This is a genomic window from Parabacteroides sp. CH2-D42-20 (genome assembly GCF_003670185.1).
In the GTDB taxonomy this organism is placed as follows: domain Bacteria; phylum Bacteroidota; class Bacteroidia; order Bacteroidales; family Tannerellaceae; genus Parabacteroides; species Parabacteroides distasonis.
This window is the reverse complement of sequence record NZ_RAYG01000023.1, coordinates 57,672-115,342: the sequence shown is the minus strand read 5'-3', so window position 1 is coordinate 115,342 and position 57,671 is coordinate 57,672. Positions and strand designations below refer to the sequence as shown.

At 39.3% G+C, this 57,671-nt stretch carries 56 protein-coding genes, 1 tRNA gene and 5 pseudogenes (2 of these 62 cut by a window edge); 30 read left to right on the top strand and 32 right to left on the bottom strand.

Annotated elements, in window-relative coordinates; genetic code table 11:
- Positions 1-535 carry the 3' portion of a thiamine-phosphate kinase gene (gene thiL, locus D7V92_RS14645; protein WP_005858417.1) on the top strand. 494 nt of this gene lie to the left of the window's left edge, so 535 of the gene's 1,029 nt are visible here — the last part of the coding sequence; its start codon lies off the left edge, out of view; the stop codon is at positions 533-535.
- A 76-nt stretch (positions 536-611) separates the two neighbouring features.
- On the opposite strand, the gene D7V92_RS14640 is transcribed toward thiL, so the two are convergent.
- Positions 612-1,730 carry a DUF4852 domain-containing protein gene (locus tag D7V92_RS14640; RefSeq protein WP_121773173.1) on the bottom strand — a complete coding sequence of 373 codons (1,119 nt, stop codon included), beginning with the start codon at positions 1,728-1,730 and terminating at the stop codon, positions 612-614.
- 215 nt (positions 1,731-1,945) lie between these two features.
- On the opposite strand from D7V92_RS14640, the gene D7V92_RS14635 reads away from it, so the two are divergent.
- Positions 1,946-2,018, top strand: a tRNA-Phe gene (locus tag D7V92_RS14635).
- Positions 2,019-2,255: 237 nt separating this feature from the next.
- Positions 2,256-3,482 (top strand): site-specific integrase, encoded by a 1,227-nt coding sequence (locus D7V92_RS14630; protein ID WP_121773172.1) that lies wholly within the window; start codon positions 2,256-2,258, stop codon positions 3,480-3,482.
- Between the two features lie 65 nt (positions 3,483-3,547).
- On the opposite strand, the gene D7V92_RS14625 is transcribed toward D7V92_RS14630, so the two are convergent.
- The 5 genes from D7V92_RS14625 to D7V92_RS14605 form a co-directional block, all read right to left on the bottom strand.
- On the bottom strand, positions 3,548-3,850 hold the full coding sequence (locus D7V92_RS14625; RefSeq protein WP_118317723.1) for a helix-turn-helix domain-containing protein: 303 nt from the start codon (positions 3,848-3,850) through the stop codon (positions 3,548-3,550).
- Between the two features lie 6 nt (positions 3,851-3,856).
- Positions 3,857-4,153, bottom strand: coding sequence for a helix-turn-helix domain-containing protein (locus D7V92_RS14620; protein WP_121773171.1), 297 nt, complete (start codon positions 4,151-4,153; stop codon positions 3,857-3,859).
- A gap of 256 nt (positions 4,154-4,409) precedes the next feature.
- Positions 4,410-4,703: a helix-turn-helix domain-containing protein gene (locus tag D7V92_RS14615; protein ID WP_121773170.1), complete on the bottom strand. Its 294-nt coding sequence runs from the start codon at positions 4,701-4,703 to the stop codon at positions 4,410-4,412.
- A gap of 77 nt (positions 4,704-4,780) precedes the next feature.
- Entirely contained in the window at positions 4,781-5,074 is a 294-nt protein-coding gene (locus D7V92_RS14610; protein ID WP_117712870.1) for a DUF3876 domain-containing protein, read from the bottom strand.
- Entirely contained in the window at positions 5,061-5,375 is a 315-nt protein-coding gene (locus D7V92_RS14605) for a helix-turn-helix domain-containing protein (protein ID WP_121773169.1), read from the bottom strand. The genes D7V92_RS14610 and D7V92_RS14605 overlap by 14 nt, the downstream gene beginning before the upstream one ends.
- Before the next feature lie 221 nt (positions 5,376-5,596).
- Between D7V92_RS14605 and D7V92_RS14600 the strand changes: the two genes are divergently transcribed.
- The 11 genes from D7V92_RS14600 (at position 5,597) to D7V92_RS14550 (ending at position 13,605) form a co-directional block, all read left to right on the top strand.
- Positions 5,597-6,211: a TetR/AcrR family transcriptional regulator gene (locus tag D7V92_RS14600; RefSeq protein ID WP_121773168.1), complete on the top strand. Its 615-nt coding sequence runs from the start codon at positions 5,597-5,599 to the stop codon at positions 6,209-6,211.
- The gene (locus D7V92_RS14595) at positions 6,201-7,157 is read left to right on the top strand and encodes a nitroreductase (protein WP_121773167.1); all 957 of its coding nucleotides are present in this window, start codon (positions 6,201-6,203) and stop codon (positions 7,155-7,157) included. Before D7V92_RS14600 ends, D7V92_RS14595 begins: the two co-directional genes overlap by 11 nt.
- Before the next feature lie 65 nt (positions 7,158-7,222).
- On the top strand, positions 7,223-7,945 hold the full coding sequence (locus tag D7V92_RS14590) for a hypothetical protein (RefSeq protein WP_121773166.1): 723 nt from the start codon (positions 7,223-7,225) through the stop codon (positions 7,943-7,945).
- The gene (locus D7V92_RS14585; RefSeq protein ID WP_121773165.1) at positions 7,942-8,466 is read left to right on the top strand and encodes a hypothetical protein; all 525 of its coding nucleotides are present in this window, start codon (positions 7,942-7,944) and stop codon (positions 8,464-8,466) included. Before D7V92_RS14590 ends, D7V92_RS14585 begins: the two co-directional genes overlap by 4 nt.
- 83 nt (positions 8,467-8,549) lie before the next feature.
- Positions 8,550-8,777: a hypothetical protein gene (locus D7V92_RS14580; RefSeq protein ID WP_121773164.1), complete on the top strand. Its 228-nt coding sequence runs from the start codon at positions 8,550-8,552 to the stop codon at positions 8,775-8,777.
- Between the two features lie 19 nt (positions 8,778-8,796).
- Entirely contained in the window at positions 8,797-9,177 is a 381-nt protein-coding gene (locus tag D7V92_RS14575) for a hypothetical protein (RefSeq protein WP_121773182.1), read from the top strand.
- 156 nt (positions 9,178-9,333) lie between these two features.
- Positions 9,334-9,666: a helix-turn-helix domain-containing protein gene (locus D7V92_RS14570; RefSeq protein WP_121773163.1), complete on the top strand. Its 333-nt coding sequence runs from the start codon at positions 9,334-9,336 to the stop codon at positions 9,664-9,666.
- Between the two features lie 284 nt (positions 9,667-9,950).
- Positions 9,951-10,535, top strand: a complete 585-nt coding sequence (locus D7V92_RS14565) for a BfmA/BtgA family mobilization protein (RefSeq protein WP_121773162.1) — start codon at positions 9,951-9,953, stop codon at positions 10,533-10,535.
- Between the two features lie 4 nt (positions 10,536-10,539).
- Positions 10,540-11,508 carry a DUF5712 family protein gene (locus D7V92_RS14560; RefSeq protein ID WP_121773161.1) on the top strand — a complete coding sequence of 323 codons (969 nt, stop codon included), beginning with the start codon at positions 10,540-10,542 and terminating at the stop codon, positions 11,506-11,508.
- A gap of 91 nt (positions 11,509-11,599) precedes the next feature.
- The gene (locus D7V92_RS14555) at positions 11,600-12,388 is read left to right on the top strand and encodes a protein kinase (protein WP_121773160.1); all 789 of its coding nucleotides are present in this window, start codon (positions 11,600-11,602) and stop codon (positions 12,386-12,388) included.
- A complete protein-coding gene (locus D7V92_RS14550) occupies positions 12,385-13,605 on the top strand; it encodes a hypothetical protein (protein ID WP_121773159.1) in 1,221 nt (406 codons plus the stop codon). The genes D7V92_RS14555 and D7V92_RS14550 overlap by 4 nt, the downstream gene beginning before the upstream one ends.
- Here D7V92_RS14550 and D7V92_RS14545 read toward each other — a convergent pair.
- On the bottom strand, positions 13,599-14,240 hold the full coding sequence (locus tag D7V92_RS14545; protein WP_121773158.1) for a hypothetical protein: 642 nt from the start codon (positions 14,238-14,240) through the stop codon (positions 13,599-13,601). The two genes, D7V92_RS14550 and D7V92_RS14545, sit on opposite strands and share 7 nt — an antisense overlap.
- Positions 14,230-14,904, bottom strand: coding sequence for a PP2C family serine/threonine-protein phosphatase (locus tag D7V92_RS14540; RefSeq protein ID WP_121773157.1), 675 nt, complete (start codon positions 14,902-14,904; stop codon positions 14,230-14,232). The genes D7V92_RS14545 and D7V92_RS14540 overlap by 11 nt, the downstream gene beginning before the upstream one ends.
- Before the next feature lie 573 nt (positions 14,905-15,477).
- Between D7V92_RS14540 and D7V92_RS14535 the strand changes: the two genes are divergently transcribed.
- On the top strand, positions 15,478-16,713 hold the full coding sequence (locus D7V92_RS14535; protein WP_121773156.1) for a site-specific integrase: 1,236 nt from the start codon (positions 15,478-15,480) through the stop codon (positions 16,711-16,713).
- A gap of 2 nt (positions 16,714-16,715) precedes the next feature.
- Complete coding sequence (locus D7V92_RS14530; protein WP_057327942.1) at positions 16,716-17,090, top strand: hypothetical protein; 375 nt, start codon at positions 16,716-16,718, stop codon at positions 17,088-17,090.
- 128 nt (positions 17,091-17,218) lie between these two features.
- Here the strand turns inward: D7V92_RS14530 and D7V92_RS22630 are convergent, their stop codons facing one another.
- The 3 genes from D7V92_RS22630 to D7V92_RS14515 form a co-directional block, all read right to left on the bottom strand.
- Positions 17,219-17,350 carry a hypothetical protein gene (locus D7V92_RS22630; protein ID WP_255420298.1) on the bottom strand — a complete coding sequence of 44 codons (132 nt, stop codon included), beginning with the start codon at positions 17,348-17,350 and terminating at the stop codon, positions 17,219-17,221.
- 86 nt (positions 17,351-17,436) lie between these two features.
- A complete protein-coding gene (locus D7V92_RS14520; RefSeq protein ID WP_057327943.1) occupies positions 17,437-17,742 on the bottom strand; it encodes a helix-turn-helix domain-containing protein in 306 nt (101 codons plus the stop codon).
- Positions 17,743-17,780: 38 nt separating this feature from the next.
- Positions 17,781-18,092, bottom strand: coding sequence for a helix-turn-helix domain-containing protein (locus D7V92_RS14515; protein ID WP_057327944.1), 312 nt, complete (start codon positions 18,090-18,092; stop codon positions 17,781-17,783).
- Positions 18,093-18,679: 587 nt separating this feature from the next.
- On the opposite strand from D7V92_RS14515, the gene D7V92_RS14510 reads away from it, so the two are divergent.
- The 5 genes from D7V92_RS14510 (at position 18,680) to D7V92_RS14485 (ending at position 21,994) form a co-directional block, all read left to right on the top strand.
- Complete coding sequence (locus tag D7V92_RS14510) at positions 18,680-19,135, top strand: DUF3408 domain-containing protein (protein ID WP_104403738.1); 456 nt, start codon at positions 18,680-18,682, stop codon at positions 19,133-19,135.
- 281 nt (positions 19,136-19,416) lie between these two features.
- On the top strand, positions 19,417-19,839 hold the full coding sequence (mobA, locus tag D7V92_RS14500; RefSeq protein ID WP_057327946.1) for a conjugal transfer protein MobA: 423 nt from the start codon (positions 19,417-19,419) through the stop codon (positions 19,837-19,839).
- A gap of 255 nt (positions 19,840-20,094) precedes the next feature.
- Complete coding sequence (locus tag D7V92_RS14495) at positions 20,095-20,916, top strand: helix-turn-helix transcriptional regulator (protein WP_121773155.1); 822 nt, start codon at positions 20,095-20,097, stop codon at positions 20,914-20,916.
- 80 nt (positions 20,917-20,996) lie between these two features.
- The gene (locus D7V92_RS14490; RefSeq protein WP_057327947.1) at positions 20,997-21,617 is read left to right on the top strand and encodes a CatA-like O-acetyltransferase, family 2; all 621 of its coding nucleotides are present in this window, start codon (positions 20,997-20,999) and stop codon (positions 21,615-21,617) included.
- Between the two features lie 74 nt (positions 21,618-21,691).
- Positions 21,692-21,994 (top strand): DUF6506 family protein, encoded by a 303-nt coding sequence (locus D7V92_RS14485; RefSeq protein ID WP_036618105.1) that lies wholly within the window; start codon positions 21,692-21,694, stop codon positions 21,992-21,994.
- A gap of 132 nt (positions 21,995-22,126) precedes the next feature.
- Here D7V92_RS14485 and D7V92_RS14480 read toward each other — a convergent pair whose 3' ends face one another.
- Both D7V92_RS14480 and D7V92_RS22095 read right to left on the bottom strand, forming a co-directional pair.
- Entirely contained in the window at positions 22,127-22,345 is a 219-nt protein-coding gene (locus tag D7V92_RS14480) for a Fic family protein (RefSeq protein ID WP_366402173.1), read from the bottom strand.
- 17 nt (positions 22,346-22,362) lie between these two features.
- Complete coding sequence (locus D7V92_RS22095; protein ID WP_154398154.1) at positions 22,363-22,506, bottom strand: hypothetical protein; 144 nt, start codon at positions 22,504-22,506, stop codon at positions 22,363-22,365.
- A gap of 134 nt (positions 22,507-22,640) precedes the next feature.
- Here D7V92_RS22095 and D7V92_RS14475 point away from each other — a divergent pair, with 134 nt between their 5' ends.
- The 7 genes and pseudogenes from D7V92_RS14475 to D7V92_RS22495 form a co-directional block, all read left to right on the top strand.
- A complete protein-coding gene (locus D7V92_RS14475) occupies positions 22,641-22,868 on the top strand; it encodes a helix-turn-helix transcriptional regulator (protein ID WP_057327949.1) in 228 nt (75 codons plus the stop codon).
- On the top strand, positions 22,858-23,907 hold the full coding sequence (locus tag D7V92_RS14470; protein WP_057327950.1) for an adenine-specific methyltransferase EcoRI family protein: 1,050 nt from the start codon (positions 22,858-22,860) through the stop codon (positions 23,905-23,907). Before D7V92_RS14475 ends, D7V92_RS14470 begins: the two co-directional genes overlap by 11 nt.
- Positions 23,908-23,912: 5 nt before the next feature.
- A complete protein-coding gene (locus D7V92_RS14465; RefSeq protein WP_223301129.1) occupies positions 23,913-25,025 on the top strand; it encodes a DUF262 domain-containing protein in 1,113 nt (370 codons plus the stop codon).
- Between the two features lie 2 nt (positions 25,026-25,027).
- Positions 25,028-25,807 carry a toll/interleukin-1 receptor domain-containing protein gene (locus D7V92_RS14460; RefSeq protein ID WP_073344655.1) on the top strand — a complete coding sequence of 260 codons (780 nt, stop codon included), beginning with the start codon at positions 25,028-25,030 and terminating at the stop codon, positions 25,805-25,807.
- 107 nt (positions 25,808-25,914) lie between these two features.
- Complete coding sequence (locus tag D7V92_RS14455; RefSeq protein WP_104404129.1) at positions 25,915-27,270, top strand: ATP-binding protein; 1,356 nt, start codon at positions 25,915-25,917, stop codon at positions 27,268-27,270.
- Between the two features lie 151 nt (positions 27,271-27,421).
- Positions 27,422-28,419, top strand: a pseudogene (locus D7V92_RS14450) (virulence RhuM family protein).
- 405 nt (positions 28,420-28,824) lie between these two features.
- A pseudogene (locus D7V92_RS22495) lies at positions 28,825-29,038 on the top strand (site-specific integrase); the annotation flags it as partial.
- 151 nt (positions 29,039-29,189) lie between these two features.
- Here D7V92_RS22495 and D7V92_RS22490 read toward each other — a convergent pair.
- From D7V92_RS22490 to D7V92_RS14385, 11 genes and pseudogenes are all read right to left on the bottom strand, one after another.
- Positions 29,190-29,630: pseudogene (locus tag D7V92_RS22490) on the bottom strand (ATP-binding protein).
- A gap of 331 nt (positions 29,631-29,961) precedes the next feature.
- The gene (locus D7V92_RS14430) at positions 29,962-31,308 is read right to left on the bottom strand and encodes an aspartate kinase (RefSeq protein WP_057327956.1); all 1,347 of its coding nucleotides are present in this window, start codon (positions 31,306-31,308) and stop codon (positions 29,962-29,964) included.
- A gap of 28 nt (positions 31,309-31,336) precedes the next feature.
- Positions 31,337-33,055 (bottom strand): ATP-binding protein, encoded by a 1,719-nt coding sequence (locus D7V92_RS14425; RefSeq protein WP_034531510.1) that lies wholly within the window; start codon positions 33,053-33,055, stop codon positions 31,337-31,339.
- A gap of 10 nt (positions 33,056-33,065) precedes the next feature.
- Positions 33,066-34,187, bottom strand: coding sequence for a sensor protein KdpD (locus tag D7V92_RS14420; protein ID WP_005868607.1), 1,122 nt, complete (start codon positions 34,185-34,187; stop codon positions 33,066-33,068).
- A gap of 13 nt (positions 34,188-34,200) precedes the next feature.
- Entirely contained in the window at positions 34,201-34,971 is a 771-nt protein-coding gene (locus tag D7V92_RS14415) for a hypothetical protein (RefSeq protein ID WP_005868608.1), read from the bottom strand.
- A 32-nt stretch (positions 34,972-35,003) separates the two neighbouring features.
- Entirely contained in the window at positions 35,004-35,585 is a 582-nt protein-coding gene (locus D7V92_RS14410) for a K(+)-transporting ATPase subunit C (protein ID WP_044546536.1), read from the bottom strand.
- Between the two features lie 80 nt (positions 35,586-35,665).
- Positions 35,666-37,705, bottom strand: coding sequence for a potassium-transporting ATPase subunit KdpB (kdpB, locus tag D7V92_RS14405; RefSeq protein WP_005868612.1), 2,040 nt, complete (start codon positions 37,703-37,705; stop codon positions 35,666-35,668).
- Between the two features lie 16 nt (positions 37,706-37,721).
- A complete protein-coding gene (gene kdpA, locus D7V92_RS14400) occupies positions 37,722-39,431 on the bottom strand; it encodes a potassium-transporting ATPase subunit KdpA (RefSeq protein ID WP_121773181.1) in 1,710 nt (569 codons plus the stop codon).
- Between the two features lie 26 nt (positions 39,432-39,457).
- A complete protein-coding gene (locus tag D7V92_RS22740; RefSeq protein WP_080504992.1) occupies positions 39,458-39,538 on the bottom strand; it encodes a potassium-transporting ATPase subunit F in 81 nt (26 codons plus the stop codon).
- A gap of 370 nt (positions 39,539-39,908) precedes the next feature.
- A pseudogene (locus D7V92_RS14390) lies at positions 39,909-40,043 on the bottom strand (helix-turn-helix domain-containing protein); the annotation flags it as partial.
- A 92-nt stretch (positions 40,044-40,135) separates the two neighbouring features.
- Entirely contained in the window at positions 40,136-40,609 is a 474-nt protein-coding gene (locus tag D7V92_RS14385) for a hypothetical protein (RefSeq protein WP_121773153.1), read from the bottom strand.
- 701 nt (positions 40,610-41,310) lie between these two features.
- On the opposite strand from D7V92_RS14385, the gene D7V92_RS14375 reads away from it, so the two are divergent.
- Positions 41,311-43,572 (top strand): bifunctional alpha,alpha-trehalose-phosphate synthase (UDP-forming)/trehalose-phosphatase, encoded by a 2,262-nt coding sequence (locus D7V92_RS14375; protein ID WP_121773152.1) that lies wholly within the window; start codon positions 41,311-41,313, stop codon positions 43,570-43,572.
- A 5-nt stretch (positions 43,573-43,577) separates the two neighbouring features.
- Positions 43,578-45,365, top strand: a complete 1,788-nt coding sequence (locus D7V92_RS14370; RefSeq protein ID WP_036616074.1) for a glycoside hydrolase family 15 protein — start codon at positions 43,578-43,580, stop codon at positions 45,363-45,365.
- A gap of 45 nt (positions 45,366-45,410) precedes the next feature.
- Here D7V92_RS14370 and D7V92_RS14365 read toward each other — a convergent pair.
- From D7V92_RS14365 to D7V92_RS14330, 8 genes and pseudogenes are all read right to left on the bottom strand, one after another.
- Positions 45,411-46,145 (bottom strand): annotated as a pseudogene (locus D7V92_RS14365) (MATE family efflux transporter); the annotation flags it as partial.
- 503 nt (positions 46,146-46,648) lie between these two features.
- Entirely contained in the window at positions 46,649-48,151 is a 1,503-nt protein-coding gene (locus D7V92_RS14360) for a glutamine synthetase family protein (RefSeq protein ID WP_121773150.1), read from the bottom strand.
- An 18-nt stretch (positions 48,152-48,169) separates the two neighbouring features.
- Complete coding sequence (locus tag D7V92_RS14355; protein ID WP_005858452.1) at positions 48,170-49,120, bottom strand: glycerophosphodiester phosphodiesterase family protein; 951 nt, start codon at positions 49,118-49,120, stop codon at positions 48,170-48,172.
- Positions 49,121-49,200: 80 nt separating this feature from the next.
- Positions 49,201-50,796 carry a sulfatase gene (locus tag D7V92_RS14350; RefSeq protein WP_121773149.1) on the bottom strand — a complete coding sequence of 532 codons (1,596 nt, stop codon included), beginning with the start codon at positions 50,794-50,796 and terminating at the stop codon, positions 49,201-49,203.
- Between the two features lie 209 nt (positions 50,797-51,005).
- Entirely contained in the window at positions 51,006-52,553 is a 1,548-nt protein-coding gene (locus D7V92_RS14345; protein ID WP_121773148.1) for a sulfatase, read from the bottom strand.
- Positions 52,554-52,605: 52 nt separating this feature from the next.
- On the bottom strand, positions 52,606-54,090 hold the full coding sequence (locus D7V92_RS14340) for a RagB/SusD family nutrient uptake outer membrane protein (RefSeq protein ID WP_121773147.1): 1,485 nt from the start codon (positions 54,088-54,090) through the stop codon (positions 52,606-52,608).
- 20 nt (positions 54,091-54,110) lie between these two features.
- On the bottom strand, positions 54,111-57,416 hold the full coding sequence (locus D7V92_RS14335) for a TonB-dependent receptor (protein WP_121773180.1): 3,306 nt from the start codon (positions 57,414-57,416) through the stop codon (positions 54,111-54,113).
- A 249-nt stretch (positions 57,417-57,665) separates the two neighbouring features.
- On the bottom strand, positions 57,666-57,671 hold the 3' portion of the coding sequence (locus tag D7V92_RS14330; RefSeq protein WP_121773146.1) for a FecR family protein. Its footprint extends 840 nt past the window's final position; only the last 6 of its 846 coding nucleotides appear in the window; the start codon falls outside the window, past its right edge — the gene reads right to left on this strand; the stop codon is at positions 57,666-57,668.

Below are 57,671 nucleotides of genomic sequence, written 5' to 3'. Positions count from 1 at the left end.
TTGCGTGTCCGGCGATTTAGGGGCCGCCTACATGGGTCTCCAATTACTGGAACGGGAGAAAAGCATATTTAATGGGGAGAAAGATTTCACGCCCGATTTCTCTGGTAAAGAATATTTGTTGGAACGCCAATTAAAACCGGAAGCTCGCAAAGACATTGTCGAGGTTCTTGACCAAGCAGGAATTGTTCCTACCTCCATGATGGATATCTCCGACGGCCTCTCTTCGGAGTTGCTTCATATATCTAAAGAAAGTAATGTAGGTTGCCGAGTTTACGAAGATCGTATTCCTATCGATTACCAAACCGCAGCCATGGCAGAGCAGTTTAACATGAATCTGATAACCGCGGCATTGAATGGAGGTGAGGATTATGAACTCTTATTCACTGTTCCTTTAGCAGATCATGATAAGGTGTCGGAAATGAAAGGTATTAAGGTGATCGGTCATATAACAAAGCCGGAGTTAGGCAATTATCTTGTCGGTCGTGACGGAGGTGAAGTCGAGCTTAAGGCGCAAGGTTGGAACTCACTAAACTAAAAAGAAATATCCGCTCTGAATTCACGAATGCAAAGCGGTCCGTCTCATTTTTATTGGGGGACGGACCGTTTTCCTATTATTTCACTTCAATGGATCCTAAATAATTATAGAAGAGTTCAAAATCACTTATCTTCAAGAAAGGTAAGTGATAAACATCCATCTTTATAATTTGCGCCTCTATAGCCATTTTCCCATACAAATCAGCCAAAGACATACTCTTTATATCACCATTATGATAGACCTTATTCTTTTTCTCGGGAAGCTGTACCTTCTTATCCAAGAAACGGATATAAGTATAAGAAGTAGCCAGCGGCTTATTATAAGTAGGCACTTTTCCGACTTTCCTCATATCATAAAACCCTTTCGCACGAGCCGTCTCACAAGGGACATTCATGAACTCTGGTATATTCACAAATCGAAAGGCACAATCATCCCATTTACAAAAGCCAATCTTAGCCAACGCATCCGGCTGGTCTGTCTTAATTTGTGGGCACCACAACCCTTTTAATGGAAAGATCCGCTTATCCATATCATATTGTAACATCTCCGACTGACTCTCAATACGAAACACTTTACTAAAATCAACGTCCCCTAACGCCTTTTCCAATTTAGCGGCATATTCTTTCTTAAGATCCGCCATAGTAAATGGATCGGCTTGATTTTTCTCTACCAGATTCTTGTCACAATGAGCCATATACCTTACTATCACATCGTCATCAACTGTCACATTATTTAATTTAAGCGCATAAACAAATAAGAGATCGGACGTTAAATCGACCATACCTTCAACTTCGCTTTTAAAATATTCCGAAACAATATTCCCTTGACTAAGCGCATCATTAATATTTATACAAAGACGCCGTCCATCCAGTTCTACCACGACAAGAGGATGCGTTTCTACCTCAGAATAAACGCCCATACCCTCAAAGAGTTTCTTATCGTAATCTGGAATATCAACGATCACCGCCTCTTGACTAGCCAGATTCTCTTTCGGCATCGTAGAAATCTTCCCATCCTTTGTAAACGTCCTAACAAACAAATATCCGGAAACCTTAGGGACACCAAACATAATCTTATCCCCTTTTTTATACACTTTCCCATCACAGGCAGACACCGCATCACGAGTTCCTATCCCAGCAGCAGCAAATGCCAAACATACCCAACTTAAAACAATACTCCAAATTACTTTCTTCATATCTATAGCTTATTAATCATTCTCTACCCGCTTCCAAAAATAAGTAAAAATCCATATTTATCTACACGCTCCCCCTATTTAGCCTGCTTATAGCAGCTAATTCCACCTCTACCCTCAAATATTTTCAAAAAATCCACCGCCACCTATTGCATATATCAAAAAAGTCCGTATCTTTGCACCCGTGATCGAAACAACGATATACAAAACGACATGATGGTGCCATAGCTCAGTTGGTAGAGCAAAGGACTGAAAATCCTTGTGTCCCCGGTTCGATTCCTGGTGGCACCACTTTTAAAAGACTTCAAATTTGGTAAATCCCTGAAAATAAAACATTTCAGGGATTTTCTTTTTCTCCCAATCCGCATATTTTTGGCAGAATTACGCACTTCCGCTGTGCTAAATCGTGGACAATTTTAGCCTCGAAAAAAATGTCCACGAATTGTACCGTAAGTCGTTGATTGTCTTATTGTCTAATTCTTGCTATTCTGCACGATTCAGTAACTTTAAACATTATTTTTTTAGAGTATGAAACGACAGACTTTCAACGTGCTGTTCTTCATCCGCAAAACAAGAACAGTAAAATCAGGTGAAACACCTATCATGTTGCGGATAACTATTCAAGGTCAATTAGCTGAAATGCAGCTAAAACGAACCGTTAAGCCTGAACTTTGGTCACAAGCTAAAGAACGGTGTACAGGTAAAGATTCTAAATCTGTAGAAGTAAACCGTTATCTTGAATCGGTAAAATTACGCTTGTATGAGATTCATCGGACTTTGGAAAACGAAAACAAACTAATTAATCCGATGGAGATTAAAAGACGTTTTCTCGGACTGGATGAAAAACATAAGATGTTCTTTGAAGTATTCCAAGAACATAACGACAAATGCAGGGAACTGATAGGCAAGGATTATGCAAAGGTCACTATCTCCCGTTTTGATACATGCCTGAAGTATTTTAAAGAAATGCTTCTAAATCAGTATCATCTAAAGGATATTCCGATGAAAGAAATAAATAATGCCATCATTCAGGATTATATTCATTTCTTGAAGTCGAAAAAGAATCTGCAAGAGAATACCGTTATCCGCTACATGAAAGTAGTCAAGAAGATTACTAACATGGCTCTTGCAAATGACTGGATAGACAAGAATCCGTTTATGAATATCCACTTCCATGAACAGGAAGTACATAAGGAGTTTCTAACCAAAGAAGAATTAGAGATTTTGCGAACTAAAGTTTTCAATGTACCACGTTTGGAATTGGTGCGTGATATTTTCTTATTTCAGTGTTGGACTGGGTTAGCGTTCATAGATGTATCGGAATTGAAGCCCGAACATTTGGTAACAGATAATCAAGGGAACGTCTGGATAAGAAAATCTCGCCAAAAGACAAAAGTCATGTGTAATATTCCGCTTTTGGATATTCCGTTAGCGATATTGGATAAGTACAAAGGCTATCCGCTTTGCGAAAAGAAAGGTACATTATTACCCGTTCCATGCAATCAAAAGACAAACAGTTATTTGAAAGAAATTGCTGATTTCTGCGGCATTAAGAAGAATCTAACCACGCATACCGGACGGCATACATTTTCAACCGTTGTCGCTTTAGCCAACAATGTATCATTGGAAAATGTAGCCAAAATGCTCGGTCATACCAATACAAAAATGACGCAGCGATATGCAAAAGTATTAGATCAAAGTATTCTCCGAGATATGCAGAATGTACGAGAGAGCTTCTCTACTAAAACCACCTAAAGATGAAAACGGCTACCCAATCCATTCGGAGAGTAGCCGTTTTTCCATCTTCATCATATTAAAGACTAAAGAGAATAATCTTCTATATTATAGGCAGAACGAAACCTATCTTCCAAAACCTTCCTAATATCCGATTCACGAAACAACACTTTGCCCGGAAGTTGGATAAAAGGGAAAATGCCATCATCCCGATAATACTGTAAAGTTCTACGGCTAATTTTGAGTATAGAACAAAGTTCTTCGCTTGTCAGATACCGTTCACCCTCAAACATGGGTTTATTATTCTTCAATGCATATTCTATATAAGGTAAAGCCCTATCTAAAGATTGCAATAATTCTTGGCTATCCTCATTCGTGTACAAATCCATAAGCAATTATTCTTTAGTGGCTACTTTTATTCTACCTGAATCCAATAGTTGTTGTACTTCGGCAATCTTATAATATACTTTCTTGCCAACAGTCGAAAAAGAAAGTTTGCCGCTCTCACGCAAAGACTGTAATGTTCGCAAAGGAATATTTAAGGAAGCTGCCAATGTCTTGCCTTCTATCCATTCTTTCTCAATACATATATCTGAGGAAGACAAAGAAATATTGTCTGCCAATGATACAATCTGCTCCAGCTTCTTTCTTAGAGAATCGAAGGAAACTCTTTCTATTGCTACTATATCCATATATAAATTACTTTTCAAAATTCATTATCTCAATCCTTTTTTAAGTAAGTTTTCCAGAACTTAATATGAAGCATTGACAAAGGTGAGTTCCGTATTTAGCCTGTTCAAGTCCAAGCCTTCTGTTTAGATAAAAATCTTCCTCTCATTTACATTCGAGCGTATTTTTATCTAAAGACTTGCACAGACTAAATACTTCACTGAAAAAGTCAATGATTCAAATTAAATTCCGAAAAACAATATTTTTGAGGACGGCAGGTTATTCCTTCCAGCTTTCAAAGTAGTGATTTTGCAGTAGTTTATCAATATCACTTTGTCGATAGATGATTTTTCCTTTTATTTGGATAAATGGTATTAATCCCGTATCTCGCCATTCTTGCAGAGTTCGCAAACTGACATTGAGCTTTTTAGAAACCTCATGATTGGAAAGAAATCGTTCTCCGTTCAGATGGGGCTTATAGTGCTTTACAATCGATTCAATACCATTCAGTATTGAATCAAGCGAAGAAATAAATTCTTTAACTTGTGGTGTATCTTTATTTATTAATTCCATGATTGAAAGATTGTTTTATTGAAATATTGATTTCAAGATTGCTAGATAGCTAATCAGTTGAATGATTAACTGATTGATTAGTTTCGCAGATAGTCACCCAATGATGAAAGGCTAAGCACATCTTTTGCTGGATCATAATCTATGTAAATCCGTTTAGGAACAGGAGCTATAAAATACAAACTGTCTTCTTTCTGTATTTCATAAGTAGCGGGTGAAGCCTGTTTGGTGGTTTCCGATACATATATAATAGAGAGAAGATAATCGTTGTCATTCCGGTAGATGATTACTGTAGGATTCAGATTAATGCTTTCCCATGTGCCAACAATGGAGAACAGGTTGAAAGACGGATAATCTTCTTTAGTTCTTTTCATAAGGCGTGATTTGTTTAGGTGATTGATTTTGTGTTTCACTATCCGCAATAATTCTTTCAACATCAGAAGACTTATAATAAATTTTGCTCCCTATTTGAGAATAAGCCAGTCGCCCACTACTTCGGTAATATTGCAGCGTTCGCTTACTAAAGCCTAACAACAGGCATACTTCCTGACTATCCAGCCAGTTTTCTACTTTCTGAGTATGAGTGCTGCACAAACTCTCTATCTGTTTGGCAAACTCCGTAAACCTCTCACAGACATACGAGAATGTTCTTTTTTCGATGGTTACTACTTCCATACTTTTAATTTTTAATGGTTTATAAAACGTGTGATTCTATTTTCATCGGCAAATAAAGGAAGAATTAAGAGCCGTTTTCAAAACTGTCTAAGGATGGCATAGTAAGTTCAGCATTGGCTTGATGGCAAAAAACTTTCTACCATCGCAATTTAGCAAGCAGATTATTTGCATGTTTCCGATAAGTAACATATATTTGTTCCCAAATAGTAACAATACGTAAAATGAAAGGAAAAAGCATAACAGGAGAAAGAGATCGGGAAGCTACCGAAAAGCGGTTGCTGGATACTATCGGTGAAATGATTGCCGAAGATGGCTTCGAGAAAATCGGCATTAACGCTATAGCTGCCCAATCAGGTGTTTCAAAGATATTGATATACCGCTATTTCGGTTCGGTAGAGGGACTTATGGCTGCTTATATACGACAACATGATTTTTGGCTCAATTTCCCACTTGAATATCCCAGTCGTGAAAAACTACCTGCATTCGTGAAAAGTATGTTTCAAGGACAGATTGAGCAATTAAGGAATAATCCTACTTTGAAAAGACTTTATCGCTGGGAATTATCTTGCAATAATGATATGATTGTAAAGCTAAGAGAGCAACGGGAAAAAGTGGGAATAGACCTTGTAAAGAAAGTAAGCGAACTAACAGGACATCCCCAAAAGGAAATTGCAGCAATAGCCTCTATGCTGACAGCATCAATTACTTATCTGGTGATGCTGGAAGATTTTTGTCCGGTTTACAATGGCATTCCTCTGAATGAGAATTCAGGATGGGAACAGATAAACGAAGGAATTGAAGTTTTAATAAATAAGGTATTTCAAGATGAAAACTGATTTCATACAAATAGCCAGTTATGCTTCCAAAGCTCCTTCGGGACATAACACACAGCCTTGGAAGTTTCATATTACGGACAGTACTATTACGGTTCTCCCCAACTTAGATGTAGCGTTACCTGTCGTTGATAGAAACAATCGTGAGTTATTTATTAGCTTAGGCTGTGCTATTGAAAACTTATGCATCGCTGCCAGTTATTTTGGTTACACTACCCATATAATAGAATGCAGTATAGAAGCGATTATTCTTGAATTAACGAAAAATGATCTCACAATTGGAGATTCCCTATTCCATCAAATTGAGAAACGACAGACAAACCGCAATATCTATAATGGCAATAAAATATCAGATGGAATTCTACAACAACTTCAATCCATTCCAAAAGAAAATGGTATTCAATTCTACTTTACTGAAATAAATACGCCATTTGCAAATACAATAACCCAATATATAATGAAAGGGAATGAAATTCAAATGGCTGATATTGCTTTCAAGAATGAATTGCTTTCGTGGATGAGGTTTAATAAAAAACAAGTTGAGGCTACACATAACGGGCTAAGTTATTTGGTTTTCGGAAATCCACCACTTCCTAGAATATTAGCACGTCCCATAGTTAGCTTATTCTTAAAACCTAATGCGCAAAACAAATCGGATAGAAAGAAAATAGATTCTTCCTCGCATTTTGTTGTATGCACCACACAACAAGATACAATCGAAGAGTGGATTAACTTGGGGCGAACACTCCAACGCTTTCTGTTAAGAGTAACTGAGATCGGGATTTCTTATGCTTTCTTGAATCAGCCGTGCGAAGTTGCAGTATTAGCATTTGACTTACGAGAGAAATTACCTGTCAATAAGGAACACCCAACATTAATAATGAGAATTGGTTATGCAAAGCAAATCCCTTATTCTCCCCGTAAAAAGATTGAAACATTACTAGTCTAATATTTTTTTGACTATCATGTTCCCGATTAGTAACAATAATAAAATAACAATTTAATAAAACTAATATGAATAAAATGGGATTGACATTGATTTATTTATGGCTTGTCAGCCTTTGTTCCTGCCAACAGGAATTAATTGAGTATGAGAAAGGAGACGTGAAAGTATGCATTGAACAGGGTGAACAATGGCTGCATGACTTTCCTTTGTTCTTAGGTATCAACAAAAAGAACCCACCTCAAATTGCTGTCTGGCTGGAAGATACACAAGGGAATTATCTTTCAACGGTCTATGTAACTCATAAGATCGCCACTCAATCTTGGCAAGCATCGGGAGGAAACCGACGAAAAGAAGCTTTACCTCATTGGTGCTATTCACGTGGAGTTAAATACGATGATGGACTTTATTTGCCTACAAAGAAAGAGCCATTAACAGATGGTATATCAGGAGCGACCCCACATGAAAGCTTTGATATTAAACTAAATCCGACAACAGCATTAAAGACATTCGTAGTAAAAATAGAAATAAATCATTCCACTGATTTCAATGAAGCCTTCCCTAAATCAGCCAAAGAAGGAGAAGCCAACTATTCTGGAGGTAAAGAAGGAAGCGGACAACCAGCAATCGTATACACTGCCAATGTAGATTTATCGTCAGGCGAAAAATCATTTGAAGCAAATCTGGTGGGGCATAGTAGCCCTAATGGTAGTTCCGGAGAAGTCAGTAAAGATACATCGGGGCTGACAACTGCTTTACATATCGTAAAACGTATAACTGTAATTATCCAATGAAAAAGATTATTCTGCTTATTATAGTAAGTTGCACTGTTGTAATGGCAACAGCACAACAGACAGAACGCTTCACTTTTGCCACAAGTGTAGGGACAGGAATTGACATGAACGAGCCGTCAGCCACTCCGTTTACATGGCAAGCTCTAAGCTATTATGCAATCAATAAACGGTTCTCGGTCGGCATTGGTACAGGATTATCAATTTATGAAAAAGCTCTGATTCCGCTATTTGCCGATGCAAAATTTTTAATAATAAAGCCTAGAAAATTCACTCCCTATATAGAATGTGGTGTTGGATATAGTTTTGCACCGGATAAAAATGCTAATGGAGGTTTTTATCTGAATCCGTCTGCTGGGGTAGAATATTCTATTTGTAAAAGTAAGAAATTATTCTTGGCTTTAGGCTATGAATCCCAGAAAATTGAACGACTGAAAACTCAAAAGCAATCATTGTTTACAGCCGAGTTTGCAGAGAAGCTAAGCCATAATGCTATTTCAATAAAGATTGGATTCATCTTTTAAAGACATACAGAAATCATTCAGCAACATGTAACAGACTTTAGTCTGATTATTAATACTCATTAATTATTAAACACTTCATGCCTATGAATGATTTATCAAAAACGAGGATTATCATCTTATTAACTGATTCCTCACAAAAAGTAACTGACACAGAAATGCAAGACGCTTATGACGAATTTATCAGGTGCATAGTAACAATTGGCAGTTCAAAAGATAACTCCAATATCTTTCGGATGCTGAATCTTACTCGTATTGAGATAGCACCCTTAAAAGAGCTATATCAGTGCGAGCAGGGGAAAAAATACGCTTAAAAATTATTATTTGCATAAAGTGTTAGCTATTATCAATGCAGAATTGGAACTATTAAGTCTAATAATTAAGCATCCTGAATCATTTGATTCTCCCACCTCATCAACATTCGTATCAGATCTATATGTAATCCCTAAGTCAAAGGACTTGGGGATTATTGGTATTGCTGAAATAGTAATAGGGTTATTTTTTTTAGGCGAAGTAGTCGGAAAAGACGGAAAGCCCGTCCCATTAGTTCGTTTAGCTCACGGTTTTGAAATCCTTTTCAATTTAAGATTTGGAAGTATATACGATAAACTGGATGCTATCTTTATGCGTAAACCATTCAATCTGACCAAAACCCTAGATGCCTTAAAGAATGCAATTAACAAAGAAGCCCGTAAACGAGCTAATAAACATTAGACAAAATGGTTTTATAATCCTCTTATTTACAACTATCTGAATTTCATTTTAAGGGGAGTAGGTAACTACTCCTCTTTTTCTGATTCTCCATTCTGCCGATTTTTGCATCATCAATCGATTGACATTCATGATGTATCACTAAAAAAATGAAGCAAAATGTATATAGACAACGAAAACTTTGAGAAATGGATGGAAAAGCTATCCAAGAAACTCACTGAAATAGGGAAAGACTTAAAATCCCTAATCAATACCGATAAAGTATTAGATGATAATGAAAAGATACTCGATAATCAGGATTTAGCCTTTCTTCTGAAAGTATCTTTCCGAACTCTTCAACGTTATAGGGTAAGCGGGGTACTACCTTTCTTTACCATCGGAAAGAAAACTTATTATCGTGCTGGTGATATCCGGTCTTTTGTTCGTGAACGTGCCGATTTCCAAACCTACAAACAGTTTGAAAAAGCCAATCAATTAGAGAATCAGCCATGAAAGCAAAAGGGAGCAAATTTAGGAATGAAGCATTGCTGCTCCTTCCTTGTACTATCACCCCAATTTAGCAGAAACAGTTATGCCTTTCGGCTTTGCTCGTTTCGCTAGATTGAGCAAGAGGGAACTGGACAAGTCCTGTTCTTCCCTCTTGCCCTACGGGGCAAAGCCTTCGGCTTTAGCGTGTTACAAGAACACGCTGTAATGACACCTGTAATAAGCATTTTCTTTGTAACGCTTATTATCAGGTATTTATCTATTCATGTTTCTATAAAAAAGTAATTACTATGCCAAACAGCAGTCGGAAAACGATATTCACTACCATTTCCATAGACAAGGAAACGGCAGCTTTGGTAGAGAAGATATGCAAACGCTATTCACTGAAAAAGAGTGAAGTTATAAAGTTGGCGTTCGGGTATATAGACAAGGCACATATCAACCCATCCGAAGCACCCGAATCCATAAAATCAGAACTGGCGAAAATAAACAAACGGCAGGACGACATAATCCGCTTCATTCGTCACTACGAGGAAGAACAACTGAATCCTATGATACGAACCGCCAATTCTATTGCCGTTCGCTTCGATGCTATCGGAAAGGAATTGGAAACCCTTATTCTTTCGTGGCTGAAATCCAGTCAGGGGAAACAAACAGCCGTACTACAAAAAGTAAGTGAACAGTTCGGTAAGCACGCTGATATAATTAACCAGCAAGGAAAACAACTCACTGCCCTGTATCAGATACACCAACGGGATTATAAAAAGCTGCTTCAACTAATACAACTCTATTCGGAATTATCAACTTGTGGCGTGATGGACGGCAAACGGAAAGAGAACCTAAAAGCGGAAATCGTCAATCTAATAAATATATAGAACCATGCACATAGATTTTGCCCCGCCATCGGCAGGAACATATAATAATGCGGGTAGCAGTCGGCAATTAGCTTCATATATGGAGCATGAAGACTTGGAACGGATGGAGAAAGGAATCTATACCGATGGCTTTTTCAATCTGACAGAGGATAATATCTATAAATCAAAGGTTATAAAAGATATAGATACTAATATCGGGCAACTCCTAAAAACCGATGCTAAGTTTTATGCTATCCATGTCAGCCCATCGGAAAAAGAACTTCGGGCGATGGGGAACACAGAACAAGAACAAGCTGAAGCCATGAAGCAGTATATTCGGAAAGTCTTTATTCCTGAATACGCTAAGAACTTCAATAAAGGACTATCCGAAGCGGATATAAAGTTTTATGGGAAGATTCATTTTGACCGTAGCCGTTCTAATAACGAGCTGAATATGCACTGTCATTTGATTGTGAGCCGAAAAGACCAAACTAATAAAAAGAAGCTATCACCGCTTACCAATCATAAGAATACTAAGAACGGGGTAATCAAAGGTGGATTTGACCGTGTGAACCTATTCCTGCAAGTAGAGCAGGGATTTGATAAACTATTTAACTATAATCGACAACTAATAGAATCGTTTGATCACCACAACTCTATGAAGGAAGGCTCTATATCTGAACAGATTAAACTACAGGAAAAAGGATTTCAATCCTGTGAAAGAAAAGCAGAAATAAATCAAAATAATAATCAAGGAAACAGGTTTGCAATCGATCTTGAAAACATGGAAACAAGAATCCAAGTTTCCAGTACAGAAGCCACCCAAGGAGAAAACAATGCATCTGCCAATCCATCTTTCAATCAAGGGAACAACCAAACATCTGGTTTATTTATTTCTATTGCTTCATCAGGAATAGACAACACCCCTAATTGTACACCAGAGAACATATTGCCCAAAAACAAGAAGAAAAAAAAGAAATCACATAGAATATGAAATTATATCTTATACTTTCTGCATTTTTATTTATATACATAAAGGTTATTATTCTCAAATTTTCTATCTTTGTGGTTATAAGTGCAATATCATGAGAACAACTAAATTAGCTGAAGAGTTTATTAAAACCTTCAACATACATAAGATAATTGAGGAAAAGCCTAAATCTGGTCAGAAACAGGTATATATTGTGGAAATAGATGACTCTATTTTCGCCCTTAAAATTATACCTACAGCAGATGAAAGGATAGCGAGAGAATTGAATATTTATGAACGTTTTAAGGATAACTCTGGAATACCGAATGTTATCAATGTACAAACATATGGAGATGAGCTTGTTGTCATTGAAGAATTCATTGAAGGGGATGATTTAAGTCACATAGCCTCGCAGTATATAAATAATTCCACTAAAACACGACATTTAATTGCTGATATAGCTCATATATTAGCTCCTGTATGGGATAATAGATGTATTCATAGAGATTTAAAGCCGCAAAATATCATCATTAAAAATGATGGTCATCCAGTTATATTAGATTTCGGCATCGCTAGAGACTTAGACGATGAAACTATAACTCCAACAGGCTTCCAACCCTTTACTTGGACTTTCGGAAGTCCAGAACAATATTTCTTTAGAAAAGAACAAATTTCATACCGAACTGATTTTTTCTGTTTAGGAATTATTGCATATTATTTATACACAGGCAATCTACCATTTGGAAGATCAAGATCTGCCGTAGCTGAAAGTTTTATGCAGCCACAAAAGATTTATGATGTACATAATGAAGAAATGAATATATTTTTAAATGCTGTTTTAAAATATAGTGTTGCAGAGCGACCAAGAACCGTTGAACAATTTATTAAATTACTAAGTGTATGAAAATAGTACAAATATTGGGACACAATCCAAATTGGAATATTGAGGTCTTCACTCAACAGGATATTGGAGATGAATTTCTTATCACAGCAATCTCTTTTGGAAATAAGTTTGTGAACAATAAGAGAGTTGCTCCTATATTAGATAAGTCAATGCTAGATCTTCAGTTTTATGGTCAAAAAAATAGTGGACATTTATCAAAAGGGAAATTGTCTGATTTCGATTTCCACCCTGCAAGATTCTTAAATGATGATGAGGCTACAAATATAAGAATTAATAGCTGCATAGAAAAAGCCATTGAATACCAAATTTCATTAGGCTTTAAGAAAGTGATAATCCCTCATTATTATGAAGATAATTATATAGCTGGAATTATTTCTACTATAAAAGTAGCAAATAAATACCTCAAAAGCAATAAAAAAGATGGGATAGAATATTTTATGACTCTCCCATTAGCTTATGATATTATCCGCAATCAAGACTATGTTGAGAATTTATTATTGGAGTTAACCGACATGAGTATTATCTTTGACGGTTATTTTGTTGTTTGTGAGAACAAACCAGAACAAGGTCACAAAATCTCAAATGATATAAAACTTATAACTAATTTATCTAAAGTTCTAAGAGTTCTGAAATATCAAGGATTTAAAACCATATATGGATATGCTAATTGGGATGCAATATTCTTTCTAGCCCAAACAGATATTGATTATATCACAATTGGAACTTATGAAAATTTAAGGAATTTTTCCATAAAAAGATTTACAGAAGATATCTCAGGAGGTGCATCTGAAGGATATTATTTTTCCGAAAAGCTTCTGAATATGATACGTGCAAAGGATTTAATAAACATTCGTGCTAATGGTATGCTAAATACAATAAAAAATGAGCATAATATATTCTCGGATATGATATTAAAAGAAAACTACATTTGGAACATACACAAACCAGATGTAAACAAAAACTATCTTTTATCAATATCGTCTCTATTAAAAAAAATTTCCATAGTACACAATATAAAAGATAGGATTATATATGTACTATTTTTAATACAGGAAGCTATAGATAATTATCAACGTCTTGATAATAATTATGTAGTACTACAAAGTGAAGGTAAAAACTACCATCTAAATACATGGTTAATGTATTTACTAAAAACAATCCAAATGAAACCTGATGAATTCTATACTATATATAGAAAACATAGAGAAAGTCACTGATACATCAATACTTCCGACAATAGCATTTGCATAGTAGGATCAAGTGGCTTTTGCTTTTTGGGGTGATAATATTTTTTTATTACCCCATCTATTGATATAGTCAATAACCCAACATTTAATTTTTCAAATAGTGGTAAGTTTTCTATAGCAGCTTTAGAATGAGCCTCATCTAAAACAACATATGAGTAATCCGCAAACCATTTATATCTATAAGCTTGCATCAACGCTTTTTTCCAATGTCTTAATTTAGCTTCAAATGCTATATTCTTTTTAAAAGACAACTCGTATTTATTACTAAATACATAATACGAATCCATTCTCTTTACAAAACTATATTCAATAAGTTTTTCTAAAGATTTTATAATATCTTGCTTTTTAATCCCTGTTATAGTTGTAACTACATCCAAAGATACCTTTTTCTTATTTTTTACAATTTGATATACGTTTATATCAATAGAAGTAAGCTTTTCTCTCTTGACTATCTCTGCTGAATCTTTAAGTTCTGTAACAACTAAATCCGCAATGCCAAAACCTAAGCTAACTTCCTCTAAAACTCTTTTATTAGCAATATTAAATTTGCTAGAAAAAGATATTTTAAATAAATCCACTAACTCTTGTTCTGTACTAAAGCCCATTTCTTCTTATTATTATATACGTTGAATCATCTTTGTTTTTATTTGTTTGCAATCTATTAATAGCATTTACAATATTCTTATTGCGTTTATACTGGAAAATCATAAAATACTTTTTTATATCCTCTTCCATAAGGTTGTAAAAGCCATCAGAGCATATTAAAAAATTTTGCGCAATATCTATCTCTTTTTGAGTTATATCATCTAACATCAGCTCTTCTAAACCTATATATTTAGTTAGTATACGACTATTTCCAGACAAATTATCATCTACTGTCAATGGTTCCAAGAAATAATTTGAGAAGGAATAAATTCTAGAGTCCCCAACATTCACAATAAAAGCTTTATGCAAATTAGAATGAAGTAACAACGCACTACACGTAGTTTTTCCATCTATGGAAGAGGATAAAGAAGATAAATGCATATCATATATTAATCGATCTAATTTAACCTCAGAATTAATATATAAATCATGATTTTTATTTATAAAATACTTACAATACCGAATATAATCAATACTCTTTTTCAGAGAACTAACGCCATCAAATAGAATGAAAAGGCTATAAGTATCAGTATGCATAAACCAAATATCATCTTGATTCTGCATCCGTGCAATTCCTTTTAAAGAATTGCATATAATAGCTATATTTTTATCATTCTCTATCATACAAACAAACTTTCTTGCGATTACAAAGTTACATTTTTTTGTGGAAAAACATCTAGTCTTACCAGAAAAAAGGATTTTGAATCTGATAAACAGTATATTACAATCACCGTTGGTCTCCCTGAATATAACAAAAAAACAATTCGTATGTTTAATAAACCTGCCACAAGTTTGCTCTTATAAATCTAAATGTATATATTTGCATCGCTTAATAGCGGGCAAAACGATAAAACATAATCGTGTGCTAAATCATGTGGATTTCCAAATGGAAGAAACTATAAAACGGTGATAATCAACAGAGAGAAGATAATAGTTCTCTTGCTGGTGGCACCACTTCGAAGAAAAGCAAAAAACAGTAAAATCCTGATTTCCAAACAGAATCAGGATTTTTTGTTTTCCAGCGTAACGCAAAAAGCGGCAGAATATTACCGCCCGTGGTGTTCCAAAAGGAGGAGCAAGAAAGGTGGAGCGCGAATCTCCACCGAACAAGATTATTTCTCTCTGATTTGCAATGTTTTGCGTATCACGAAAGCGTGCATGGTTTCCTACTTTTGTACAACGAAAAACTGTAGGAACATGAAAAGAGACTCATTCAATGTGCTTTTCTTCATCAAGAAAGCCAAACTGCTGAAAAACGGAGAAGCCTCCGTATGTATGCGTATCACCGTGAACAGTGTGCGAGTGGAAAACAATATCCGCAAGAGCATCGAACCAGCCTTGTGGAATCAGGCGAAGGAGTGCGCCAAAGGCAAGAGCCGCAAATCCTGCGACTTGAACGCCTATATTGAGGAGGCAAGAATCAAACTCCATCAGACTTTCAATGAACTAGAGGAACAAGGACAATTCATCACTGCCCGCCTGTTGCAGGAAAAGTTCTTCGGACAAGACCAAGCACCGGAAGTTGTCCGCACACTCATTCAAACCATCCAAGAACATAACGACCAATGCCGTGAACTTGTCGGCAAGGACTATGCCTTGATTACCGTCCGCCGTTATGAGAGTTGCAAGCGTTATCTTGCTGAACTTATCAAACAGAAATACGGCAAGGAGGATTTACCGTTGTCAGAAGTCAATGGAGAACTGGTACGTGCCTTTGAGTTCTATCTCAAAACGGAGAAGGAGTGCCAACAGAATACGGTTATCCGCTACATGAAGTGCTTGAAGAAGATAACCAACCTTGCGCTTGCCAACGAGTGGATTTCCAAAGACCCATTCATCGGCATCAAGTTTCATGAGAAAGAAGTTATCCGCGAGTTCTTGACAATGGACGAACTGCTCACCATTTATCACAAGGAGTTTTCATTAGAGCGTATCACAGTTGTCCGTGATGTTTTCACCTTTGCGGCTTTCACTGGGCTAGCCTTCATAGACGTGCAACAACTGGCACCGGAACATATCGTAGAAGACTCCAACGGCAACCTATGGATTCGCAAACCTCGCCAAAAGACGAAGAATATGTGCAACATTCCTTTGCTTGATATTCCATTGGAGATTCTCCGTAAATATGCGGAACATCCGGCTTGCCAAAAGAAAAACTGTCTGCTTCCAGTTCCTTGCAATCAGAAAATGAACAGCTATCTGAAAGAAATTGCAGACTTATGTCTGATAAACAAGACCTTGACCACACACGTAGCCCGCCACTCGTATGCGACCTCTGTATGCCTCGCCAACGGTGTGAGTATTGAGAATGTAGCGAAGATGCTCGGCCATTCCAATATAAAAATGACGCAGCACTATGCACGTGTGTTGGATTCCTCTATTCTGCGCGATATGAATAATGTAAAGAGCGTAATGTCTAAAGTAATGCGATAGATATGGATAGAGGAATAATTTCAATCAGTGAAACGGGTGCAGTCACAATGCCGACCACACCTGTGTGGATGACCAAGTTTGAGATTACCAACTTGTTCGGAGTGTTCTCGTGCGACATTCGCAAGGCGATTCATTCCATCTACAAGAACAGGGAACTGGACAAAGTTGAAACGATGAAATACATCAAACAGCCGGACGGCATCAGTTATGATGTCTATAACCTTGAAATGATTATAGCCGTTGCATTCAGGATATGCAGTAAAGAGAGTATCATGTTCAGACGGTTTATAATAAATAAAATTAGCACCATTAAGAAAGCTGCACCGATTACACTATTTGTTGCCAGCGTCAGAGGTAATAACCGATGGTATAGTTGAGGTTCATTCCATCAGCCACTCGTTCCCGATGCACGGATGCAAAGGTAGCGTGTGGCTTTGAAGGCATTGGCAAGGTCAAGCGGCGGTGCCGTTTCGGGCAGAATCTTCCTCAAACAAGTTTGAGTGTATTACTGCCCGAAAACCTTGCCACTGCTTGCCACGCGCTCTTGGGGCATCCGGCAACGGAAACAAGCGACTGGCAGGAAATCAGAAAATATAGGGGAACGGCTTACAGACGAAGCAGGATTTTGACGCTTCATCTGTAAGCCGTTCCTTTTTCTTTTTGCCGGAAGTCCATTGCTCCGCAATCATAGGGCAGACGGCAAACTGCGCTCCTTCAAGAAAATCAGATTGCAACCTGTCGGTAGGCGGAACGGTAGCCGTCATTCAGCATCCTTTCGATGTCGGATTCACGGTAGAGGATTTTACCACCCAATTGGATATAGGCGATACGCCCCTCGTTGCGGTAGTCCTGAAGCGTCCGGCGGCTCACCTTCAACCGTGCCGACACCTCCTTGTCGGTGAAGAACCGCTCACCGCCCAATGTCGGGCGGTAGTTGGCGGTCAGATACTCTACATTGTCAAGCAGTCGGTCAAGGCTGCCCATGAAGTGGATTATCCATTCGCTGTCTTTGTTAATCAACTCATTCATACTATTCGGATTTAGTGGGTATTGTCATTATATTCAGTTCATATAGTCCTGCCTTTGAATCTTGCTTCTTTTCTCCTGTCCTCCACGATGGAGACGATACGCTTCACATCTTCGGGACGGTAGTAGGTCTTGTGATTGATTTGGCTGTACGCCAACGTGCCGTTGTCACGCAAGGTCTGCAACGTGCGTGGGCTGATGTTGAGCATCCGGCACACGTCCTGATTGTCCATCCACTCGCTCATTGTCTTTTCCCCATGCCGATGGCAGATGGCATCCATTCGGTGGACGAAGCGGTCGAACTTGGCGACCATCGCCTCAAAGGTCTTTCTTTCGATTGATACGATTTCCATATTGTCTTTCTTTTAATTGTTATTGTTTCTTTTGCTGCAAAGGAATATAGAATCCGCTGTCCGGCAATGGCTTTTCCGTAAGTGGCAGCATGTTGCGCTGATACGGTGGTCATTGTCCGGGTTACTGCCTGTCGATTCCCCGTAAGCAAGCCTGTGTACCATGATTTCCGCTCCACCTTTTAAGACTGCTATCATTCCTTTGGCTGCAAAGAAATATGGAATCTGTTACCCGACAATGGATATTGCCATTACTGGTAGCATATGGCACAGAGTGGTAGAGGTTGGCATACGTTGTAAGTACGCTAACTCCCTTAATTCTGAAAATTAGGGATGCAGCAAGAGTGAAAATAAGGGCTTAATTCAAACTTACCCTATATCTCACCTTTATCCGTTCCGCTATTCATCTCCGGCAAATCGTAGAACTTCTCACCGCTGTTTCCATCACCATATTGCAGAACCGCACAAAATTGTCTAAGAGAATCCAAACGCTTGAATGACTGTACTAAAGCACCTTACTTTGCTCCCGATAATCGGTCGAGGTGCTGACCAAGACCACATTCAATAACTTAATCAATTTGTTTTATACAATGAAAAGAGAACCAAACATTACAGAGCAGCAGGCTCGTGAAATCGTGGAAAAAATGGGACGCAGGGAATCCTACACTCCCAAGTCTGTGGATGACTTTTACAGGAGAATCGGTCTGGAGCCGGAGGAACTGGAACAGCCCGGCAAGACCATCACGAAAGAAGCGGAGATGGTTATGGCTGATGAAACGACAGAAGAAGCGGCAATGCCGCAGAAGCGCATCAGCAGCAAGCAGCGCAGGCTGTCTTTGGAGGAGTACCGCACCACCTATCTCCAAGTCCCCAAGATTATCAACCGCAAGCCTGTGTTCGTCAGTGAGACGGTACGTGACGAACTGGACAAGGTTGTCCGCTACCTCGGAGGAAAAGGCATGAGCGCATCCGGACTTATCGAGAACCTTGTCCGCCTGCACCTCTATGCCTACCGGAATGACATCGAGCAGTGGCGCAAACTCTGACGGGATTACGGTGGAACCGGTTGAGCCGCTGGATGCACTCCATCGGTTCGACCGATACACAAGGTGAGTTATTACACTCGGAAATCAATCCGACAAGCGGAGGATTTTTGGTGTCCTCAAAGACACAGCAAGATATATTTTCAGTTACCCGAATAATTCTAAGTAACTGAAAATCCTTGCACCGCCGTGGGCAGAATTATCCTCCACAGTCGGATAATTTCGGGGTTCTTTAATCGAAGATTAGGCTATGGATGAACCATTAAACTAAAAGAATAAGAAGAATGAAAAAGAAGAGCAAGTACGGGAGAAATCCCAAGTTGGACCCGAAGACGCACTGCGTGATGGTACGCTTCGATGATGAGGAATGGAACAGGTTCCTGACGATGTACGAGGAATCGAATGTGTACGCGAAAGCCGTCTTTCTCAAGGCGCACTTTTTCGGACAGAAGTTCAAGGTACTGAAAGTGGACAAGACGCTGGTGGACTACTACACCAAGTTGTCAGATTTCCATGCCCAGTTCCGCGGCATTGGAACCAATTACAACCAAGTCGTGAAGGAATTGCGCATCCATTTTTCGGAGAAGAAGGCGATGGCGTTGCTCTACAAGTTGGAGAAACATACCATCGATCTGGTGAAACTGAGCCGGGAGATCGTGGAGCTTTCAAGGGAGATGTATGCCAAGCGGGAACAACAGAAAGGATAAATTCCATTGTACACCTAAAAAATACAGTAGATACACAGCCCTGTGAAATAATGCGAAACGCCGAGAATTTCATTGGGCCCGGCATATCATCATTGGACGTTCGGAACTATATGCGAAAGATGGAAATCGACCAAAAGGATTGAAAATATAATTCCACCTATCATAGAAACGACTTTGTCATTATGCGCAATCGTTTCTATGTTTCATTTACCTCTTTTTACTTAGTAATCAACACAAAATTATTACTTTTGTAAAATGATTCAAAAGGAATTCGATTTTTACAGACCATGTAAGCTATTGCAACCTTACGTGAGATATTATTGGGTATTCAAAAGTAACCAGTTTTTGAATACTCTGACTTTTCCTATCGGTTGCTCTCAAATCATTTTCCATAAACAAGCACCGTTATATATCCCTGAACTAAATGTTACACAAGACAAACTGACTGTGAGCGGACAAGTTAATTTCTCGTCACACCTATATGCAGACGGAAATACGGAAATGATAGTGGTTGTATTCCACCCTCACGCCATGAGTATGTTTCTGAACATGCCGACATCGCTCTTTTACAATCAAGAAGTGTCCGGTTACAGCCTTGAAAACAAAAGTTTGAATGAACTGGCTACACGAATATTCGACTGTGAGAATAATTCTATTTGCATAAGTTATATAGAAAAATGGCTGGTGTCACAAATTGTCGATAATTTAGCTGATACCACATCCCAAATTAAAAGAATAGATGCCGCCATACAGCGAATATATATCACTCCGCAAATCTCTGTAACCGAATTATCTTCTATTGCCTGCTTAAGTAAAAAACAGTTTGAGCGGTTGTTTCATTCATTTGTAGGCATCAATCCCAAAGAATATACCCGTATCGTCCGCTTCCAAAAGGCTTTGGCGCAGATGCAGCATCAAGTGGGTCAAGAAATCAATCAGGCACAAATAGCATACGCCAGTGGCTATGCCGACCAGTCGCACTTTATCCGAGAGTTCAAGAAGTTCTGCGGATATACGCCCATGTCTTTGCTGAAAATATCAAATCCATATTCCGATTTGTTCACCAATCCCGTATAAATGTCCCGTTTGTTCTATCCAAGGTCAAACGCTTCTCCTACTTTTGCCGCCTGATTCATTGAATGAAAATAGCATTAAGTATGAAAGAAGTAAATCCCCAAGAAACCAGCCGGGCATACGCCTTTGAAATGTGGATGAACGCACCTATGCCAATGGTGACGTTCTTTAAGACACTCAACGTGTCACGCCTTGTGAAAATCAGCCGGAAATCGGGCATGAAGTTTAATATGCTGATGTGCTGGTGCATCGGCAAAGCCGCAAGGAGCGTGAAAGAATTTTATCTGCTGCCCGTTGGCGGTAAACTGATGCAGTACGATACCATCGCTGTAAACACCATTGTCGCCAACAGAAAAGGCGAGGTAAGTTCGTGTGATATTCCTTTCTGTGATGATTTATCTGTGTTTAATCAACACTATCTGCAACTTACCAAACAAGTGGCTGAAAGTTGCGTCAATCACGACTTGACGGAAAGCATGGTTATCGGAACTTCCGCATTGGCGCAATACGAAATAGACGGTGCTGTCGGTATGTATAGCGGCATTTTTAATAATCCGTTCCTTATTTGGGGCAAATACAAACACCGCCTGCTGAAAACGACGCTTACCGTTTCTTTCCAGTTCCACCACACGCAAATGGACGGGGCGCACGCTTCCCGCTTTTTAGACGGGATTCAAAAAGAAATTGATAATCTGAGAATATAAGTTTAGGGAAAACGCTATCTTTGCATCTCATAACAACAACATTCAGATGATAAATATCTTTTAAAGAAAATATTATGACAACGAAAGCAGCATTTATTTACATTGCGCCTGAGAATGATTACAAAACGCACAAAGCATTTATCGATTCTCCTGTCGTTAATCTGACGGTAGTGGGTGTAAAAGACTACGAAGAAGCTGAATATGTAGCTAAAGAGTTGGTAAAGGAAGGCATCACTGCTATTGAACTTTGTGCCGGTTTTGGTCTCAATGGCGTAGCGCGTGTTAGCAAAGCAGTCGAAGGAAGAGCTTTAGTTGGAGTTGTTAGGTTTGATCTCCATCCTGCGTTTAATCACCAAAGTGGAGATAGCATATTCTAATTAAAATCCTCAGCGATTTAACTAAGTTCGTATTTCGACTATAATAAGATTGATACTGGCGAAAGAAACCAAAAGAGAGTTTGTTTTTTCTTTCGCCGGTATTGTATTACATATTACACATAAGCAATGATTCTATTTGGCATTACTTGTTAACCATTCCTTAGCCATTTCTGTCAGTCGGTATTGTTGTTTGGGGTGCTTTGGCTGATTCGGATAAAGCCGTTCAATCAATCCTTCTTCCAATGCGGGGGTAATATACCTCTCACGAAAATACTTTAAGTCTTTAATATCACATACATTCGCCATATTCCTCATTGTCATGTAAGAATCTTCCATTTTTTGAATGAGCAATTCTACTTGAGGGGTACTTAGGGGATGCTTAGGGGGTATTTGCCCTCCTCTGTTATCTTTCTGTCCTCTTTATCATTCTCTATGATATTGAATTTGAAATCAGGTCGCTTGAACGTGATAGTAACGAAACCTCCATCCGAAGACCATGTAGGAGTTTCCACACCTTGCGCCGTTACTTTAGGTTACCCAACAAGCATAAGTAATATTTATCTCAAATTCATATTTGTTTTTCCGAAATTATCACTACATTTGCAGATATAGTCAATTTATTGCTATTCTTTAAAATAAAACAAGTGTGGAAACAGAAAGAATAAATAGAATAAAAGTAGTATTGGTTGAACAAAATAGAACTGGGAAATGGTTAGCAGAACAACTCCAAAAGAATGAAGCTACTATTTCTCGTTGGTGTTCTAATACTTCACAACCATCATTAGAAATGCTTGTCAAGATTGCGAAAATACTGGATGTAGATGTACGAAAACTGATTAATCCAAATAACAACGAAGAACGATATGGCGAATAAGAATCTGAATAAGGCTAAAGAAGCTAAGAAAGACGAGTTCTATACGCAGCTTGAAGATATAAATAATGAGCTGAAACATTATCGTGAGCATTTTCGTGGCAAAACTGTATTGTGCAATTGCGATGACCCACGTGTCAGCAATTTCTTCACCTACTTTGCCTACAACTTTGAGTTCCTTGGATTGAAAAAGTTGATTACCACTTGTTACAAGAATCAAGACATGGACTTGTTCAGTCAAAATAAAAGTGAACAGGCTGTATATTTGGTTTATGAAGGAGACAAGAACGGAGACCATATTCCCAATGCAGATGAAATAGGTGTGATGCCATTAAAGGGGGATGGCGATTTTAGAAGCAAAGAGTGTATTGAACTTCTAAAAGAAGCGGATATTGTTGTTACTAATCCTCCTTTCTCTTTATTCAGAGAATATGTAGCACAACTCATTGAATATGATAAAAAGTTTTTGATTATTGGACACCAGAATGCCATCAAGTATAAAGAGATATTCCCTCTCATCCAGCAAAATAAACTTTGGCTTGGCTATGGCTTTAAAGGGGGAGCTGGTCATTTCATTTCTCATTATGAGGATAGAGCTACCGCTGGCGACCACCGTGAAGGCATGATACGTGTTTCTGGAGTAACATGGTTCACAAATTTAGAAACGCCTAAAAGACATGAGAATATCATTCTTTATAAAAAGTATTCTCCCGAGGAATACCCTAAATATGAGAATTATGATGCTATAGATATTTCCAAAACTGCAGAAATTCCATGTGATTATGATGGAAAGATGGGAGTACCTATTACTTTCATGGATAAATACAACCCCGATCAATTCGAGATAATCGGTAATACATGCGATACAGACTGGATAAGATCTGTGGGATTTAAAATAATGGGACAAGATACAATTGACAAATTGAGGCAACAAGGAAATAAAGCTCATGTTACAGCTAACATGAATTCACCATACATATTAAAAGATGGAATTGTAATCTTACCTTATGCTCGTATTATCATTCGCAAAATTAAAAAGTAATAACCATGATGAATATAGCCCCTAAATTCATAAAGATAGCCGACCTTATTGAAGGTTATAGCAATGACGCCGAGACAGGCGTTAAAGGTTATGGCGGTAAGTTAGACATCCGTCCACCCTATCAACGTGAGTTCCGATACGATATTAAGCAACAGCAGGCTGTTATTAATACCATCTTAAGCGGATATCCGCTCAATATCATGTACTGGAGTGTTGCAGAAGACGGCAATTACGAGATGATTGACGGCCAACAACGCACGTTATCTATCTGTGAGTTCTATACCCACGGCTTTAACATTGAGGACAAAGACCGTGGCACACTCTATTTCTCAACATTGACAAACGAGGAAAAAAATAAGTTCCTAAATTACGAATTGACAATATATTTCTGTGAAGGGACGGATAAAGATAAATTAGATTGGTTCAGAGTAATCAATATCGCAGGAGAAAAACTGCTCGACCAAGAGCTTCTCAATGCTGTCTATACAGGCCCGTTTGTGACAGATGCCCGTCGTCACTTTTCAAAGAATGGTTGCCCAGCTTATAAACTCGGTGCAGACTTTCTAAACGGTAGTGCCATTGAACAAGCGTATCTTTCAACTATCCTCAAATGGGCAGCCCGTCATGATGGCATCGCAAAGGTTGATGATTATATGGCACAACATCAGTTTGACCCAAATGCCAACAAATTATGGGCTTACTTTGTGTCAATCATCACATGGATACGTTCCACATTCCCTAAATATCGTCGTGAAATGAAAGGTTTGGATTGGGGTGCGATGTTTGACGAGTTTGGTGAGGGCGTTTACGATACAGATGTACTTGAAAAGCAAATCCACGACTTGATGGAGGACGATGAGATTATGAAGAAATCAGGTATCTATCGCTATGTATTAAGTGAAGATCTACGTGATCTCAGTTTCAGAACATTCGACAAAAAGCAAAAACGTGAAGCATACGAACGGCAGAAAGGAATCTGCGTACATTGTGGCAAACATTTCGAGTTGGAAGAAATGGAAGCAGACCACATCACCCCTTGGAAAGATGGTGGTACGACTGTGGCAGAGAATTGTCAAATGCTTTGTAGAAATTGTAATAGGATTAAAGGAGGAAAATAAATATGAATAACCAAATAAAACAATCTATTGAAGAATGTCAAAGTATTATAGAGCATATTCGCAATTCTATAAATAATAAGGAATGCAATTTTTGTCCTAAATGTAAGGAGTTGACGAGTTTGTACAATGCACTTAATAAACTATCGATAAACATTAAATCTGATTTACCTATCGAAGAGCGATATATACAAGCATATTTACCTGCATTAGTCGGAGTATCTCAGATTAATCCTTATGATTTCGGAGGTATTATAGCGATAATAAATATAATTCAATCAAGATGTGATTTGGCAAATAATAAACACAAGAAAATATTCATCAGCCATTCCTCAAAAGATGAAGCAATCATTAAACTTTTTGTTGATGATATCTTACAATTAGGAGTTGGTATAAAGCCTGAGCAAATCTTTTGTACTTCTATTGAAGATATGGGTATTAAAAATGGAGAAGATATTAGGAAACACATTCATCAAAACATAAAGAATGCAGATTATTCTTTCTTGCTCATATCAAATAACTACAAAACAAGTGAAATCTGTTTGAATGAAATGGGAGCAGTTTGGGCATATGATAATAATGTTAAGCTATATCTATTGCCGAAAATGGATTTTGATAGTATTGGATGGTTATGTAATACAAGAATAGCAGAAAGAATAGATAACTCCATTGCTCTAGACGAATTGCACGAACAATTACAACAACACTATTCTCTGCAAAATACATCTATTAGAAGTTGGAGTAGATTACGAGAAAAATTCCTTCAAGAAATTAAAGCTGTTTAATCTCAAACTCAATGTGTATCTATTTCAAACATATATAATATATACTTTTCTAATATCAAAGATTGATTCAATAAATATATAAAAACTTTTAATTTATAATCAACCATATGCTAACCGAATCACAAAACATAGAATTCAAAGAATCTTGGCGCGACGAATATCTGAAATGGATATGTGGTTTTGCTAATGCACAAGGTGGAACACTGTTTGTCGGCATTAAGGACAATGGCGAAATCTGCGGTGTGCAAGAAGCCAAGAAGTTGATGGAAGATATTCCCAATAAGGTACGTGATATGCTCGGTATACTGGTAGATGTTAATCAAAAAGAGGATAATAAAAAACAATATCTGGAAATAGTAACTGAAGCATATCCTTATCCAATCAGTTTTCGCGGCAAGTATTACCAGCGGAGCGGAGCCACCAACCAAGAGTTGAAAGGTGCGGCACTCGACCGTTTTATGCTTCGCAAACAGGGAAAAACTTGGGACGGTGTACCAGTGCCTTATCTGAAAACAGAGGATTTGGACAATGCGACTTTTGATTTATTTCGCAAATATGCTAAACGAAGCGAACGCATGGAAGATGCTGATTTAATGGATGACAACCATGGCCTGTTAGAAAAACTTCGACTTTATGAAGGTGATTACCTAAAACGTGCAGCTGCTTTATTGTTCCATCCAGACCCGGAACGATACGTGACCGGAAGTTTTGTAAAGGTGGGCTTCTTCCGTGAGGGAATGGATTTGGTGTATCAAGATGAAGTACATGGCAACCTGTTTCAGCAAATTGTAAAACTAATGGATTTACTATGCACCAAATATATGAAAGCCGTCGTAACTTACGAGGGTATTCATCGAATAGAAACATTGCCTATACCAAGGGAAGCTCTTCGCGAGGCGTTGTTAAATGCCTGCATTAACAAGGATTATGCAGAACCTTCTCCCATACAAATTCGCGTGTATGAAAATAAACTGGAAATTGTAAATGGTGGTGTATTGCCAGACGGTTGGACAGTGGAAACACTACTATCTTCTCATCGTAGTTTTCCCTATAACCCTGACATTGCCAATACATTCTTTCGTTCTGGAGAAATTGAAGCATGGGGACGTGGCATTGAACGTATCATTATAGCCTGTAAGAATGACGGATTTTCCACACCAGAATTCCGTTACGATGCTTCGGGCATTTGGACGATATTCAAGTTTGAGTATCCAGAAAGAGCGACTACCCAAAAGACTACCCAAAAGACTACCCAAAAGACTACCCAAAAACTGACAGAGCAACAGCAGGCTATGCTGTCTTTTTTAAAAGAGCATCCCGAAGCGACCCGAAAAGAGATAAGTGAAAGCCTTCCCAACATCACTGAAGATGGTGTTAAGTATAACCTTTCACGCCTTCAGGAACTTGGATTATTAGAGCGTATAGGAGGTAGGAAACAAGGTTATTGGAAAACAATAGAGTAAAGTACATGGATGATCTAGATGAATTTGAAAGTTGGCATAAGGATTTGAATGAATGGGAACGTTTTCAATATGAACTTGAAAGAATAAGCGGAGAGAAAAAATTATTACAAAGTATGTGATTTTGACAATAAAACACTAAAAAATGCAACTAATGAGCAAAGAAAACCAAATAATACTTTATCAAGACGACAACGAAATTACTCGTGTGTCGGTGCGTTTTGCCGATGAAGATTTGTGGCTGACACAAAATCGTTGGTGGATATATATCAAACGAGTAAATCAAATGTAAGTGAGCATATTAAGCATATATTTGAGGATGGCGAGTTAGTAAAGGAGGCAACTGTTCGGAAATTCCGAACAGTTCAAACAGAAGGTTCTCGTAAAGTTGAACGAGAAGTGGAGCACTACAACCTTGATATGGTTATCGCTTTGGGTTATCATGTGCAGTCTCAGGTTGCAACCCGCTTCCGATGATGGGCAACCCAGCGGCTTCATGAGTATATTCAAAAAGGATTTACCATGGATGATGAACGGTTGAAACAGGGCGGCAACCGCTATTTCCGTGAGTTGTTACAACGCATCAGGGATATTCGTAGCAGTGAACGCAATTTTTATCAGCAGGTAACATATATATATGCTACAGCCACAGACTATGATCCACGCGACAGTATGGCAAAGATGTTCTTCGCCACCGTACAAAACAAGTTGCATTATGCCGTTCATGAAAATACTGTGGCAGAAGTGATATACAATCGTGTGGACAATGAGAAACTGTTTGTAGGTATGACTAATTTCAAAGGCAGCTATGTAACTAAGGATGATGTAAAGATTGCCAAGAACTATTTGTCTGAGATTGAACTCCAACGCCTGAATCTGCTTGTTTCCGGTTTCTTGGACTTTGCCGAGTTCCAAGCATTGGAAATGAATCCTATGAGAATGAAAGATTGGATAGAAGCACTGGATGACCAAATTATAGCACACAAACGAAAGGTTTTGATTGGTAAGGGAAACATTTCGCATAAACAAGCGATTGAGAAGGCAGAAAAGGAGTTTGCCATCTATCGCAAACGCGAAATGGATTTATTGGAAAGTGATTTTGATAAGGAAATCAAAAGATTGAAAGATAATAATGATAAAAGTTCAAAGTAATTCACTACCTTTGCCCTTGGAAACTTTCATGCAACCTTGCGCAAAACAACGCAAGTCATTGGTGGATCAAACGGAGGAGATTACAGTCGAGTCGCTTTTAGAAAGTAATGATATTCAGCTACTTGGGAATAAATCACGATTCCTGGTGGCATCACTTTTTAAGAAGGCAAAACGATGTAAATCCCTAACTTTCAAAGAAGTTTAGGGATTTTTCATTTTCAAGAATAGGTAAAATAAGTGGGACTAAAGTAAACTATACATCCTTATTCGGGGGATAGTTTTAGAAAGCCTAAAATGTTACACAGCACAAGTGCTACTTCGTTTTTTTACAGCACATTGATCTATTTTACATAACCGGGTTCTCGGTTCGATTTCCTAACTTTGTATCATTAAAAATTGAGCTGTATGGAAAGAGAAATATTCAGCGTGTTGTTCTTCATTAAGCGTAGTAAAACGTTAAAAAGGGAAAGTACCTCTGCGTGTGAAATTCTATCAGATTTACCAAGACTTGGAATTGGAGGAAAAGATTGTCTCCGCACGTGCCATAGTAAATCGCTATCAGGGAAAGGACGAAACTTTCAAAACATTATATAATGTGTTCAAGGAGTATAACGACAACTTGGAAACTCGAATGAAACAGATCCCCAATATCCAACTTAAATTGCCCCCCGATTTATTTTTCCTAAAATACAAAAAACATCATATAATCAGCTCATTAGCTTTCGATTTGTGCTGGGTTTGTAATTTTTATTTACTGCCAATATAGTCATTCATTTCTTCCCGCAAATTTTGCGTAAGGACTCTCCGTGCAGCTCAATTCTTGCGGCTTGGTGAGTTATTCTGTACATGACTGCGCCGGCTATTGTCTCCTTGCCGATGACATCATACTTGTCTTTGACCGGCAATTGTGATGCAATCAGTGTTGATTTCTTACCATATCGGTCTTCGATGATGTCCATCAGATGCATTCTGCTTCCGTTGTCCAACGGTTGCAAGCCGAAATCATCCTGTATAAGCATATCCGTCCTTTCTATCTTTTTCAGCTCCTACAGGATGCTACCTTTTACCTTGGTGGCCTTCAACTGCCCTAAAAGTCTGGAAGTATTGGCATACAGCACTTTCAATCCTTTTTGGCAGACTCTGTATCCCAAGGCTGTGGCAATGTAGCTCTTTCCTGTACCGGAGCTTCCCATGACAAACAAGTCGCACACCTCCTTGACAAATCTTGTTCATGCTGATTGATTTATTGGGAATACTATCTGTTTTGTCTATTTAATAGATTAATGTAGAATTATGAACTGATTCTGTAACTCTTTTAATGTTTTTTGGGTGGGGCAATTTAAATTGGATTTTGGGGAACTCTTTAGATAGGACAATGGGGGGACAGTTTATACCAAATTTTCCACCTGTCAATACACAGAAGAATTTTCATTGTTTATTACCGAAAAATAGAAGCAGTCTCTACAAAAAAAGACTGCTTCTGCTTCATTTCTAGAACAAATCAAAAAACAAATATGCTCAACTATTAATCTTAATTTTCTTTTAAGAAACGGATGATAACACAGGTTTGTCTGATACGGAAAACAAGTGTTCACTAAGCGCCTTCAAAGCATGCACTTTATCTTCCGCTTTCATCACCAACGATACATTACTACTACTTCCGCCGTATGAAATCATCCGTACGGGAATATCTTTCAATGCATTGATGATGCGTGCCTCAAAACCGACATTTTGCCATTCTAGGTCACCAACAACACAAACAATCACCATATTCTTTTCGACTGTAATCGTTGCGTATTTCCGTAATACACCCACAATCTCGTCTATATGCTTGTCATCATCAATCGTTACGGAAACCCCGATATCGGAAGTGGTCACCATGTCCACCGGCGTATTGTAATTATAGAACGTATCAAACACGATGCTCAGAAAATGAGGTGTCGGTATCGTATGGAGCGACTTGATCTTGACATACGTGATGTTGTCTTTGGCGGCAACAGCTTTGATCGCACCCTTTTCCGCCGTATTCGAGATCAATGTACCCGACGCATTTGGCTGCAATGCGTTCAAGAGGCGTACCGGTATGTTCTTTTCCTTGGCAGGCAGGATGCAAGTCGGATGTAGTATCTTGGCACCGAAATGTGCCAACTTAGCGGCTTCGTCGAAGTTCAACTGCCTAACAGGAGCGGTGTCATTGACAAACCGTGGATCGTTGTTGTGCATCCCGTCAATATCCGTCCATATCTGTATCTCTTCTGCTTGGATAGCCGCTCCAATTAGAGAGGCGGTGTAATCGCTTCCTCCTCTTTCCAAGTTGTCAATGCTGCCGTAAGCATTCCGGCAGATGAAACCTTGCGTAATATATATTTCTGCCTCTTTGTTTTGCTCCAAAAGTGTATTTAGGTGTTTAGCGATATATTCCATGTCCGGTTCATTGTCCATTGTAATTCGCATGAAGTTCAACGCAGGCAATAAAACTACCTTCACTCCTTGTTCTTCCAGATAGCAGGTCATCAGAAAGGTTGATATTAGCTCACCCTGCGCCAAGATTTCCTTTTCATCGAACATGCTGAAAGGCATATTAGAGAAAGACCAGACATGTTGAGACCGTTCAAGCATGTATTGCATGGCCCTTTCTTTGTAGGTATCGCTTTGGTATAATTCTTCTATATGATTGACATAAGCTTGTTCCAAAGCAGAAAGGATCGCATTGGCTTTTCCCGGATCTTTCTTATGGAAACACTCAGATATCTCCACTAAAGAGTTTGTTGTCCCTGCCATGGCAGAGAGTACTACTATTTTCTGTTCCTGATCGCAAATGATTGATGCGACATTCTTGATCCGCTGGGCAGAACCGACTGAAGTACCACCAAATTTTAATACTTTCATTAGACTATCTGATTTTTGATTTTACTTTTTATACATTGAATCTGATCACGAACGTGCTACCTTTACCGACTTCGCTTTCGATACGGATCGTACCACCATGAGCTTCCACAAAGTCCTTGCTGATGGCAAGTCCCAAACCGCTACCTTGTACTTTTGTTCCCGGCACACGGAAATAGTGGTCGAAAATACTTTCGTGGTAACGCGAGTCAATGCCCTTTCCGAAGTCCTTGACATAGATCTCGACGGCTTTGTCGATCTGTCGTGCACCGATGATAATCCGTCCGTTCTCCGACGAATAACGGATGGCGTTCGATAACAGGTTGGTCACAACCCAAGCAATTTTCTCGCTGTCGACAAACAATTTGGTGATCTTTTCAGGATACTCCACTTCGATCTGACAGTTAAAACGCTCGGCCTGTACCCGGTTCGCCTTGATGGCATAGTCGATCAGTTCGATCGGTTTGGTAATCTTCGGATTCAGGTAGAGCTTACCGCTTTCTACCTGTGACATCTTCAACAATTCGCCAGTGATCTCCAACAAACGGTCGCTATTTTCCTTTATGTTCTTGGAAAGGCTCTCCTGTTCTGTATTCAGTTTTCCGATCCGATTGTCTTCCAGCAGTTCCAAGCTCATCATGATAGCCGATATCGGTGTCTTCAGTTCATGAGAGATCGTTGAAATAAAAGTTGTCTTTGCAATATCTTTTTCTTTAAATTCGGTCACGTTCTTCAACAGGATCACATCCCCGACATACTTACCCTCCAGTCCAGTCTGCCTGTTAACGTTGATCGGGATGTATTTTACTTGAAAATAGCTTTCCTTGTTGTCCGCATAGATTTTCAACGGATCCTTATTGTCATCGGGATGTACCAACTGGCGGATCAAACGGCGCAGCAGATCATTTTTTAACGCCACTTCGGGAGCCGGTTTGTCGATAATGTTTTCCCGTGTCAAATTCAAAACAGTCAAAGCCTCGTCATTGACAAACAAAATCTTCCGTTCCTTACTCAAGCCTATGATAGGTTCTGCAATGCTGTTGATAATTGTTTCTATATATTTTTTCCCTTGCAGGATATCTTCCAGCGAACTGTTCCTGTATTCGGCCAAGCGCTCGGCCATCTCGTTGAACAACGTGGCTATTTCCTTAAACTCCGGTTCATTGCCCAAATTAAGCCGTTTGCTGTAATTGGCATTGGTGATTTCCTTGATGCCATCCGTCAATTTCCGGATCTGTACGCTGACCGAGCGTGGCAGGCGAGCCAGAAAGAGGAAGGCGATCACGATACAAGCGATCCCTACCGTCCAGATCCAAAAGAGAGACCTTTCCGCCGTATGGACAGCCACTTCATTCTTTTCATAAATGGCAGACATATTGACTGCCATAATGGTATAAATCGTCTGGCGTATCTGCCGAATCGATTCATCATCCATGTCATCCAACGCCTTTTCACAGTTCGAACTTAATCGGTTAGTCAGTATGTCTTCATCCTTCTCTGTCAGATTTTTTTTCTGAGCTTCCAACCCGGCCTCAAACTCTTTTCGGGCATTCGGATTTTCCCGAATGGCATCCAGTGACTCGAGCATCTGACGGGAATAAAGGAGTGAATTGTAATTATCCGCTAGGATATTCTGCGTGTCATCCGATACATTATGAATGTTTTTTATAGCCAATCCACCTAATAAAGTGATCAGGACAAATAAAAGTCCTATCCCATAAGTCAACTTTGTTTTTATATTCATATTCATGGAAGGATTTTTATGCTAATATTATTAAATCAATGCCTAATTGAGCCAACTCTTCTAACATGTTCCGATAGTGAACCATCGCAAGGATAGCGGAAGGATATTTTAAAGCTGGTCGTCCGATACATAGCGTACTGATTTGCTTTTCTTTACAAACCTGTACGATCGCATCCGTTATATGTGGGGATTGCACTTGAATGATTTCTCCTCCAAGTTCCGTTGCCAACTTGAAATGGTTAAGCAAATGCCTTTGACTTGCCAACGGAATCCTGTCGGAACTTTCTCTTGGGGTTTGTACATACAGTACAAAAAACTTGGAATTATATCGGGTTGCCAACCGTGCGACTTTCCGTATGATCTTACGGGGAGTTTTCTCATTACTGCTGATGCAGGCCATAAACCTTTCGTGGCGTACACCGAGATTCTCTGGAATGGTATTCTCCACTTTTTTTTCTACCCGCAAAGCTACCTCTTTCAATGCCAACTCCCTAAGCTGAAGAATATGTTCAGCCTTAAAGAAATTATTTAATGCTGTTTGTATCTTATCGGGTTTGTATATTTTTCCGGCTTTTAACCGAGCCAGCAATTCGTCAGCGGTAAGGTCTATGTTGACCACTTCATCAGCCTGCTCCAGTACGATATCAGGAATACGTTCCTTGACCTCAATGCCAACCACGTCCTGCACCATCTCGTTAAGTCCTTCTATATGCTGAATATTGACCGCCGTGATCACACTGATACCGGCATCCAGTATATCCATGACATCCTGCCAACGCTTTTCGTTCTTACTGCCTTCGACATTGGTATGAGCCAATTCGTCAACGATGACAACTTCAGGATGGATACTGAGAATCGACTGCAAGTCCATCTCTTCGATCTCTTTTCCTTTATAAAATATCTTGCGGCGGGGGATGATAGGCAATCCTTCCACCAATGCCTCCGTCTCGACTCGCCCATGTGTTTCTATATAACCGATCTTGACATCGATACCGCTTTCCAGTAATTGGTGGGCATCTGATAGCATCCGATACGATTTACCTACACCGGCAATCATGCCGATGTAGATTTTAAAATTGCCACGACGAGACTTTTTCAACAAATCTAAAAAATGTTGTACACTTTGTTCTCGGTCCATGCGTATTATTATATCAAGGTCTTAAAGAAATTCCCAAGACAAGATGGGCATCCTCCATACGAGGGTTCCAAATTGCCTGTGTAAAAATAGGTAATGAGAAAGAATCCGTGATTTTGATATCTTTCGTTGCTTTCAATGCAACATTCGTTACTGCAAATCCACTATTTACATCACCTCCATACGTAGTTATTCCCGCATCATACGGAAGAACACCACAAGTTGCATTCAGATCGACGCCCTTCACTGTGAATGGAAAATTCAACTCCACATAAGAAGAATAGTTTTGGTTTCCATTTTCATCTTTGTCTTGACCGGCAAACATGAAATTCCAAGTGATAGACAAAGGTAACTTCTCAATAGGCAAAGTGTAAGCCAAACCTGCTTCAAAATGGTGATCTGTTTCATGGCTTTTGAAGTTAAAATAACGGCAAGAGCCTTGCCCTGCCCACCATAAGCTAGCGACAGACAATGTAGGACCAGCTGATCCGAATGTATACGCTGCCGTTAAATCTATCTCTTTAGCAGCAGGCATAGATGTAGAGTTTGCTCCCTGAAAATCGGTAGATCCCCAGGCTGTCAAAGAGAAATTACCTACCCCCAGTGATAGTGTCGGCTGGAAGCTAGCACCAGTTTGGTAGAAACCACGCCAAATATAGGAACTTACCAAATCTCCCTGTACAGAAAAACTTACTTTACCATCCTCTTCCTGTGCATTAGCCAACGTAGAAGATGCCATTGAGAATACAACTGCCAAGGCTGCTACTTTTTTTACGAATGATTTCATAACCTAAATCTAATTGACTTATTAAAAATTTGTTATTTGTTATTTGATGCTTGATCAAGCGCAACATTTAATTTCAATACATTTACTTTCTCCGTTCCGAACATACCCAATAACGGTTTCTCAACATGAGAATTGACGATACCCATTACCTTTTCTTCCGACCATCCACGAGCGTCCGCTACACGTTTGGCCTGTGCATAAGCGGCTTTCGGTGAGATATGGGGATCCAAACCGGAACTGCTGGCCGTGATGATTTCAGCCGGAACTTTTTCACGGGTTAGGTAAGGATGATGAACCAAGAATGTATCAATACGTTCTTCCAACAAAGCTAAATGTTCTTCATTGGAAGGTCCCTTGTTACTACCTGCCGAACTGGATGCATCGTAACCGTCACCGGCATGGGAAGGACGTCCCCAGAAATAAATATCTTGCGTGAAATTCTGACCAATATTGGCGGCCCCCACTACTTTTCCATTCAATGTAACCAGTTCGGCATTACCCTTATTCGGTCCTGCCACTTGGGCAAACAACCACAAAACGAAAATGTAGAAAACACTGAAGAACAAACAAAATGCAATTGTCAGTCTTAATGATTTAAAAAGATTTGATATCATAATGAATTATTGTTTTATTTTCTTAACCTTCCTCCTATCTTCATACAGAGGGAGGAAGGTTTTTAATATTGATTTTACTTTTACATGAATAAACTTACAATCATATCTATCAACTTGATACCAATGAACGGGGCAATTACACCGCCCAAACCGTAGATCAGCAAGTTGCGACGAAGCAATGCGGAAGCACCAATCGGTTTATAAGCCACACCACGTAATGCCAGAGGGATCAGAATCGGGATGATGATCGCATTAAAGATGATCGCACTTAGGATCGCTGATTCCGGACTGTGCAGGTGCATGATGTTCATCGGGGCCAATGCCGGGATCGTAACCATGAACAGAGCTGGTACGATAGCGAAATACTTGGCCACGTCGTTAGCGATACTGAAAGTAGTCAGCGTACCACGAGTCATCAGCAACTGTTTACCGATTTCGACAATCTCGATCAGTTTCGTTGGGTCGTTGTCCAAATCAACCATATTACCAGCTTCCTTGGCAGCCTGCGTACCACTGTTCATTGCGACACCAACGTTTGCCTGAGCCAAGGCCGGGGCATCGTTCGTACCGTCCCCCATCATGGCGACCAGCTTACCGTTTTCCTGTTCCTTACGGATATAGTTCATCTTGTCTTCCGGTTTGGCTTCGGCGATATAATCGTCTACACCAGCTTTTTCAGCGATATATTTTGCGGTCAACGGGTTATCACCGGTTACCATTACCGTCTTCACACCCATCTTACGCAAACGTTCAAAACGTTCTTGGATCCCCGGTTTGATGATATCCTGTAATTCGATCACACCGATGATGAAATCATCCTGTGAAACAACCAGCGGAGTACCGCCGTTACTCGTGATCTTCTGAACCAAATCGGCCACCTCTTTCGGATATTTGTTGCCGGCAGCCTCACTCATCTTACGAATAGCATCAAAAGCTCCTTTACGGATGCGAGTACCGTTTGCCAAATCCACTCCTGAGCATTTAGTTTCTGCCGTAAACTTGATCATCTTTGATCCGGATGTATTCAGATCATGTACACGTACACCTTTTTCACGTCCCAGTTCCACGATTGACTTACCTTCGGGTGTATCGTCAGAAAGAGAGGACAGTAGACAAGCTTGTACAAAAGAGTGTTCGTCAATGCCGGATACCGGATAGAACTGGGTTGCTTTACGGTTACCGATCGTGATCGTACCGGTCTTGTCGAGCAGCAAAGTATCAATGTCACCGGCTGTTTCAACCGCCTTACCGGATTTGGTGATCACATTAGCAGACAACGCACGATCCATACCGGCAATACCGATGGCAGATAACAAACCACCGATCGTAGTCGGGATCAAACAAACGAACAAAGAGATAAAGGCCGCGATCGTAATCGTCGTGTTGGAATAATCAGCAAACGGTTTCAAGGTACCGCAAACAACAACGAATACCAATGTAAAACCTGCCAGCAAGATTGTCAAGGCGATTTCGTTCGGAGTTTTCTGGCGAGAAGCGCCTTCCACCAAGGCGATCATCTTATCCAAGAAACTTTCACCCGGTTCGGTCGTCACTTTCACCTTGATCTGGTCGGACAATACTTTCGTACCGCCTGTTACAGAACTCTTGTCTCCACCCGCTTCACGGATCACCGGAGCAGATTCACCTGTGATGGCGCTTTCATCGATAGAAGCCAGACCTTCGATAATTTCACCATCGGAAGGAATCGTGTCGCCGGCTTCACAAATAAAGATGTCGCCTTTCTTCAACTGAGAAGAACTGACCGTTTCGATCTTGTTACCGACACACAATTTGGCAGGAGTTTCTTCCCGGGTCTTACGCAAACTGTCGGCCTGAGCCTTGCCTCGTGCCTCTGCAATCGCCTCTGCGAAGTTGGCGAAAAGCAACGTGGCGAACAATACAATAAACACTAAGATATTATAACCGAAAGATCCTTGCGTTGTATCACCGGTGGCAGCAGCCCAAATCGTAACAAACAACATGACGAACGTCACCACCTCCACGATAAACATGATCGGGTTACGGAACATCATCCGCGGATTCAACTTAACGAATGATTGCTTCAAACTTTCTATAACGAGCTCCTTTGGAAATAAAGAAGCAGTTTTGTTATTTCTCATCTTCTTAATCTGTCAATTAGTAAATACTAAAATATTCGGCGATCGGGCCTAGTGTTTGTGCCGGGAAGAATGACAAGGCAGCAACGATGACGATTACGCAGAATGTCATCACACCGAATGTAACCGTATCAGTCTTTAATGTACCCGCACTTTCCGGAGTGTACTTCTTGTTTGCCAAAAGACCTGCAATAGCTACTTGTCCGACAATTGGCAAATAACGTGAAATGATCAGTGCCAAACCGCAAGTGTAGTTCCAGAAATAGGTATTGTCGCCTAATCCTTCAAAACCGGAACCGTTGTTAGCAGAAGAAGAAGTATATTCATATAACATTTCACTGAAACCATGGAAACCGGGGTTGTTCAACCAGCCACCCTCGCTCTCTACGAATTCAGGGGCATATACCCATACGTAGGAAGAGATAGCCGTAAAGATCAAAATCACGAACGGGTGAGCTAACGAAACGATCGTCGCAATCTTCATTTCTCGGGCTTCTACCTTTTTACCTAAGAATTCCGGCGTACGTCCGACCATCAAACCGCTGATGAATACGGCTATAATCAAGAATGCATAGTAGTTCATGAAACCTACGCCAACACCACCAAACCATGTATTGATCTGCATGTTCAACATCTCCACCATACCGGAAAGAGGCATTGTACTGTCGTGCATACCGTTAACGGAACCATTAGAGGTGACGGTCGTAGTCACAGACCACAAAGCGGTTGCGCCCGGACCCAGACGGGTTTCCTTACCTTCCATAGCACCGCAAGACTGGTCAATACCCATCTCGTCGATTTTCGGGTTACCTGCCATCTCATAGTGAACGTTACAGAATACCCCCAAAAGATAAGCAAACAGCATCACACCATAGATCACATAACCTAACTTTTTACGTTTCAGATAAAATCCCAAAGCAAATACCAATGCCATCGGAATGATCAGAATAGACCAGCATTCTACAATATTGGTCAGGTAAGTCGGGTTTTCCAATGGGTGAGAAGAGTTTACTCCGAAGTAACCACCACCATTCGTACCTAACTGTTTAATCGGAACGATTGCAGCTGTAGGACCTTGTGAAACAGTTTGTTCAGCTCCTTCCAATGTCGGGATTGTCATTTTGGAGTCAAAGCCCATCGGCGTACCTTGTATGATCAGGATGAAACCCACGATCAGAGACATCGGGAAAAGGATACGTGTACAGCTGATCACTAAATAGTGCCAGAAGTTGCCGATTGTTTTAGTTGTTTTGGCGGCCATCGACTTCATAATTCCAGCCATGGCAGCCATACCTGTTGCAGCAGTGATGAACTGGAACAACATGATGACGAACAACTGTGTAAAATAAGTCAAACCGCTTTCTCCGCTATAGTGCTGCAAGTTACAGTTAACCATGAAACTAATACACGTGTTGAACGCCAAATCTGGACTTTGTCCGCTGTTCCCATCAGGATTCAAAGGAAGATATCCTTGCGATACCAACAGGATCATACCCCAGAAGAACCAAAATACGTTTATAATAAGCAGAGATTTCAAGAATGCCTTCCAATCCATCTCTTCATTGGGGTTGATACCCGCCAGTTTGTAAATAAATCTTTCAATTGGAGCCATGAAACGCATGCAGTCGTTTCCCTCCTTATACACTTTGGCGATATGCTTTCCCAGCGGGTAACTGATAACCAGCAGTAGCAATATCTGCAATGCTACACCTAAAATTTCTGTATTCATCTTTTCACTTAAAAAACTAATTACCATTAAAACTTTTCGGGCTTAATTAGGACATACATCAAATACCCGAAGATCAATAAGCAAAGTATAAACAGTGCTAAAAACATAATTTAATTCTCCTTTCCTACATTAAATTTTCTCAAACCAGTCCACACACTTGAAGAAAAACCAATAGCATGCTACACCGGTAGCACACAAGAACAAAAATGATAACGTATCTTCCATACTTGTCTCTTTTAATTGTTAATACTATTTATTTGTTTTCCGCCCTACTATATGCCAAAGCTGTGCCAAAAAATCGAGTTTATGCACAATATATTGTTTATCAGTTATATAATAAAAAAAATAATATTATTATGTAATATGCTCAATCCTTTTCAAAATGAAAAGGATATTTTCATTTTGAAAAGGTATATAAAAAGGCAAGCTGCCTGTTTTAGGTAACCTACCGGGTATGCAAGAACAAAGTGTTCCACATTATAGTCCATAGGCTTCCATCTTCTTATAAAGTGTGGTTAAGCCTATCCCAAGAAGACGAGCTGCTTCGGGTTTGTATCCGTTGGTATGTTGGAGAACTTTCTGAATGAGGTGCTTTTCAACGCTGATTAGGTCCAATTCAATATTATTCCCCATATTTTCAGATAATTGACATTTCCTTTCCATGGACATCGTTTTATGGCTGCCATATATTTTTTATGATCACTTTAAATCTCACCAAAATCTTTAGATATCTGCCCTGCACAGACAGGCTTCCAACAATCGAAATTTCTCTTTTTAGCTAAAATCGTGTTATTGATTATAGGCAATTCGCAACTTTCGCTGATATATAAAATAGCATGTCCCCGAGCTGTTGTTTTCAATTGTTTTCTTAATGTGTTCCAAGCTTCTGTATCAGAAATAAAATATTGCGATGCGGTAGACTCCGTTTCATACACCAGTTTGTATTCATTCAGCACCAATTCATTTTCCTGATTTGTCTTCTTTTGAGGATAGCATAAATAGGCAATTCCTGTCAAAAGGATGATTCCTGTAAAAGTATTCAGCAGATATTTAAAATAATAATCATTTTCGAAGAAATAGAATTCATTGATGCTACCACATATACATACGCTAGCCACTAACAGTAATATTACCGTTATCCGTTGCTTCAAAAAGTTCATCCGCATATTCTTTTCCATTTGTATCCTAATTTTTGAAATTAAATCTTTTAAATAAGCCGTGAATAAATTATATCCACGGCTCAAAAAGAAAAAAACAATTCAAATCTTTACATAATGAATGGAGAAAAAGATTTTGGTACACATAAAACAACTTTAATTGCAATAATATATAATATGAAACTTATATCCTTCTATGGGCAACCAAATACTTCTTGCAAGGCCACCATTTTTCAATCCTGTTTTTCAAAATGAAAAAATATCCAAAAACACCAATCCAGCTTGTTACTAGTAACAGAACGATAATCTTGTTTTTGATCCTTTGAGGAACATCTTTTTTTATTAAATTGCTGATTGCCCATACAGAGGCAAGCGAGCCTAATTGATAAATAAAAAATACCATTTTGTTTCTTTGTTGTTCTACATTGTTTCTTATAGCAGACAACCGAAGATGAATATTAATGATACTTTCTTCGGAAATCTAAACTGATAAAGATAATGCCAAAATCAGACCAATTTAAGAACAATAAACATAAATCACTATATATCAATAGATTAAAAATATCAATTCTAAATTGAAAGTAAAAAAAACAACTAAAATGAAAAACACTTTTTCATTTTGGTAATATTACTTAGGCTTCCCTATTTGCAAACATCTGTTTATCAATGACAAATACAAATTGGTATGGATTTTGCTTTGTGTTGTATATAATATTTCAAATATGAGATTATTTATCATTTCGAATAGGTTGCCTGTAAAAGTTACACGTTCCTCCGATGGAAAATTTGTTTTTTCACGGAGCGAAGGAGGGCTGGCTACAGGTTTGAAGTCATTGGACGTTGATTGTGAAAAACATTGGATCGGTTGGCCTGGCGTCTGCGTAGAACAAAAGACGGAAAAAGATGACATTTGCAGTCAATTGGAAAAAAATAATTATCATCCGGTATTCTTATCCGACAGGCAGTATGAAAATTACTACGAAGGATATAGCAACAGTACCCTATGGCCCCTCTGTCATTACTTTTTTGCTTATACGTTATATAAAAAGAACTTTTGGGAATCATATAGGGAAGTCAATGCTGTTTTTTGTGAAGAGATATCGCGGATAGTTGAACCTAATGATTGGGTTTGGGTACAGGACTATCAGTTAATGCTGTTGCCAGGCATGCTCCGTGAGAAGTTTCCCAACCTTCATATCGGGTATTTCCACCATATTCCGTTTCCTTCACATGAACTTTTCCGGATTCTGCCCGAAAGGGTTGAGATCCTGAACGGACTTTTGGGAGCCGACTTTGTCGCTTTTCACATTCACGATTATATGCGTCATTTCATCAGTGCGACGGAACGCGTCCTTCATAAGAATTTCAATCTGGATGAAGTTCAAATGAATGATCGTGTAACCCGTGTGGATGCATTACCGATGGGGATAAACTATGATCTTTATCACAATGTGATAGCTGATGACAAAGTCCACCACGCAGTAGAGAAAACACGACTTCTATTTGGAGATCATAAGTTAATCATATCGGTAGACCGACTGGATTACAGCAAAGGAATATTGCACCGTCTTTACGGATTCGCCTCTTTTTTGAAAAATCATCCGGAATATCACGGGAAAGTGACATTGGCGATGGTTATCGTCCCCTCTCGCGACCATGTAGGCAGTTATGCCGAATTGAAAACCAAAATAGACGAGGAGATCGGTTCTATCAATGGAACTTACTCTACCATGAATTGGACTCCGGTATGTTATTTTTATCACGGTTTCTCTTTTGAGGAATTGGTAGCGATGTATTATGTTGCCGATATAGCCTTGGTAACCCCTTTGCGCGATGGTATGAATCTTGTGGCAAAAGAGTATGTCGCTACCAAACAAGATAATCCGGGGGTACTCATTTTAAGTGAAATGGCCGGTGCTTCGGTTGAATTGTCTGATGCTTTATTGATTAATCCAAACGACACGGACCAGATCGAACAAGCCATTTGCCGTGCATTGAAAATGCCATTGGAGGAACAAAGAGAAAGGCTTCAGCGAATGCAAGCCATCCTTTCGGTTCAAACCGTAAACAAATGGGCTGCGGATTTCATGAGAGAATGGCGGCAGACCGCAGAGAAAAACAAACGATTACAAAAGAAAAAGATCTCCGCACAAGACCAGAACGAAATCAAAACATTATATGACCAAGCGAAAAAGCGCTTGATTTTGCTGGATTACGACGGAACATTAACTGCATTCAAAAATCATCCGGAAGATGCAGTTCCAACACCTGCATTACGAGACCTGTTACAGCGTTTTTGTTCCGACTCTCGGAATCATGTAACCATTAATAGCGGGCGGGACCACTATACATTGGAGAAATGGCTGGGAGATCTTCCTCTGTCTTTTGCCGCCGAGCATGGTGCATTTTACAAGGAAAAAGGCGCATGGCATAAAAACATAGACAATCGAGAGTGGGATTCGGAGCTATTGTTTATTCTAAATTTGTTTGTAAGCAAAACCCCGTACTCTCATCTTGAGACAAAAGAAGCTGCTCTTGCCTGGCATTATAGAGAATCGGACGCCTGGCTGGGAGAGCTGAGAGCGCAACAGCTAACAAAGGCTATAATGCCTGTTTGCCTGAAAAAGGGATTACAAATCATGCAGGGCAACAAAGTCGTGGAAATAAAATCTCCAGAATGCACAAAAGGTTCGGAAGTAGATCGCCTATTATTGGCTTCCCGCTATGATTTTATACTAGCAATGGGAGATGACACGACGGATGAGGATATGTTCCGGGCTCTTCCAGTATCCGCCATAACAGTTAAAGTTGGAATTGTATCTGAAAAAGCCAAATACAATCTGTCCTCGCAGGAAGAAGTATTGCCTTTTTTGGAAGAACTGTCGGGTGAAGGTGTTAGTTACGGAACGACTTCCAGAAGCATAAAAGGTCAACTGAAAGCCACCGTTGATTTTTTTAAAGGATTGTGGACAAATAAAAAATAATTTTTATGGACAAGTTAAATTACGGAGTAATAGGAAATTGCTGCACTGCGGCTTTGATTTCGGATAAAGGCAGTATAGATTGGTTATGTTTCCCTAACTTCGACTCACCTTCCATCTTTGCATCATTGCTCGATCGGGAGAAAGGGGGATATTTCGGCTTCGAGGTTTCTCCGGATTATCAAATATCGCAATCGTATGTTCCTCATACAAATATTCTTTCGACCAACTTCGTATCAGAAGAAAATGAATTTGCCGTTGTAGATTTCATGCCTTGTTACCATCTGAGCGATGCGAGCAATTGTTATCGTCCGGCAGAGATCTACCGATATATCCGCAGAATCAAAGGTACTCCCCGTTTTAAAATCAACTATGAGCCGGCTCCGGACTATGCCCGTGGAAAGACAATTTTCAACACGACCTCGGAATATATAGAGACCTACTCTACTTCTAACAGCAAAGATAGGCAATATCTTTATTCCTCACTACCTTTGCACAACATCTTGGAACAGAAAGAAATCGTACTGGCTAAGGACGAGTTCTTGCTACTTTCATATAACGAGAAAGTAATACCCGTCAACATTGAGCGTGAGAAACTGGAATACTGCCGGACGCTGGTTTATTGGTTGAATTGGACTGACCGAACCAAGAAGTTTACGGTCTATAACGATGTCATTGAGCGAAGTCTCCTAGTTTTAAAATTGATGTCTTTTTATAATGGAGCCGTATTGGCGGCCATAACAACTAGCCTACCGGAAACGATCGGAGAAGTCCGTAACTGGGATTATCGTTTTTGTTGGCTGCGCGACGCCTCCATGTCCATTGAAACTTTGTTCCAGATAGGCCATGTGGAAGCCGCAAGGCGGTTCATGAGATTTGTCCAGTCTACTTTTGTTTCTCAACACGATACTTACCAGATCATGTACGGTATTCGCGGAGAAAGAAAATTGACGGAAGTTATTCTGGGACATCTTTCCGGTTATAAAAACTCACGACCCGTTCGGATCGGTAATGATGCTTACCACCAGCTTCAAAATGACTCGTTCGGCTATTTAATGGACCTGATCTACCAATACTATCGTTTGATGCCCGGTACATTGGACGAGGTGGAAGATATGTGGGAAATGGTAAAAAGTATCCTGACGAATGTGATGATTGACTGGAAAAAACCAGACAAAGGCATTTGGGAAATTAGAGGAGAAGGACAGCATTTTGTTTCCTCCAAAGTTATGTGCTGGGTCGCATTAGACAGGGGAGCTCGTATTGCAGATTTATTAAACAAACCGACATACCGGAGACGTTGGTCGGAAGAAGCGACCGTAATCAAAGAAAATGTCATGAAAAACGGTTGGAAAGAAGAGATGCAAAGTTTCTCGCAAGCCTACGGTAATTCCGACCTTGATGCGTCCTTGTTGTTAATGGAACCGTACGGATTTATCGATCCGAGAGACATACGCTACCATAAAACAGTGCAAGCGATAAAGAATGCGTTACTTTACAAAGGGTTGATGTACCGTTATAAATCTCATGATGATTTCGGACTTCCCTCTTCCGCCTTTACTATTTGTACGTTCTGGCTCATTCGTGCTCTTTATGTCATTGGAGAAAAAGAAGAAGCACGTAGTCTGTTTGAGGAAATGCTTCATAATTCAAATCACTTGGGACTTTTCAGTGAAGACATTGATTTTGAAACCAAGGAGCAACTGGGGAATTTTCCTCAAGCATATTCCCATTTGGCACTAGTCAATACCGCTATATTGTTTTCGGAAGAGGACATACGACTGTTTTTTAAATAAACCTTCTGTATCTCTTTCATTTTGGAAATATTTTTTCACTATGCAAGGGGCTACACTAATAAACGCATGAAGCATACTCCATGTTGATAACTTCAAGACTTTTATAAGTAAATTACCATTATAGACCGGCCTTAACCCATATTTTTCTTTATCCAATCGTATCCACATATAGAAGGAAAGCATCATAAAGGAGCCCATCTCTGCCAAAGAAGAGGCAATTGCCGCCCCCGAGATTCCTAATTCCCTAGTGAATATCAAATAAAAATTTAAAGGAATATTGATTAATACCGCTATGGCAGCAGCCCAAGATAGAGCTTTTGTATGCGTTATCCCCACTAAAAAAGAACGTATCGCTAAAAATGGGAATGAAAACAACAATCCAAAGCTACGCCAATCCAAGTATAGGATTACCGTTCGATAAATATCCGAGGAAACGATCAGCTTCTTTAATATAAATGGGGAAACCGTATGAATGAGAAGGTAAAGAAAGATAGCCAATCCCAAAAGGAAAAATAAGCCTTGAAAAAAAGTCTTGCCGGTTTCCTTGTAATCTTGCTCTCCATTCCTTCGAGCTACCATTACTTGCAACCCAATGCTAAATCCAAAACCAAGCATATAAATCGCCAAATAATAAATTCCGGCGATAGCGGACGCTCCTAATTCTATCTCTCCAACGTGGCCTAAGAAAACAGCATCCGTAATATTGATTAATTGTTCCATTAAGATGCTCATCATTACAGGAAAGTTGATGAGCCATATTTGTTTATATGTATAATTCATTGCTCAACTGTATAATAGTACGATACAACATACCGCTTTTATGCAGTATGTTATTTCGTAATCCATAAAATAAAAGGATATAAAATCTCCGTGACAAATAAAGCTGTATTTGTCAAATAGCTGAATAGCTTTATTGGATAGGGCTAAAAGAAAAAACGGCTAAATAGACGTCTCTATCCAACCGTTCAAAAGATCTTCGCGATAATCTTTTGTGCTCACAGTCAAGGTTAAACTCGAAAAACATATAACTTCAAAATGAATTTATAACATCATTTTGTTTTGATGTTGGCAAAGGTAAGCCTTTATTTGTAAATAACAATTTTTTATCATGTTTTTTTTACTATTATATCTTTTTTTCTTCTCTAGAATATTTTCGTTTTAATTTATGGTCTCTCTTGTGCTCGGATATTCAAAAAAACACAATGGAAAGTTCAAGAGATGAAAGCAGGGCATAAAAAGGGTGTGTCATGACACACCCTCTTGTGAAACCATAAAAAGGATTTTCAGCCACAATGGAAATAAGTATTGACCAGCTTCAACATCTCTTCTGGATTATTCTCTAGGTCCTTGCGTAAAGAAGTGTCATCATAAGATTCCAGTTTACGGATGATGCCGTCTATCATACTCGGACTAAACACATTATATTTTTCAAAAACAGCACGCTGTTGTCTTAAACGGGCGGCTGAGGCTGCGCAACTGTCTGGGAGTTGATCCAATGTCTTTAGGCGATCTTGATTCTCTTCCTTATGAATATTCACGTTTACATAAGTCTTCTCAGCGATTTCCAAAGCATCATCGATCTCAAAACCATGGCGGCACGCAACTGCCAATCCTGCCAATAATTGGTATAAATCAGCGGAGCCATCCGGTGAGCGCATCTCGACCGTTTGCTTTTGGCTCGTATCATAATGGCTGGCAGGTTCCAATGGGTTCGCCAAAGCACACATGTCCGTTTTTGCGGCCCAACCTAGCGGAACACGAACTAAAACTGAACGATTCCGATCTCCCCAACAAATATTCGTAGGTGCTTCTTGGTGTGGAACCAAACGGAAATATGAGGTTGGATTCGTATTTCCAAAAGCCGTAATAGAGGAAGCTAAGCACATCATTCCAGCGATAGCCTTACGGGCGGTTTCGGATAAGATACCATTCGCTAACATCTGATTCTTGCCATCTTTCATGATACGCATATGGACATGCAGACCGGAACCTGCTTTTCCCACCGTAATTTTCGGAGCGAAAGTGATGTTATATCCATATTCATGCGCTAGATTGCGGATCGCCCATTTTGCGATCATCAATTGATCCGCTGCATTTTCCGCAGGACATGGTAAGAACTCGATCTCATTTTGCTCATAGATCAAACCATTTAACGTAAAGTTACCAACTTCCGAATGACCATATTTAATTTGTCCCCCGGCTTGCGCTATGCAGTGCATGCACTCCGTCCGGAACTCATTGAACTTAGCGTAAGGAGCGGATTCATGATAACCTTTTTGGTCGGTAGCAGGGAAAACGCCTTCATCCGGTGCGATTACGTAATATTCTAATTCACCCATTGCCTCAAATTCCATTCCCGTCACCTCATGAAAAGCCTTACAAGCTTTATGCAAGGTATATTCCGGGGAACTTTCTAAGGGTTCTCCATCCTTATTGAAGAATGAGCAAAGCATGGTAAGCGTAGGTAATTCCGCAAACGGATCCTCGAAAGCCGTACGGAAACGGGGCACCACATACAGGTCACTACTTCCCGCCTCGATAAACGAGAAAAGACTAGAGCCATCCACACGCTCACCGCAAGTCAAGATCGCATCCAGATAGGCCGCATTGTTGATTACAAAGTTTAGTGTTTTCAAACGTCCGTCGCCCGCGGGATACATAAAATTAACCATCTGGATATCTTTCTCATAGATATAACGGATAATGTCCTCTTTCGTAAACTCGGACGCTGGCTTTTGTAAAAACTCCACTAATACGTTGGGAGTCATTTCTAGTTCTTTGTTCATGTCTTATATTGATTATGTTTATAGTGTAGAGAAAAACTTTCCTTTGGAACTGCTAACCGGAATCAAGCTAGAGATCGCTTCAGCAACCTCTATAGGTCGGTCAGACTCTATGATGTCCACGCCTTGACGGATGATCATACGGTATGCTTCAGCACGACTTTCGGGTGTGGATAGTTTATCGTCGGAAGGGGCGGTCGAGATCATACACATGACACCTCTTTCATGTAACATATCGATCACCTCACGGACTTCGGGGGTAATCTTAGGTCCTACGTAAGCCATGATATGGTTCCAAGGTATACCGTTATCCTCATAGTCTTGAACCGCCTCTTTCGTTTTTACAAAAGCCTCAAACATGAAATTCGGATTTTTCTCGTAAAAGAAACGAGCCGAGGCACCATCATGAACCGTAATCATTACATAAGGTTCCGCTTGCATATCGGTAATCAGCTGAGCAGTGCGCTCCATCGGAACATCCTTCTTATCAAGGATTAGGATTGTTTTTCCACGGGCCCAACGAATCGCTTCCTCTAAAGTCGGGATACGATAGTTTGTGATATTTCCTTCGGGATCCTTCAAACGGAAATTTTGCAATTCTTCCCAAGTGTAATCAGAAACTTTCCCGGTTCCATTACTGGTACGCTCCAGTGTATCATCGTGGAAAAGGACGATAACACTATCTTTGGTTAACCTCGGATCTATCTCGAACGTGGCAGGAGTATAAGAGAGGGTATTTTCAAAGGTTTCCATACTGTTCTCTGGATAGCCTTTTCCCCGTCCACCTCGGTGTCCGCTAATTAAAGGAATTCGGTCATCGGCATATTGGTAGAAAGATATCAAATCATCTACATTTGATATCTGTAGCGTATTCATTCCGTTGTATTCAAGCTCCTCCTTTGGCGTGTTCAATACGCAAGAACCACAAAGCAGGGCCAGCATTAAAAATCTGGCGGATAAATTGAGTTTCATTTCACGATCGTATTTTAGGTGAATGATTCTTTCTATCCGCCAAACTTACACAAAATAAATGATTTTACAGAGTTAGCACCTTAATATTCGTCAACTTTCTGGTCTACACGGAACTTATCCAAACGTGCTTGCAGGCGAGTTTGGATATCAGCATATTCCGGATTATCGTATAAATTATTCAGCTCATTCGGATCACTTTGCAAATCGTAAAGCTCATTGCAATTAATCGCGTCATTATGTTCATTCTTCTCTCCATAGAAATGAATCAATTTATAACGACTGTCACGTACGCCATCGTGGCGACGTACCATATGGATCGCAGGATAATCATAATAATGATAATATAGATACTCACGCCAATCTCTTGGTGTCTCGCCTCCAAACAAGGGGACTAAAGAAGTTCCTACCATATAATCAGGTTTCTCGATACCGGCTATATCCAGATAAGTCGGGGCATAGTCAATGTTCTGTACTAAGGCCGTACATTCACTTCCCGCCTTGATTTTAGCAGGATAACGGATAATCAACGGCGTACGGAAAGATTCCTCATACATGAAACGTTTGTCGAACCAGCCATGTTCACCCATGTAAAAACCTTGATCCGAGGTATAAACGATCACGGTATTATCCATAAGCCCTTCTTTTTCCAAATAGGCGATCAAACGCCCCACCTCATCATCAATAGATTTGATGCAACGTACGTAATCCTTGATATAACGTTGGTATTTCCATTTAACCAAATCCTCACCTTTCAGGTTCTCGTTAATGAATTTTTCGTTACGAGGCTTATAAGAAGCGATCCAAGCCTCCCGTTGTTCCGGGGTCATACGATCCAAAGAGGCCTCCCAACCACCAATATTCCATTCCTTTTTATAAGCTTCCTTATCTTTAAGCTCATCTACCTTCAAATCATAAACTAAAGTCATATTTTTGTCTATACTCATCTCTTGTGTACGTGCGGCATCGCAACGAGTGGCATAATTATCATTGAAAGTATCTGGATATGGGAACTCTACATCCTCATATAAATCCATATATTTCGTATCCGGCATCCAGTTACGATGTGGAGCCTTATGGTGAACCAGCAGGCAGAAAGGCTTATCCTTATCCCTCTCTTCCAAAAACTCGATAGCGTGATCGGTCGTAAGGGTCGTCGCATATCCCTCTTCTTTTACATACTTGCCATTCGATTCTTTGCTTTTAAACTCCGGATTATAATAATCTCCTTGATCCCATAACACATGATAATAATCAAAACCTTTCGGCTCACATTGCATATGCCATTTACCGACAACACCTGTCTGATAACCGTGCTGTTGTAAGATTTCAGAGAAGAATACTTTTGTCGTATCAATACCTTTTCCTAACTGTCTTTGTCCGTTTTGGTGACTGTAAAGACCGGTCATCAAACAAGCACGGCTAGGAGTAGACAGAGAATTCTCTACGAAAGCTTGCCGGAACAACATTCCTTCTGCAGCCAAACGATCTAAATTTGGTGTTGGTGCCAATTTACCTAGCGCATGTCCATAAGCGCTAATAGTTTGATACGAATGATCATCCGTCATGATATGGATGATATTAAGCGGCTTCTCTGCCACTTCTTTTTGCCCTGTTCCGCAAGCGGAGAATAAAAGGGCAGGAGCTAAGATGGCACCTGTTTTAATCATGTTTTTCATATACTATTTTTTAGTGATGATTATTTTCTGAAAAATAATACAAGATTATAATCTTATTGTTTTTAAGGCAAAAGTACTATATTTACTTCTGTAATTAGTACCTCTGATATATTTATTCCTGTTACTCGCTAAACAATAAAAATATTAAACGATTTACAAAGCCACTAGTTATTTACTAGACAAGCCTTGAGTGATACATTCACAAAGAATCAATAATACCCTTGATTCCTATGATCCGTATGGGGTCGTACTGTTCGTTTCAAAGGAATATTCATTCCGTCCGTAGATTCCAACCAATCATAGATCTGAGTATTCAACTGCTTGATAACCTCTTTATACTCAGGCTCCGCAATTAAATTAGTTGTTTCATATGGATCACTTTGTAAGTCGTAGAACTCATTTGTGTCCCAAATCCCATGATAACGTATATATTTGTACCGATCGGTACGGATACCATGCATCGTAGGTGTTTGCGGAAATTCATATTCCCAATAATATTCATAGAAAATATGATCTCGCCAATCCACCCGCTCTCCTTTAAGCAATGGCAAAAAAGAATACCCGACCATTTGCTTAGCTTTATCTAAACCTGCACATGCCATAATAGTAGGAGCGATATCAACATTTTGTATCATGTTTTCTATAACCTTACCACCCTCAAATAAACCTGGGCAACGAACCAACATGGGAACTCGAACAGACTCCTCGTAGAATTGCCTTTTATCAATCAGCCCATGTTCTCCCCACGCAAAACCATTATCCCCCATATAAATAACCAACGTGTTGTCATCCAATCCCGCTTCTTTCAAATAGTCAAGGACAGCACCAATACTCTCGTCTACGGAACGTAGGGTCTCACAATATTTGCGAACTTGAACATCCCAAGGACGACCATGATAGGAATAATCTACTCCATGCCAACTTTCTCTTTGGTTTTTAACCCAATTGGGAGACATTTTCTCTCCATAATAATCTTTTCCAAAAGCAGCTTTTCCGGTTTCCTTACTAATAGTCGGTAAATTTTTAACACCATAATAAGGAGTATTTATTGTCTGGGGTAATACTAATTCTTTGTCTTTGTAACAATCCTTATGTCGTTTTGCAGCAGAGAAATTATCATGCACCCCCTTATGTGACAAATAAACAAAAAATGGTTTATCCGCTTGTTTCTGATCTTTCATAAATTGAATCGCATGCTCAGTCAACAAGTCCGTGACATAGGTACTGTCATTATATTGTATCCATTCTCCATTTGTATTAATACGAGGATTATAATATTCCCCTTGTCCTTTAAATCCCTCCCAATGGTCAAATCCGGGTTGTGGAGCACCAGAATCATTTCCCATATGCCATTTCCCGAAGAATGCAGTTTTATATCCGCTTTCTTGCAAATATTTAGGGAAAAACACTAGCCCTTCAGGAAGAGGGGCCGAGTTATCAACAACCTTGTGACTATGTGAATACATACCTGTCAGAATAGAAGCTCGACTGGGCGAGGAAAGAGATGTCGTGACAAATGCATTTTTGATATGTGCTCCCTCTTTAACCATCCGATCCATATTAGGAGTTTCCAACCAAGGAATCGTTCCCATGAACCCCATATAGTCATACCGATGGTCATCCGAAAGAATAAAAACAACATTTAACGGTTTTACATCAAAAGAAGTATTTCCAGATTCCTGTATTTCAACCTGACTAGCTAAACACTGACTAGCGAGAGTCAATGATAACAATGTACTATTAAGTCTTATATTCATAAAATAATTTATTGTGGAGCTGTAAAATATACAGCTCCAGATTCATAATTTATTACCAACCAGGATTCTGATTTAATTCAGGATTTAAATCTAATTCTCGCTGAGGAATAGGCATAAGTATCAAATGATCTTTTATATTTTTAGCGATATCAGTCTTGTTATTCTCTGCGATAGAGGCTTCATAAGCACTATGCTCTTTCATACGAGTAACAAAAACTCCCATACGAACTAAATCAAACCATCGATGCCCTTCTATCGGGAACTCTAAAAAACGTTCCTCTAAGATTGCTTGCCTAAACGCATCTTTTGAAAGACCTGAGTAATTTCCGGAAGAATCTCCAAATGCACGTTCTCTCACACGATTTAATACTTCATGAGCTTTCACTGATTCTCCTACTTCATTCAAGGCTTCCGCATACATTAGCAAAGCGTCAGAATAACGGATGATATGCATATTGATCTCACAGAACTTAGCCGCACTAATCCCTTCCTGCCAATACTTTCCAAATAGGGGAATACTAGAAACTAATTCTTTTCCATTTTGGAAATTTGTATAATGAGTCCTCATGTTCACAATCTTTCGCTTATCATTTTCCTCAAATGCATCATTCAGTTCCATAGTTGGTATATCCGCCTCATTAGATCCTTGCACTCCAACAGTTTCCGGTATAGAATATTTAGGTCCAACCATACTCATCTCACCATTGTTAGGAAAGGGATTGGCTTTATATTCTATATAAAAGACAGCTTCTTGTCCAGCTTCTGTTTCCAAGTTCCAGTTATCACCGTAATTTACATGTAAACCATACCCATAAGAACTTTCATGTTCAACCACTTCTGCTAATTTATCTTTCGCATTAGCGAAATCTCCTTTTGTTAAATATACTTTTCCTGCTAAAATCTTTGCGGCACCTTTAGTTACTCGTCCGATATCCGCAGGCGTATACTCGGATGGATAAGGAAGGACTTCTTCGGCCTCCGCTAAATCTGATAAAATTTGCTCGAAAATTTGTTCTTTCGCCACTCTAGGTCCCATAGCATCATTTATAGTCTCTAATTGAGTAACTAAAGGAACATCCCCCCAAAAGCGAACAAGATTAAAATAATATAGAGCTCTCAAGAACTTAGCTTCTCCAATAAGTCTCTGCTGAAGTTCAGGATTCATGGTAATAGATGGAATATTATTAATTGCCGCATTCGCTTTCATAACACCCGCATAATTATTTTGCCACATATCACTAATAAATGTATTTTCTGAAGTATGACGTAAAAATTCCAAATCTTGCAAGTTTGAATTTGGCATGCCTAATCCATTTTTCATTCCGTCACATGTCAAGTCACATAACATGTACATACATCTATTATAAATACTATTCAATTGCTGATAAGCAGCGTCAACCGCCGCTTGAGCATCCTGTTCGCTAGCATAAAAATTATCTTCCACTAATCGATCAACTGGCTTTTCATCCAAAAAGGAACAGTGAGTATTAAATAAAGCAAACAATGATATACAGCTAAACTTTATGATTTTTTTCATGACTAATTCAATTTACATATTTACTTAATATCAAATCTTATACCAAACATAAAGGTTCGTGCTTGTGGATAACCCCCAAAATCCTCTCCTGCCTCAAGCGTAGAAGCACCTTTATAACTAACCTCCGGATCATATCCTTTATATTTAGTCCATGTTAACAAATTCTGACCCGTTACATATAATCGAATCCCTTGAATATGTTTAATATTCAAAGTAGGAAAACTATATGACAGTGATAAAGTTTTTAATTTCAAAAAAGAACCATCCTCTATAAATCGATCACTAACCAATAATGCTCGATTGGTTGTTGCTTTTGGATAAACACTACTCGGATGTTCCGGTGTCCATCGATTTATCATTTCTGCAAAAACATTTTGGCCTCCTGTCGGATTTTCCAATTCCATTGCATTATAATTGAATATTTTATTACCATAGGAATATTGCAAGAAAACATTTAATTCAAATCCTTTATAAGCAAATGTATTTGTTAAACCTCCGAAAAATTTAGGACTTGCATCTCCTAATATTTCTCGGTCATTGGCTGCATCAACTTTTCCATCACCGTTCAGATCTTTATATCTACGTAAACCAACACCAATAGGCGATGATGAAGAAGTCTGCTGTTTACACTCTTCTTCATTCTGGAAAATTCCATCAAAGCGATATCCATAAAAAACACCAATTGGTTCTCCCACAATTAAACGACGTACAGAACCAGTTTTTAAATGGTCATCATTTTGTCCCACATCTTTATATTCTTCTCCTCCTAATTCAAGAACCTTATTTTTGTTAAATGATATGTTAAACGCAGTAGTCCAAGTGAAATCTCCTCGCAAATTATCACTCTCAATAGAAAGTTCATATCCATGATTCTCTACGCTACCTATATTTTTCAGCATACTCTGATGCCCGGAGGTGGAAGGAATTGCTACATTATATAAAAGATCTGTCGTTTTCTTCTTGTAATAATCTGCGGTAATTCTCAATCTATTACCTATTAATCCTAGGTCAACTCCAATATCAAATTGTCCTGTACGTTCCCATTTTAAGTCTGGGTTTGGAATTTTATTCGGGAAAAAACCAGATACCAGCTGATTCCCCAAAATCCAGCTACTAGAGCCTAATGTGGCTAGAGATTCATAAACACCAATCTCTGTATTACCAGTAAAACCATAGCTGGTTCTCAATTTCAGATTTGAAATAATGTCTTTTGTAGATTCCATGAATTCCTCTTCGGATATTCTCCATCCGGCTGATGCGGAAGGGAAAAAACCATATTTGCTATTTGCCCCAAATCTTGATGATCCATCGACACGAGCGTTTACGGAGAATAGATATTTATGCTTTAGCGTATAATTGATACGTGCCAAATAAGACATCAAGCTCCATTGCGTAGCATTGGATTCTGGCTTATTGTAAACAGAACCCGCACCTAGATTATTATATAGCATAACATCATTCACAAAGTTTGAAGATGAGCCCAAAACATATTCTGTATTATTCCTTTGAATGGTAAATCCTCCTAATAAATTCAAATCATGATCCTCTGCAAATGTTTTATTCCAAGTCAGAGTATTCTCATTCAGCCAATTAATAGTTTTATTAACACCTATTTGAGCAGATGCCACTCCTCCCGATTGATAAATAGAGGATGGAGTGTATCTATTCGTTTTATGATACATGACATCCGCACCTAAAGATACTTTCAATCTAAGATTAGGTATTATCTCCCATTGAGCATAAATATCTCCTAGCAAACGGGAAGTCGCATTGTTGAATTTCCGTTCTTCTGCTGTCGCTACAGGATTTGGGACCAATATACCAGGTATATTTACTTGAGTATATGTGCCTGTGGCTTCATTTTCATACACAGGTTGTATCGGATTCATTCTTAGAGCTCCAGAAATAGTACCATCTTCTCCTCCGGTATCTGTTGCTACCGCATTGTTTATCGTATGGCTAGCTGTCATATGCGTGCCTACATTGAAATTTTTGAAGATTTTACGATCTAAATTTAACCGAATGGAATAACGCTTAAAATCCGAGTTAATCACAATCCCCTTTTGATTGGTATAGTTTCCAGATATTGCATACTGTGTTTTTTCATCACCCCCTGAAAAACTTAGTTGGTAAGTTTGGCTAACACCTGTTCTATAAATTTCGTCCTGCCAATCGGTCCCATCACCCAACTTCGCTATTTCGGATAATTGCGTAGCATCATAATAGGGTTTCAATCCATCATTCGTATATGCCTCATTTACTAGTTTCGCATATTCCTGAGCATTCATTAAATCTATTTTCTTTGAGACATTAGACCAACCTATCGATGTTTCAAAAGAGATAATATCCCGTCCTTTTTTACCACTTTTCGTCGTGATCAGTACAACACCGTTAGCCGCACGTGCTCCATAGATCGCCGTGGCTGCGGCATCTTTCAAGATCTCTATAGACTCAATATCTGATGGGTTTACAGTAGACAGACCACTCATCTGTGTCTTACCCCCCGTATTCCCGAAACCGCTACCACTATAAACAGGGAAACCATCAATAACATAAAGAGGCTCATTACCTCCTTGTAACGAGCTACTTCCACGTACCCGGATAGAAGCTACGGCTCCCGGCATACCAGAGGTTTGGATTACTTGCACACCTGAGGCTCGACCGACCAAACCTTGATCAATAGAAGTCATGGGCGTTTGCTGTAATTCCGCTGTTTTAACAGAGGATACGGAACCTGTCAAATCACTCTTCTTTACAGATCCGTAGCCAATGACAACAACCTCATCAATATTTTGGGTATCCTCTGTTAACTGGATTTTAAGGGAATGTTGCTTACCAATTTTTACTTCTTTAGTTATATAACCAATGTAGGATATCAAAAGGACATCCTTTTCCGATGCATCTAAGCTAAAACGTCCGTCCATATCAGATATGCTACCTATAGAGGAGCCTTTTACGATAACATTAGCACCAATAATGGGTACGTTCGCTTGATCAGTAATGATTCCTGTAATTTTACCATCCTGCTGGTTCATCCGAGGCTGTTCATTTTTCTTGTAGATTATGATATGCTTATCATCAATCGTATAAGACAACCCTTGTCTACCAAGAATACCATGTAATATTTGGTTGATGCTTTGTCTATCTGCCTCCACAGAGATCTTCTCATTAAGATTAATCTCATCATTCTTGTACCAGAAGGAGTATTCACTTTGGTGCTTGATCTCTTCAAGCGCCTCCGAGATAGTAACATTGTGCAGATTCAATGATATTTCCGCTACTTGAGAGTAACCCGTTTTCGCGGATGCGCAAAATAAGCTGAGCATACATAGTACAACAGATAGTCTCATGATGTTATATGTTTTTTTTAGGTTAACATTAGGCATATAATACCTTGTGTGTGAAATAAATTTCATACTTTTGCAATGATTTAAAGTTTGTAATTGTGTTGCGATAATTCAGACTTGAGTCTTTAGAAACGGAAGATGTTGGTAGCATTTTCCGTTTCGCATCTTTCTCCATTCTCTTTTTTCTATTTCATAGGCATATCGATTTAAAGTTTAAACTCATTGGATTTATTT

Coding starts and splice junctions, on each gene's coding strand:
- D7V92_RS14640 (WP_121773173.1), bottom strand. CDS start 1,730: ATGAAGAAAGTAATTTGGAGTATTGTTTTAAGTTGGGTATGTTTGGCA.
- D7V92_RS14630 (WP_121773172.1), top strand. CDS start 2,256: ATGAAACGACAGACTTTCAACGTGCTGTTCTTCATCCGCAAAACAAGA.
- D7V92_RS14625 (WP_118317723.1), bottom strand. CDS start 3,850: ATGGATTTGTACACGAATGAGGATAGCCAAGAATTATTGCAATCTTTA.
- D7V92_RS14620 (WP_121773171.1), bottom strand. CDS start 4,153: ATGGATATAGTAGCAATAGAAAGAGTTTCCTTCGATTCTCTAAGAAAG.
- D7V92_RS14615 (WP_121773170.1), bottom strand. CDS start 4,703: ATGGAATTAATAAATAAAGATACACCACAAGTTAAAGAATTTATTTCT.
- D7V92_RS14610 (WP_117712870.1), bottom strand. CDS start 5,074: ATGAAAAGAACTAAAGAAGATTATCCGTCTTTCAACCTGTTCTCCATT.
- D7V92_RS14605 (WP_121773169.1), bottom strand. CDS start 5,375: ATGGAAGTAGTAACCATCGAAAAAAGAACATTCTCGTATGTCTGTGAG.
- D7V92_RS14600 (WP_121773168.1), top strand. CDS start 5,597: ATGAAAGGAAAAAGCATAACAGGAGAAAGAGATCGGGAAGCTACCGAA.
- D7V92_RS14595 (WP_121773167.1), top strand. CDS start 6,201: ATGAAAACTGATTTCATACAAATAGCCAGTTATGCTTCCAAAGCTCCT.
- D7V92_RS14590 (WP_121773166.1), top strand. CDS start 7,223: ATGAATAAAATGGGATTGACATTGATTTATTTATGGCTTGTCAGCCTT.
- D7V92_RS14585 (WP_121773165.1), top strand. CDS start 7,942: ATGAAAAAGATTATTCTGCTTATTATAGTAAGTTGCACTGTTGTAATG.
- D7V92_RS14580 (WP_121773164.1), top strand. CDS start 8,550: ATGAATGATTTATCAAAAACGAGGATTATCATCTTATTAACTGATTCC.
- D7V92_RS14570 (WP_121773163.1), top strand. CDS start 9,334: ATGTATATAGACAACGAAAACTTTGAGAAATGGATGGAAAAGCTATCC.
- D7V92_RS14565 (WP_121773162.1), top strand. CDS start 9,951: ATGCCAAACAGCAGTCGGAAAACGATATTCACTACCATTTCCATAGAC.
- D7V92_RS14560 (WP_121773161.1), top strand. CDS start 10,540: ATGCACATAGATTTTGCCCCGCCATCGGCAGGAACATATAATAATGCG.
- D7V92_RS14555 (WP_121773160.1), top strand. CDS start 11,600: ATGAGAACAACTAAATTAGCTGAAGAGTTTATTAAAACCTTCAACATA.
- D7V92_RS14550 (WP_121773159.1), top strand. CDS start 12,385: ATGAAAATAGTACAAATATTGGGACACAATCCAAATTGGAATATTGAG.
- D7V92_RS14545 (WP_121773158.1), bottom strand. CDS start 14,240: ATGGGCTTTAGTACAGAACAAGAGTTAGTGGATTTATTTAAAATATCT.
- D7V92_RS14540 (WP_121773157.1), bottom strand. CDS start 14,904: ATGATAGAGAATGATAAAAATATAGCTATTATATGCAATTCTTTAAAA.
- D7V92_RS14535 (WP_121773156.1), top strand. CDS start 15,478: ATGAAAAGAGACTCATTCAATGTGCTTTTCTTCATCAAGAAAGCCAAA.
- D7V92_RS14530 (WP_057327942.1), top strand. CDS start 16,716: ATGGATAGAGGAATAATTTCAATCAGTGAAACGGGTGCAGTCACAATG.
- D7V92_RS22630 (WP_255420298.1), bottom strand. CDS start 17,350: ATGAAGCGTCAAAATCCTGCTTCGTCTGTAAGCCGTTCCCCTATATTT.
- D7V92_RS14520 (WP_057327943.1), bottom strand. CDS start 17,742: ATGAATGAGTTGATTAACAAAGACAGCGAATGGATAATCCACTTCATG.
- D7V92_RS14515 (WP_057327944.1), bottom strand. CDS start 18,092: ATGGAAATCGTATCAATCGAAAGAAAGACCTTTGAGGCGATGGTCGCC.
- D7V92_RS14510 (WP_104403738.1), top strand. CDS start 18,680: ATGAAAAGAGAACCAAACATTACAGAGCAGCAGGCTCGTGAAATCGTG.
- mobA (WP_057327946.1), top strand. CDS start 19,417: ATGAAAAAGAAGAGCAAGTACGGGAGAAATCCCAAGTTGGACCCGAAG.
- D7V92_RS14495 (WP_121773155.1), top strand. CDS start 20,095: ATGATTCAAAAGGAATTCGATTTTTACAGACCATGTAAGCTATTGCAA.
- D7V92_RS14490 (WP_057327947.1), top strand. CDS start 20,997: ATGAAAGAAGTAAATCCCCAAGAAACCAGCCGGGCATACGCCTTTGAA.
- D7V92_RS14485 (WP_036618105.1), top strand. CDS start 21,692: ATGACAACGAAAGCAGCATTTATTTACATTGCGCCTGAGAATGATTAC.
- D7V92_RS14470 (WP_057327950.1), top strand. CDS start 22,858: ATGGCGAATAAGAATCTGAATAAGGCTAAAGAAGCTAAGAAAGACGAG.
- D7V92_RS14465 (WP_223301129.1), top strand. CDS start 23,913: ATGATGAATATAGCCCCTAAATTCATAAAGATAGCCGACCTTATTGAA.
- D7V92_RS14460 (WP_073344655.1), top strand. CDS start 25,028: ATGAATAACCAAATAAAACAATCTATTGAAGAATGTCAAAGTATTATA.
- D7V92_RS14455 (WP_104404129.1), top strand. CDS start 25,915: ATGCTAACCGAATCACAAAACATAGAATTCAAAGAATCTTGGCGCGAC.
- D7V92_RS14430 (WP_057327956.1), bottom strand. CDS start 31,308: ATGAAAGTATTAAAATTTGGTGGTACTTCAGTCGGTTCTGCCCAGCGG.
- D7V92_RS14425 (WP_034531510.1), bottom strand. CDS start 33,055: ATGAATATGAATATAAAAACAAAGTTGACTTATGGGATAGGACTTTTA.
- D7V92_RS14420 (WP_005868607.1), bottom strand. CDS start 34,187: ATGGACCGAGAACAAAGTGTACAACATTTTTTAGATTTGTTGAAAAAG.
- D7V92_RS14415 (WP_005868608.1), bottom strand. CDS start 34,971: ATGAAATCATTCGTAAAAAAAGTAGCAGCCTTGGCAGTTGTATTCTCA.
- D7V92_RS14410 (WP_044546536.1), bottom strand. CDS start 35,585: ATGATATCAAATCTTTTTAAATCATTAAGACTGACAATTGCATTTTGT.
- kdpB (WP_005868612.1), bottom strand. CDS start 37,705: ATGAGAAATAACAAAACTGCTTCTTTATTTCCAAAGGAGCTCGTTATA.
- kdpA (WP_121773181.1), bottom strand. CDS start 39,431: ATGAATACAGAAATTTTAGGTGTAGCATTGCAGATATTGCTACTGCTG.
- D7V92_RS22740 (WP_080504992.1), bottom strand. CDS start 39,538: ATGTTTTTAGCACTGTTTATACTTTGCTTATTGATCTTCGGGTATTTG.
- D7V92_RS14385 (WP_121773153.1), bottom strand. CDS start 40,609: ATGGAAAAGAATATGCGGATGAACTTTTTGAAGCAACGGATAACGGTA.
- D7V92_RS14375 (WP_121773152.1), top strand. CDS start 41,311: ATGAGATTATTTATCATTTCGAATAGGTTGCCTGTAAAAGTTACACGT.
- D7V92_RS14370 (WP_036616074.1), top strand. CDS start 43,578: ATGGACAAGTTAAATTACGGAGTAATAGGAAATTGCTGCACTGCGGCT.
- D7V92_RS14360 (WP_121773150.1), bottom strand. CDS start 48,151: ATGAACAAAGAACTAGAAATGACTCCCAACGTATTAGTGGAGTTTTTA.
- D7V92_RS14355 (WP_005858452.1), bottom strand. CDS start 49,120: ATGAAACTCAATTTATCCGCCAGATTTTTAATGCTGGCCCTGCTTTGT.
- D7V92_RS14350 (WP_121773149.1), bottom strand. CDS start 50,796: ATGAAAAACATGATTAAAACAGGTGCCATCTTAGCTCCTGCCCTTTTA.
- D7V92_RS14345 (WP_121773148.1), bottom strand. CDS start 52,553: ATGAATATAAGACTTAATAGTACATTGTTATCATTGACTCTCGCTAGT.
- D7V92_RS14340 (WP_121773147.1), bottom strand. CDS start 54,090: ATGAAAAAAATCATAAAGTTTAGCTGTATATCATTGTTTGCTTTATTT.
- D7V92_RS14335 (WP_121773180.1), bottom strand. CDS start 57,416: ATGCTCAGCTTATTTTGCGCATCCGCGAAAACGGGTTACTCTCAAGTA.